Below are 57,671 nucleotides of genomic sequence, written 5' to 3'. Positions count from 1 at the left end.
GATAAGAAAGCTCGTAAACTAGGTTTGGGCGGTGAAGTTATCGCTTACGTCTGGTAAATTATTTGGAGGTGTCAATATGTCACGAATTGGTAGAATGCCTATTGATATCCCGGCAGGCGTAAAGGTAACCTTAGATGGCCAGTTTATTGCAGTAAAAGGCCCGAAAGGCGAATTAACCCGTACACTCCACCAGGATATGAAGGTTAATATACAAGACAATGTTATTACCGTTGAACGTCCTTCTGAAGAAAAACAACACCGTGCACTCCACGGTTTGACTCGTGCACTGATCCATAATATGGTTGTCGGTGTTACCGATGGTTTTAAGAAGGAATTGGAAATTCAAGGGGTAGGTTACAGAGCGCAGATGAAAGGTCAAAAATTGGCTTTGACGCTTGGTTTTTCTCATCCACTTGAATTAGATGCTCCAGAAGGCATTAGCGTTGAATGCCCATCAGCAACATTAATTGTTGTTTCCGGTGCAAATAAAGAACATGTTGGTGAATTTGCTGCCAAAATCCGCGGATATCGCTTGCCTGAACCATATAAGGGAAAAGGTATCAGATATGTGGGTGAACATGTTCGTCGTAAGGCTGGTAAAGCCGGTTTGAAAAAATAATTAACATTTTAAGTTTTAAATAGAAGAAAGGAGTGAATTCCTTGAAGGCTAGTAAGAATGTAATTCGCGTAAAGCGTCATTGGCGTATACGTAAAAACATAGTTGGCACGGCAGAACGTCCGCGTTTGAACGTTTTCCGCAGCCTTTCCAATATTTATGCACAGATTATTGATGATAAAAAGGGTGTTACACTCGTATCTGCCAGTTCTTTGGATAAGGCGATCAAAGAACAGGCTGCTTACGGTGGCAACGCTGAAGTAGCTAAATTAGTCGGTAAACTTGTTGGCGAACGTGCATTGGAAAAAGGTATCACTACGGTCATTTTCGACCGCAGCGGGTATGTATATCACGGCCGGGTAGCTTCTTTGGCTGACGGTGCTCGTGAAGCAGGCTTAAAATTCTAATAAGGAGGAAATAACACATGGCTAGAAATGACCGTGAAGCAAGTGATTTGCAAGAAAATGTAGTATTTATCAACCGTGTAGCTAAAGTAGTAAAAGGCGGCCGCCGTTTTTCCTTCAGTGCTCTTGTAGTTGTCGGTGACGGCAATGGTAAAGTAGGCGCAGGATTAGGTAAAGCCGGCGAAGTTCCCGAAGCTATCCGTAAAGGTGTCGAAGATGCTAAGAAGAATATGATTTTTGTTCCTCTTAAAAACGGCACTATTCCTCACGAAATAACAGGCGTATTTGGTGCCGGTAAAGTTCTCTTGAAACCGGCTTCTGAAGGTACTGGCGTTATTGCCGGCGGCCCTGTTCGTGCTGTATTGGAATTAGTAGGTGTTCGTAATATTCTTACAAGATCTCTCGGTTCCTCGAACCCGAACAATATGGTACAGGCAACCTTGACTGGTTTAAGCGAACTTAAAGATGTTAATAAGGTAGCTGAACTCCGTGGTAAGACTGTAGAAGAAATTTACGGTTGTTAAGAGGAGGATTATAAGTAATGGCTCAGGTAAAAATTACTCTTACCAAGAGTGTTGCCGGGCGTCCTCAGGACCAGCGTGCAACAGTAATAGCTCTTGGGCTTCATAAGACAAATTCGCAAGTAATTAAGGAAGCTACCCCACAGATTAATGGGATGCTTCATAAAGTAAGACATTTAGTAACTGTAGAAGAAATTTAATATAGAAGGAGGTGCGCTGAATGAAACTTCATGAAATGAGTGTTGTTCCGGGTTCGACAAAAAAACGGACTCGCATTGGCCGTGGTTTGGGTTCCGGTAACGGTAAAACTGCCGGCAAAGGCATGAAAGGGCAAAACTCCCGTAGTGGCGGTGGTACACGTCCGGGCTTCGAAGGTGGCCAGATGCCGTTGTATCGGTTGCTCCCAAAACGTGGTTTCAAAAATGTTTTTGCCAAACAGTATGCCGAAATTAACGTTTCTGTTTTGAATCGTTTTGAAAGCGGTGTTACGGTTGATCCCGTTGCTTTGGTTGAAGCAGGTATTCTAAAAAATGTTCGCGACGGTATCCGTATCTTGGGTAACGGAGATTTAGAAAAATCTCTGACTGTTCAAGCTCAAGGTTTTACTAAGTCGGCGCAACAGAAAATTGAAGCAGCTGGTGGTAAGGTAGAGGTGATTTAATTGTTAGAAGGCCTCTCGAACATCATACATGTTGCGGAACTCCGTAAGCGTGCGGTGTTTACGCTGATTATGTTTGTAATCTTTCGACTTGGTGTCCATATTCCGGTCCCCGGAGTGGACGCCTCCGTAATCGAAAACTTATTCAGCAGTGGTAACTTGTTCGGATTGTTGGACTTGTTTTCAGGCGGGGCCCTCAGTAAATTCTCTGTATTGGCCATGAGCATTACGCCATATATCAACGCGTCCATTATCATGCAGCTGTTGACATCTGTAGTGCCTACGTTTGAACAGTGGGCAAAGGATAACCAAGACGGCCGCGAAAAGATTCAAAAGGTTACGCGTTACGGTACGGTTTTTCTTGGTTTTATACAGGCATTTGCCATGAGTTATGCGCTTAAGGTTAACAATGCTCTTGTTGATAACAGTTGGGCTATGGTATTGATGATTTCCATCATATTGACAGCCGGGACTTGTTTTCTCATGTGGCTGGGTGACCAGATTACAGCCGGTGGTATTGGTAATGGGATTTCTCTCATTATCTTTGCCGGTATCGTAGCACGCTTTCCTGATGGAGCGGTAACAGTTTATAAGTATATTCAGGCAGGAACAATCAATATATTCCAAGCCTTGTTGTTTGCGGTCATTGCTATTTTGATGATTGTCGTTGTTGTAGAAGTGACGCAAGGTACGCGTCGTGTTTCCGTTCAATACGCGAAACGAATTGTTGGACGAAAAATGTATGGCGGTCATACGACACATATTCCGTTGAAAGTAAATCAGGCGGGCGTTATTCCCATCATTTTTGCTTCTTCTGTACTTATGTTTCCGATTACCATCGGTCAATTTGTTCAAATTGGCTGGGTACAGACGTTGGCAAGTTTCTTTGCTTGGGGTACAATTAGCAACACGATTATTTACGCTTTTCTGATCATTTTCTTTACTTATTTCTATACGGCTATTACGCTGAACATACCGCAAATGACTGAAAACATGCAGAAATACGGTGGATTTATTCCTGGGATACGGCCAGGTAAACCGACGGCAACGTACATTGATAGAATTATGACGAGAATTACTCTTGCCGGTGCATTTTTCTTGGCGTTTATCGCGATCCTTCCGAACTTTATCGGTTGGCTTACGGGAATCCAAGGTGTTTATTTTGGTGGTACAGCGCTGCTGATTGTTGTTGGTGTTGCTATTGACACAATGAAGCAGGCGGAATCTTTGGTTCTGACAAAACAGTATCAAGGGTTTATGAAATAAGGAGGAATTTGGATGTACATTCTTTTAATGGGGCCTCCGGGTGCTGGTAAAGGTACGCAGGCTGAACAATTGATTGAAAAATATGGTATTCCCCAGATTGCAACGGGTGACATGTTCCGGGCGGCAGTTAAAGAACAAACGCCGCTTGGACTCGAAGCCAAGAAGTATATGGATAATGGTCAATTAGTACCAGATGCTGTTACAATAGGTATTGTAAAAGAACGGCTGGCTAAAGAAGACTGCAAAAAGGGATTTATCCTCGATGGGTTTCCACGTACGACGGCACAGGCAGTGTCACTGGATGCTATCCTTAGTGATTTAGGGATTAAACTTGACGGAGTTGTGAACATTAGTGTTCCTGATGAAGAACTGATTCAGCGGACAGCAGGACGCCAGATTTGTCGTTCCTGCGGGGCAACGTACCATATAACATTCAAGCCTGCAAAAGTACACGGTGTTTGCGATAAGTGCGGCGGTGAATTATATCAGCGTGATGACGATAAAGCCGACACGGTGAAAAAACGCTTAACTGTATATGCAGCACAAACGAAGCCTCTCATTGATTATTATAAAAATTCTAACCTGTATATCGAAATTGATGGAACGCAGGGAATGAAAGCAGTCTTTAAGGCTATCGTAGAAAGCCTTGAAAAGAGTAAAAAATGATTATTTTGAAATCTAAGCATGAAATTGAGTGTATTCGTGAAGCCGGACGTATTACAGCGGATGCACTGGAACTTATGCGTAAGCTGGCACAACCCGGTGTTACAACAGGAGAACTTGACCGTCGCTGTGAAGAATATATCCGCAGTCGAGGCGCATTCCCAAGTTGTAAAGGCTATTATGGGTATCCGGCTACAATTTGTGCCAGTGTAAACGAAGAAGTTGTACATGGTATCCCCGGACATCGAAAACTCAAAGATGGCGATATAATCAGTATTGATTTGGTAGTTAATAAAAATGGTTATCATGGTGATTCGACAGTAACACTTCCTATCGGACATGTCGATGATGCTAAGCTTCAGCTTTTAAAGGTAACTGAAGAATGCCTTTATAAGGGTATTGAACAGGCTGTAGCAGGGAATCATATGGGAGATATCGGGCATGCTGTACAGCAATATGCCGAATCGTTTGGATATGGTGTAGTGCGCGATTACGTTGGGCATGGCATTGGAACAGACATGCACGAAGATCCGGAAGTACCAAATTATGGTTTGGCCGGTCATGGTGAATTGTTGGAATCGGGATTGGTTCTGGCAATTGAACCGATGATTAATATGGGGACTGAGAAAGTTCATTCATTAAAAAATGGCTGGACAGTAGTAACGCGTGATAATAAACCGGCAGCCCATTTTGAACATACAGTAGCCATTACTGAAAATGGTCCGGAAATCCTGACCTTGAGGTCTTAATGGAAAAAGTTACGATTCCAGTCGGTACAGCAGTAGAAAGCTGTGCAGGAAAAGATAAAAAAGGTTTATATGTAGTTGTTGGTAAATTGGATTATCCGTATGTATGGATTGCTGACGGTAGAAAGTACAATCTGGATAAGCCGAAGAAAAAAAATTGCCGGCATCTCCGTGTAGTAGGGACAAGCGCAGCCATATCGGACGTTGGTTCCTGCAGAATCAGCAATGAATGGGTGCGGTCAGTCTTAAATCGGGCCAAGGATGAAATGACTAGGGAGGTATTACATGTCTAAGGAAGATGTCATTGAAGTAGAAGGCATCGTCGTTGAAGCGTTGCCTAACGCCATGTTTAAAGTAAAGTTGGAAAACGGGCATATTGTTCTCGCTCATGTTTCCGGCAAAATGCGGATGAATTTTATACGTATCCTGCCAGGTGACAGAGTTACGATGGAATTGACGCCGTACGATCTGAATCGCGGTCGTATTACGTATCGCTTTAAGTAAGATTGATTACGCAGGAGGTTAATTATGAAGGTTAAACCGTCAGTAAAGAAGATTTGCGAAAAATGCAAAATCATTAAGCGCAAGGGCCGTGTTATGGTTATTTGCGAAAATCCAAAACATAAACAAAAACAAGGTTAATAGACAGGAGGTGGATGAATAGATGGCACGTATAGCCGGTGTGGATTTACCACGTGACAAACGAGTTGAAGTTGGCTTGACTTACATTTTTGGTATTGGCCTTTCTTCTTCCCAGGAAATTTTGAAGAAAACAGGGGTTAACCCTGATACGCGCATACGCGACTTGACGGAAGATGAAGTATCTAAAATCCGTGAAGTTATCGGTGCTGATTACAAAGTAGAAGGTGATCTTCGTCGTGAAGATGCTTTAAATATTAAAAGACTTATTGAAGTCAATTCATATCGTGGCAAGCGTCATCGTGCAGGACTCCCTGTTCGTGGACAGCGCACAAAGACAAATGCCCGGACTCGCAAGGGTCCGAGAAAAGCAATAGCAGGTCATAAAAAATAATTCTAAGTAAGGAGGGAAACAGTCTTGGCTAAAAACGTAAGAAGCAATAAAAAGAAAGAAAAGAAACATGTAGAATCCGGCGCAGCACATATCCGTTCTACTTTTAATAATACGATTATTACCATCAGTGATACGAAGGGCAATGCACTTTCGTGGGCTAGCGCAGGCGGTCTTGGTTTCCGTGGGTCTCGTAAAAGTACGCCGTTTGCTGCTCAGATGGCTGCTGAACAGGCTGCAAAAGCAGCAATGGAACATGGCCTCCATCAAGTAGAAGTATTTGTAAAGGGTCCTGGATCTGGTCGTGAAGCCGCTATCCGTGCTTTACAGGCAGCAGGATTGGAAGTCAATAGCATTAAAGATGTTACTCCGATTCCGCATAATGGCTGCCGTCCGCCAAAACGCAGACGTGTCTAATCGTTGCTAATTGACCGATTTGATTTGATTCTGAAATGGGAGGATTTTCCTAATGATAGATGATAATAAATTTAAGATTGAAGTTGTCGAACGAAGCGAAGACAACACCTATGGAAAATTCGTATGTGAACCTCTTGATCGGGGTTATGGAATCACGTTGGGTAACAGTTTGCGGCGTATCCTTTTATCGTCTTTAGATGGCGTAGCGATCACTTCCATTAAAATTGATGGAGTATTGCATGAATTTTCAACGATTCCTGGTGTGCGTGAAGATGTAACAGATATTATCTTGAATTTGAAGCAAATGTGCTTAAAATTCAACTATGATGGAATTGATGAAACTGATATCATTGTAGACGTAACCGGTGAATGTGAATTAACCGCAAATGATTTCGCAGTAAGCTCAGACATTGAAATTTTAAACCCGGAACTTCATATTGCTACTCTTGATAAGGACGCTCATATTCGCTTGACTGCCCATATTGAACGAGGTAAAGGCTATGTTCCTTCTACGAAGAATAAGAAGGATACTGATATGATTGGCGTTATTCCTATCGATTCGATTTTCTCGCCCATTACGCGGGTAAATTATGAAATTGGTGATATCCGGGTAGGCAACGAAATGGACTATGATTCGTTGTCATTGGAAGTTTGGACAGATGGAAGTATTACTGCTGAAAATGCAGTAGCAAAAGCCTCTTCCATTATGGTCAGCTATTTGGAATACTTTAAGGAATTGGCTTCTGATCCAGCTGCTAATGAAGCTGCCGGTGAATTTACCAGTAAAGATCCTGATAAGGAACCGGAAGAACCTGAAGTTGATCTTACAAAGATTAAAATCGACGTATTGGATTTATCCGTTCGGGCATCCAATTGTCTTAAACGTGCCAATGTGTACACATTAGCAGATTTGGTGGAACGGACGAAGGATGATTTGTCGAAGATTCGTAATCTTGGCAAAAAATCCGTTGATGAAATTATTGCAAAATTAGAGGATTACGGATATGATCTGAAATCCCATGAAGAATAGTTTGAGGAGGATGAACGATGGCTTATAGAAAGTTGGGACGCGACAGCTCCGCACGTAAAGCATTATTGCGCAGCATTGTTACCTCTTTATTCCAACATGAACGCATTGAAACTACGGAAGCAAAAGCAAAAGAACTTCGCAAAATTGCGGATAAGATGCTGACGCTGGCTAAACGTGGCGACCTTCATGCGCGCCGTCAGGTATTGGCGTATATGATGGATGAAGATGTAGTAAAAAAGCTGTTTGACGAAGTTGCACCTAAGTACAAAGATCGTCAAGGTGGTTATACACGCATCATCAAAACTGGCGTTCGCCAGGGCGATGCAGCTCCGATGGTTATCATCGAATTAGTATAAACTGAATAAAAAATCCCGATGCAGTAAGTAGCTGCATCGGGATTTTTGTTATGTTATTTTACGGCGTGGAATCTTTCGTAAGGACCTCGAAAAATTTATGGGCAGCTAAACTTAAAGGTCGTTGTTTGTCCCAAAGAATGCATACGGAACGAGTGGGCATTTTTTCGGACAGAGGAATTACAGATATTTCACCTGAATGAAGATATGGTTCTGCAATTTTTTGCGGTATAAAGCCCACCGCTAAACCCCGTCGAATGACGGGAAGGATAAGATCAATAGAACTTACCTCAATGTCTACTTTAAATTGTAGACCGGCTTTATAATAGAAACTTTCATAAAACCTCCGTGTGCTTGTCGAATCAGGAAGTGTGACCATGGGATAGGAGCATACGTTTTTCAGTGTGTACGGTATGTTTTTCGTAAGTTTTATATATCCTGTTTTGCAAATCAGGACGTCTTGCAATGACATGACTTTGCGTATAGCAATTGTATCTTTTATATCAATGGGAGTAGTTACTAGATTGAGTTCATATTTTCCTGCTAGTAAGTTGGAAACAGAGTGAGGGGCTGTATCGCAAGAGATTTTTACTTTGATATCAGGATAACGTTGTCTAAAAATATGAAGTTTGTCAAGTAAAACAGTACGGAATGCAATTTCTGTTGTTCCAATTAACAAAGTTCCTTCTTTTAAATCTTTCACGGCATGTAATTTTTCTTCACCTGAAAATAATGATTCGCAGGCAGGTGCCACATGTTCATATAATAAATTTCCCTCTGGTGTTAATTTTACACCCTGTTTGGAACGTATGAACAACCGGCAGCCTAACTCTTCTTCTAATAAGTGAATATAACGTGTAACGGATGGCTGATTTATGTATAGGACCTGTGCCGCATGTGTGAAATTTTTATATTTTGCTACATAATAAAAAATCTTATAATATTCAAAATTAGTTGACATAAGGCCACCATCCTGTATAGTTAGAGCAGAGATATTTAATGTATTCTTAATAAAGAATAGGAGTGATTATTATGGCTTTAAAAATGATATTAGCAATAAATTTTATACCCGAACGCATAAAACAATTGAAACTTTTGGCATTATTAACCAAGTCTCAGATTCGCATCGTTACGGAAAATGATATGGATAAAACGGTAGGAGAACTTTTAGGATTTACAGAAGAAGAAATTGAAAATATATCTGCTTTAAAAAAACAAGAAGAAAAAAAAGATATTCCAGAAAATCAGGAATTAATGGCAGCTATGGAAGTTACTAAGGAAGCTATTATTTTGTGTGGTTTCGATTCTTCCGCATTAAATGTACTGCTCAATGGGATTCGTCGCGGACCGCTTAAAAATATCCCGCTAAAAGCAGGAGTAACGCCTAATAATATTTCCTGGAATATATATACGATACTCCAGGAAATATCTAAAGAACATGATTATTTTGAAGCGCAGAAAAAGAGATAAAACATTATGGCTTATACAAGAATGTGACGGCAGAAAGCATAGGCGTATCGGGTGCTTTTCCTGATTTGTACGTTGGGGCTGCCGTTATGGCAGCAGATTGGCCGCCAACGTTTATATTACCTTGGAATAACAGTTGGTCCGTTTCACTTTGCGTTCCTTCCAGGTAAAGATGATATATTCCGGGTTTGACGGGTGTATTGTTTTTATCCGTTAAATCCCAATAATAGTGTATCGTTCCGGTTTTGGGAGTAGCGCCGGCGGCGGTGTCTATTTCTTGGGAGTTAGCACGGGCACCGGAGCGTTCACTCCAAGTAGGAAGACAGAAAGTATATTTAGCAGCCCCTTTTCTGGCAGCATATTGTGTGACAACCAATGTGCGTACAAATTTACCATTAGAGTCTTCTATCCAAGCTGCAAATTGATCACTCCCCTTTTTATTGGAAGAGCGATTGAAGTTAAAGGTAATTTCCACATAAGATCCTTGAGGAATAGAAACAGCAGATGTTGCTTGTGTGGACGATTCAGAGGAATTTTTTTTTGAAGCCTGTGTAATAATATTCGGGGTAGCCGGACGCTGCATTCTAAAAATGGTAAGAATGAAGGATAGGGCTAGTATCACCATTAATATAAGGCAGATATATTGTTTTATAGAATGTTTTTTCATCATATGTACTCCTTTTTATAAAAAATAATAAATACTTTATTTGTGAACATATTATATCATATATAGTAGGATATATCGAGTTTGAATGAGGAAGTGTAATGGTAAATTAAAAGAAAATCCTTGACAATTTTACATAATATATAGTAATATATTATAGTCAGCCGACATTATGGAGTGGTACTCAAGTGGCTGAAGAGGACGGTTTGCTAAATCGTTAGGGGTCGTAAGGCCCGCCAGGGTTCAAATCCCTGCCACTCCGCCATTTTACTAATACGAGCGGGTTTGGATATTTTTCCAAGCCCGCTTTTTTCTGTTTTTTTGCCGTGTAAATCGCCGTGCAAATGGAAAAATGATGTATTTCTATCCCAATACAAAAAGGTATTGGGATTTTTTTTCGTCTTTTTAAAGCTGATAGATATCAAACTGAAAAGAAAAATGAGTCCTTTTCTGCATGTTTTTGTCGAAGTTTTTTCAGTAACGTTATCTGACCAATGATAAGCTGAGCTTGCATCGAAAGAAAAAGGTGCAATACATACAAGGAGGCAATGAATTATGTCAGAAGACAAAAACAAAATTGAAGTTGCAAAACGTGTTGCTCGAGTAGTACCGGAAGCAAAAAACGGAAAAATCGACGTTGCTACTCGTGTACAAGGGTTTAATCAAACAATTCCGGAAAGTAAGAAAATTTCGTCGATTATGCCAACACTGGGTATGAAACGTATGTCGCTAGGCACTATCCCTGGTGATGACAACAGATGCATGACTTCATCTATTGTCAAACCACCGGGAAAATTACCAGTTACTTCAACATTACAGGAGTTGGGAGATGGGTACTATCTTGGGACGGATGGATTGTATATGATCAATCATAATGATACGATCGTTCGTTTTTCAAATTTTAGTGTGTACATTCAGGAAAAATATGTATCTATTGATGAAGAGGATAACCGAACCGAAAGTGTTAATCTGATGATTATTGTCGATAGTAAAAAATACGAGTTTCCTATTCCAGTAAGAAGGTATAAATCTTTAATGCATTTTCTTGATGGTAATATTCCGGAATGTACTTTATTTTCTGAACGTGTGCGTACAGCAAAAGAATGTCTTAAACATGCTTTGTCACTGTTGTACGGAAAATATCAAGGTCCAGTTACGGAAAAATATTCGTATTTTGGCTGGAGTCATAAACGTTCAGATGGCACCAGGTATTTCTTACATGGTGGAAGAAATGATTGTCTGTCGGTAAAAAAATTAGTTGCGATGGAAAACATTAAGACTGCAGATTTGAAAACTGCATTACAAGTCTTTCAAATCGCAGGAAAGAGAGTTGTATACCCTCTCATGCTATATCAAGCAGAAGCTTTCTTAGATGCACTATTCACGGATGCTAAACACCCTATTCAGCATACGTTGATGGCAGTTGCTTGCAGTGGATCGAAGAAGACCAGCTTGTTCCGCGTCATATTTGCACCATTTGATTCGGAAGAAGATAAAGCATATACAGTACGATCAACAGAAGCAAGTATGAAAATTTTGCATGGAAAACACCGGGATGATGTTTTTGTGGTTGACGATTTTAATGAAGAAGGTACTAAAATTCAAATTCAAGCTGTCATCAACAAAATTCATCATCTTGTCAGGGCGTATAGCGATAAGACGCCGCAGGCGATGTATGCAGGCCCAAATCGTATTAGAAAATACTGCATACGTGGTGGTTGTGTCTTTACAGCCGAAGAAGAAATTGCGGGGGAAATTTTATCGGCATCTGTGCGGTATTTGAAAGTGTACTTTGATACATTGCCAAATGAAAATATACTAACTTTATTTCAGGATAATCCGCAACTATTACAACAGTTTTGGTCTGCTTTTATCTATTATGTTGAAGCTAATTATGCCAACATAGTAGGATATATCAAATCAACGTTTAATTGTATGCGTCAGACGGAGAAAAAATTTAAGTTTGACCGCTTAAAAGACACCGGTATTGCCATGACTATTACAGCTTATGTCATGGCTCAATTTCTTAAAGAAGCAGGTCTTAGTACGAATGAAGAAGCTAGCCAGTGGGTTCAGGATGTTCATCAGACTATTTTTGACCTTGTTTCTCGTCAGGACCAACAGACAAATCCTTTACGACCTGAGGTCAAATTTCTTGTTGCATTATATGATTGCATGGGTAGCGGACAATTACAAATTGCTTCGGACTTATCCCACTATATTGCGAATTTATCTCAGTATCGCGGATATTGGGATAAAGAGACCATTATGTTGCAGGCAAGCAATTCATATGTTTTAGCATCCGATTACTATAGGCAAAAAGATGATCATTTGGGAATCAGTGAACGTGAGTTGTGTAAAATCCTCAAGGCAAAAAACTTAATTGAACATGATACTACCGGTTGCTTAAAAAAGGCTAGCAGCCTGATTCCTGGCCGGCCTAGAATGTTGTGTTTGAAGGATGAACTTTGTCGTCAAACGATTGAAAAGAATAGGGAGGCAATATAATATGATTAATTTTAATGAAAGTGAATATCAACAGGAAGAAATGAAGTATTACGCCGTAATCGGTAATAATGGTCTATGCATAGTCGATAATGAATATATGCTTTTGCAGGCAGTTCGAAAATTATTCAAAATTACAATCTGGGAATTTGACGATTTGACGCAGGCTAATCAATATGCCGTATCAGCCTATATTACTCGCTATATGATGCTGTATCGGCCAACACAGCAGATTCCATGTTTACCGGAACGGTTAACATTAAACCAATTGTATTTTAATCCTGATTTTGATAATGAAGGTCAACGAGATACGCTGTTGTTGCCGGGAGTCAGTTTATAGCCAATTTAGTATTACCGGGGTGTAAATCCCCGGTAGGAAGGAGGTCCGAGATGGACATGATTACTTTTGATGCACCGCTCAATCCAAAGCAAGTGGCAAAAGAATTTTTTTACGGGAAGTTATCATACTATTCGGTCTTGTCGATGGCAAAATCGGGAGAAATGCCTTTTCATTGTATCCGTGGCAAATATTTGATTTGGCCGAAAGAATTGCAGGAATGGCTGGATACACAGGGGAAGAAGGATGCATCATGACGGGTACGTTTCGACGTAAGAAAGGGACATCCGATAAGTGGGTTTTAACTGCTCGCTTTGGATATGATCCCAAAGGGAAGGAAATACGCCGCGACAAGACAGTTAAAGCACGGAATAAATCAGAGGCCCAGCATCAGCTGGGCCTCTGGCTATCTGAACTTGAAAAATATGACGTTAACACCGAAAGCGCGACTCTCACAGCCTTTTCAAAAGACTGGCTAACAAAGTATGCTGCAATGGAAAAATTAGCACCTCGTACGGTCGATTCGTATCGGCGCTTAATTGATAGATACATACAGCCGAATTTAGGAAATGTGGCGCTTAAAGATATTACACCTGCTATGATCACCGATTTTTTAGCAAAGCTATTGACGGAAAAACGGAATGAAAAACAACGTCGGTCTAATGATAAACGCCTTAGTCCATTGACCGTAAAATCCGTATATTATTTGTTTGGTCATATCATGCGTACCGCATATCGTTTGGATCAGATTCCGTCGAATCCCATGGAAAAGGTCGATCCACCCAAGGGGAAGCCTAAAGCACCAAAAATCTTCAAGGCAGAGACAATCCGACAGCTTTTTATCGCGCTTACGGAAGAGAATCATACTTATCAGCTGCTGATTCTCTTGGATCTTACCACTGGTTGTCGGGAGGGGGAGGTGTTGGGTCTTTCGTGGAATGATTATGACGAAGAAGCCCATACAATACACGTTCATCAAACCGTGCAATATACGCCGGGAAAAGGAACTTACCTATATCCTCATACGAAAACCGAAAATAGTCAACGCGATATTTATGTCATACCGCAGCTCAGATCGATGCTCAAGGAAGCTAGAAGCGAATTTGAACATATTAAAGAACATGCAGGTAAGCAGTGGAACCCGTATGATCTAATCTTTTATCTTTCTGATGGTACTCCAATGCGGCCAAATACCATTTCGAACTGGTTTACTAACTTTATTCGCAGGCACCACATTGAAGCGATGCGTTTTCACGATCTGCGCGGGTATTTTGCTACTCAACTGATGATTAACGGGCATTCCTTGCCGGACATTATCAAACGTACCGGACATAGCAAAGCGTCTACGCTTTTGGACTATTACGGGCATGCAATAGAAGAAAATAAGGAAGTCATCAATCAATCGATAACGACTACCTTCGATAATATAAAAAAAATATCCAGCTAGGCCGCACATGGTCTAGCAGCATGCAAGTCAATGTTGTTACACTGGGGCTGCTGCTGAAGTGAAAATCCACTTTATGCGGCAACCTTTTTTTTGTGCGACCGGCATGGACGAAGTCGTAACGAGCGAAAGTCCAGCGCGGCAACTGAGTATTTCCACGGTCATAGATCGGGTAATATAACAAGTAATCGTCCAAGTACTGCGATCGATATACGAGCCGCTATTTGTGGATGGTAACTATGGATATCATCCGAACTGGAGTGCGCAACAAGCAATCCGATGCTGTATTGATTAACTGTTTGATTGCAATATGAATACCTGTGTTTGGCAATCTGGTTTTTCAATGCGGATTCCCATACTGTTGGTGTTTCTTGGTAGGTACGCCCTATCAATCTTTCTTCGACATATGCCGCCATTGTACCGCATCGTCGTAACCTTGCGATCTGTTCTGAGCCCTTCTTACTCAATTCCATGCCCCGTGAACTCAATCGTTCGGACAAGAAATGATTAACATGTCATTCGGTACTGTTCGATATTTTTGTATCATGCAACGTCCGCTGTATACTGTTCCAATGGGCTTAAATATATCGCCGTCCTTTTTGAATGACAGTCTTTTTCCCTTGTTGTTTCCCTTCAAATTGATGGTATGCATTATGCGTTTGATCGATGGATGGAGCGGAAACACCCAAATTTGAAATGGGTCCGCTGATGATAAGCTTGTACACTATCGAACGCAAATAGAAGCCAAAAAAGTCATGTCAACGCTAAAAGAACGCATGCAGGAATGTAAGCTGGAGATACATTCAGAAAAGAGTCGTATTATTTAGATTGGAAAGTTTAATGTATTTGTCCTATTTGTCCGCAATGTCCGTAAAAATTTAGTGGCATATAATTGTAGTTATTATAGGTTTTATAACCTGCGGACAGTTAGGACAATATGGACGGCATGTAACGGAAACAGTAACATCATAACTCTAAAAAGGTTTTAAAGGACTATCTATTTATTGATGTGAAGTAGGTCTTTGCTTGATTTTATTAAATTTAATCTTAGAAAAAGTTGGGACTTATTATGTGTAACACGTGTTTTCTTTTTTGTTATATCAGTTATAATAAAGAAGATTAATAGGATTATTCTCATTTGTACCATTTACATGTGTTTGAATGTGGGTAAGATGATGGATAAGTATTATAGGGTTGAGCCAGCTAAATATGAGGAGCGTTTTTTATGAATGATTATTGCACTAATGATGATGCTAATAAGAAATACGAGGATTTTCTTTACAATGCCAGGCAATTTTATAATAATTTTTCAGTGCATCTTTATGGAGTAGTGTTACCCTTTTCTTTTTATTCAGAGAAGGAATGGTATAAGTCAATGGAGAATTTAACTGATGATATATTTAGGAGTACGATGGAAAGTGAAAATCAAGCAATCAACAACTTTATTTATTGGATCTTGAATTCATCCATTATACTGGATAAGTTTGGAAAAATCGAATGGGTACACAATAAGAAAAAGCAGTTTCAAAAACAGCTTACAAAAAGATTAAGAAAAATTGTAAAAATTTCAAGGGAAATACTTCAAGAAATAGAAAGCAATCAAAATGAAGATGTATGTCTAATTATTTATCAAAAACAGTTTAAAGAGCTCATTAAAATACCCTTTTGGTTACCTGCGATTGGGGATGTACATGGTGCATTTTTGCTTGAGTTTTATTTGGAGCATGTACATTTAAAATATGGTAAATCAATTTTTGATTATTGCTGCCAAGACGTATATAAGTATATACATACGCCTGAAGAAATATCTGATAAAGATAAATGGCAAGAACCGTCAGGAGATGATTTCAACGATCCTTTAATAGAACCAGAAGAATACCGTCCTTACCAGAAATTAAAAAAAAGAATACAGGATCGCAGAGATAAAGATTCTCCTATTTGTAATTTATTCGAACAATTCCATATATCTTTACAGGAATTTCAAAAGTTAAAAGGTGATCAGAACTCACAGTGTTGGAAATTATGCAATTTGCTGGAATATATTCAGTATGAATGGGGGGAGAGTGGTATAGATGATAGGAAAAACGACCATTCCAATAATGATAAAAGTCGATGCACATTTAATTTGAACAAACTTTTAAGTAATCCCCATGTAACTTTATTTAGCAATCCGGTAAATTATGTTGAAGAACCCTTTACTGAAGAACCCTTTACTGAAGAACAACGTCAGCAGAATGAAATTATGATATTTTTATTAACAGAAGTGAAACGGCAATGTTTGCATGAGGTTATACAATACTACCAGTATTATGCGCTGATTTTGAAGCTGCTTATAATGCAGAAGACAGATAGAAATTATTGCTTGAATTTTATGCATGGAATTTCTAACCATGACGTAGGGCAATATGTATATAAAAGTAATATAGACGATCAGGGTAGACAATATTATCATTATATTGCGCAATGTTTGCAGGATTTATTAAGTCAAACAAATGATACAGTGCAACTGGTGAAAGTTGCGGATGAATACTTATTCCAAGTTTTTGCTATTGAACTTGTGAAAGAAAAAGCTATTTCTGTGATTACGGAAACTAAATTACATCATAGACAGACACAACCTGTTGTACAACCTATTAATGCTAATCAGCGAACTATATTTGTGTCTCTGTGTGCTTCGTTTGGTAAGGGGAATATGAAAGAAGCGCATCGTTTTTTAATATGTCATCAAAAAGAAGCTTCGCAATTTATTCATAATGATTTCAAGAAAATATTGAATAAGGCCGTTAAACACTATCGATATATGGACCAATATCACAGCGGATTACCAGAAAAGGAAAAAATAATTCAATGTGATTTAAAGATCTTGATAGCTATTATGCAATTGGAAGATAGAGCAATGGATAATTTAATGGGGGATGTAGGAACAGTACAGGATTATTATGGAAAAAAGAGAGGAAGAGAAGGAAGATCATTGCATACAATATTGGTTAAATTTTTAAATGCTGACTCACATGAATACAATTTTTTACGGGGACTCGTGTATGCCCAGATAATGTATGATTTAGGGTGGGCTCAGAGCTATCCGGAATGGGGGCATTGTATGGAATTCATGGGGGATATATTAGTAAAAAAAATTAGAGAATTACAAGATATGGATAATTTATTATCAAAGATAAATGATATTGATACACTCATAAATGAGCAAGTAAGAACACCTTTATATACCGCATGTAATAAGCATGTCGAAGATCCTTATTTTAGAATGATATGTCTTTATTTGTTTGGTAAATAAAAATGATTGCTGTAGCGAGTGTGTTTGTCCTATGTGTCCGTATTGTCCACCTAAATTTGGTAGGGCATAGTAATGGATATTAGATGGTTTTATAACTCGAGGACAATTAGGACGATGTGGACAGCGTAAAATAAGGACTTGGAAATGCCCAAGTCCTTTATATATATTACCCAATTCCTCTTTTTTGTGATGCTGCGACATTTAGTTTATTACTTTATGACAAATGGCTTTGTTCACGGATATATTGTATCACTCCTTCTTTTGGAATTTTCCAAATGCGGTTCTGTCGAAAACACTTTACTTTACCGGATGCTAATAACTTGTAGGCAGCGTTTTTTCCGATGGATAGCATATCAGCAAACTCTTCGACGGTTACGAGATCCTCGTACATTTCAAACATGATGATGCACCTCTTTTTTTGATTTTTCATCATTATGATGTTAATAAATTTTTAAGAGTTATAGATCATATATGAATGTTTTGAAAATGGTACATATGCCGGAAAAATCAGTGTGATGGCTTACTGGTGGCTTTTAACGTGCAGATAATTATCCAAGGCGTCTACGGTGATCAACCATGCTTTTCCAACCTTGTAGGCATCAAGGTTTCCTGATCTGATTAAATTGTATACTTTGCCGGCACTGCAATTCATAAGGCATGCTGCATCAGAAACATGAAGTACGGTTTTAGTGATTGCTACTGCTTTCATGGTCGTTGGACCTCCCTTCTCTTTGTTATTACAGGTATGTTAGTATTTCTCAACACAAAGAAGATTGATTCTGCACGTAGAAGCGCGATTTTCAACTATATAAGTGCTTAGGCATTTGAAGTAGAGCAACAGGCGTTAATTGTGATAGAATATAAGAAGTGAAAACACTCGTCAAGGAGACCGTGACTATGGACAATCATATTTATATTGCTATTGACTTGAAATCGTTCTACGCTTCCGTTGAACGTGTGGAACGTAAGCTGGATCCCCTGACGACTCTCACCTTGTAGTGGCCGATAAAAGCCGGACGGAAAAGGCGATATGCCTTGCTGTTTCTCCGTCGCTAAAAGCATACGGTATTCCCGGACGGGCAAGATTGTTTGAAGTTGTGCGGAAGGTCAAGGAAGCAAATGCAAAACGGCAATTCATGGCTCCCGGACATACGTTTACAGATTCATCTTTTGATGATACTAAGTTGAAAGTCTCGCCAGCATTATCATTGGATTACATTACGGCACCGCCGCGGATAGGACTGTATGTCAAATACATCACGAAGATATATCAGATTTACTTGAAGTACATTGCACCCGAGGATATACACGTCTATTCGATTGATGAAGTATTTATGGATGTGACACAATACCTCAAAACATATGAGCTTTCGCCGCGGGAACTTGCAATGAAAATGATTCTGGATGTGTTTCATACGACAGGTATTACTGCGACTGCAGGAATGATCCTATGTCAAGATTTAGTACAAAATAAAATGGGAAATGTATCCTTGCTTTAACTTGTCAACGAAGTATCTTTATTGGATGTTTTGTGCCAAAAGAAACAATGAAATATCTTTGTAGAAAAAGCGAACTTTGTCTTTATTCACTTTTTGTATTGTGCCAAGACGCTATAAGACAATTTTTAGTTAAAAAACGCCTTATTATGAGAGCATTTGTCTGTAGCGTTCTTAATTTGTGGTATGATTTTTCAGAAGGGATGTCGTGCTTAGCAAGGAGGTTATGAAAAATGGATAAGTCAGTATCTCCATATGACTTTTTAAAATCAAGAAGACCAAATCAATTTTCGGATTCTGTTGAATTACAAAAAGCACAATTAGATAGGAATTTTTTTGACTATTACCTTGAAAGTTTAACAAATCGAAACGAAGAGAAAACATTTGAATTGTTTTGTAAACGTTTAGCTGAACTAGAAATATGTCCTAATTTAATCTCTCAGACAGGCCCAACTGGTGGTGGTGATAGCAAAGTTGATTCTGAGACTTATCCTGTGTCAGATAACACGGCATTAACTTGGTATGTTGGAATTGGGAGACAAGCTGCATCTGAAAGATGGGCATTTGCATTTAGTGCTAAGAAAGATTGGAAATCAAAAATTGTAGCTGATGTCAAAAATATTTTATCTACTGACAGAAATTACACAACAATTTTTTTTATGAGCAATCAATACGTTCCCGATAAGAAAAGAGCTATTACGGAAGATGAGTTAACAAAAAAATATAGTGTACAAGTTAAAATATTGGACAGACTATGGCTATTGGATAAAGTGTTTAATAATCATAATGAACAAGTTGCTGCAGAAATTTTTGGATTGTCTGAATCTTTTAAGGAAATAATAAACGTTGGACCTTTAGATTACAAACGCAGAAAAGAATTAGATACTTTAGAAAATGAGATAAAAAATTTAATTGCCGATGGGGTTCAAAATGGATCTATAGTCCAAATGGCCATTAATGCCGCAATACTAAGTAGAGAATTAGAGCGGTCACTTGCGGAAACCATGGGAAAATTTAATAGAGCTATAATTCTAGCGGATAAATATGGTACAGTTGTTCAACGAAAAGAATGTGTTTATGAATCAGCACAGACTCTTTATTATTGGTATGAAGAATTTGACGAATTCTATAATAAATATTGTGACTATGAAAAGCTTGTTGTTGGTGGAAGCAATGTGTATGATATAGAATGTTTGACGAAGCTTTGGATCAATTTATTTATAATTTCAAAAAAAAATTCCAGTGAAAAAAGAATAAGAATGCATACAGAGAAACTAATATCCGAATATGAAAGACTAATTAATGATAAAAATCGTCCCAATTCAGCTTTGGAAGCTAAGGCAAATTATGTTTTTGTAAAGTTATTACTTGGTCAAGATGCTAATGTACTATTTGAGGAACTTTCTTCTATTATCACCGAAAGTCAGGGTGTTCTTGATTTTAGCCTTGATACAATCTCAAAAATCATTATGGAACTAGCCCCACAGGTGGAAGAATCAAATAGTTTTGATAAGTTGTTCGAAACTATCGTAGCGATGACAAATAATAGAAAACAAGAAATTATATCTGCTAAACTTTTATTAACGCGTGGGCAGCAATTAGTTAATCAAAAACCATTTAAGGCAGTTCGTTATATTGGTAGAGCCGTGTTTAGTTTGTATAAAGAAGAAAGTAAAGAAGATTTTTTGCTAGCTCTTTTCTTAATAGGTCATGCTTGTGAAAATTTGGATCTATTATGGGCCTCTAGAGGATTTTACTTTAATGCATTTTATATTGGCTTTATAGATTATATGAAATATGACCGCTTAAGTCCGGTATTAGTTGCCTCCTCTACTAGTATGAAAATGGTAGAATTAAGGCTTGGACGGATTCCTCAATTGCTTGCGTGGCATAAGATGGATAATATTTCTTGTTGCTTACTTTCTTCAGTTGGTTACGATACAAGCAAAATAAATAAAACTGAAAATAATATGGATTTATTTGATACAATTTTAGGAATGTTATTTTTGCGAGTACCATTTGAGCAATTGCCGAAATTATCATTACTTCCTGATTTACTGGATAAATATCAATTATATATGGCATCTATTGCTTTGAAATATACATTAGGTTATATTGATAAATCTTTTTTTGTAGGGCGAAATTCCAATGAAATTCATCAGTTTATGAAAGATTGGTATAATCAACCTGCAAAAGACCAAATAACCAACGTGTCAACACTTGGATTGCATAATATTGAATTATTACAGTCAAAAATTTTAGGATGCAATATTATTATTGAAGCTGATCAAAAATTCCCATGTATCGAATTATCAGAAAGTATTTTGGCTGCACTTGAGAGTTTTCTTGCAACAGCACCTATTGATCAGATTATTAGTGTTACTCCCAAAGTGCATATATTTGTAAAATATGTTGCTTCTGAAAAATTTAAAATATCTTATAATAAAGTGGGTAGTCAAAAATATAACATAATTTGTTCTGATTTTCATAAGGAAGAATTTTGTCATGCGCAACACCTTACTAAGAGGGTTATCTTAGATTTCATCGCGAAATTGATGGCACACATCTTAATATTTAAGGATTCTAAAACACAGATAAAAAAAATGATCGAAGAAGATAATGTATTTGATAGGTCATTAGATTTTACGGGTAGTATTTTCTTGACTGAAGATTTATTTGGTAAAAATTCCATGATTCTAATGAATTTTATATCTATGGATGATACAGATTATACACTTAAAAGGAATATTCCAGTACAATTTCAGGATAATCTGCATTCAAACGACGCTGATGCAGTGAAGTTTAATAAATTAACTTGGCATGCGTTTCCACCAGGTACTTTTGATCCAGAAAATATTAGACACAAAAACATGGAAGTAGTTTCAATGATTAATCTTTCATTGTGGAATAAAGCAAGATGGCAGGGTGTTATTTTTGTCAGAAGTCGGGAACGTTATGAAGGGATACCTATTTTATCACCATTTTTTACAAATAAAGATGCAGGAATTTCAATTTTTAAAGAATGGATTTCTATGTTTGGTAAAGTTGATGAAAAAAATATTATAACGGTTGGGTTAATAAAAGGTATAAATAAAAATAATCTTTCTCATTACAAAATGATTTTTGGGGCGAACCTTGATGTTCTGATGTCTGGGAATAATAAATATATAACTACTGCTAATAGATTTCAAAGAATGACCCCTAATAATGATGATAATTTTAAAAATTTTGAGGATATAATTCTAAAACGAGGGAAACAGTATTATCTTATGCCGTCTTATATGAATCCAAAAGATAATCGTCCAGAGTTAGCCGTTGATTATGCAATATTAAAAAATGATATTGAAATAAAAAACGCATGGGAAATTGGCCCCGAGAGTTGGCTGTCAGCTGCGATTACTCCTGATGATGATCCATTCATTCCACACCATGTTACGAAGGCCCCAATTACTGAAGTTATTACTCAGCAAAAGAAATAGGCAATTTGGAGAGATGTTATGAACAACAATTTTGATCTAGCAGAATATTTGAAATATAGGATTTAAATGAGAAAAACGCTATTTTAAAGGGTATCGACCTTCAGGACGGCGCAACTACGATAGAACAAGATACGCAGATAGGGGGACATAAAGCATGACTGATACATACGATGATATCATACATCTTCCGCACCCTGCCTCTCCTACACATCCCCGTATGTCTGTTTCAGCCCGGACAACACAATTTTCCCAATATGCAACGCTGACAGGTTATGGCAATGCAGTAAAAGAAACGGCACGATTGACCAATCAAAAACTGGAGTTAGAGGAAGACAGGAAGGCAGCTATCAATGAAATGCTGATGCTGATACAGGCACAGATAGAACATAAACTGCAGGTTGCTATTACATACTTTAAACCGGATGATAAAAAAGACGGCGGGACTTATATTACTACGTATGGCCGTGTAGAATATTGGATGGTAACACATATGCTTCGCAATAAAGGAATATACATCAGTCACAAACGAGTAGGATAAATCTGGTGGTAAGAAGAACTGAAATTACTACAGCGCTAGCATAAGAAACGCAAATTATGGCTCTCAAACGGCAGTCGTGTTCGATTACGGGTTGATTATGCTAAAGAATGGACTGCAGTATTTATTCTTGCAGGTTTATTTTCTGCATCCGCGACCAATTATTTACAAACCATATTTAGAGTACAGTCGCCTTGCAATAAAAATGGCAAGATAAAAAATACAGCCTAAGCGATTTGAAAGCTTTTATTCAAAGAATAACTTTGATAATATAGTAATTTTAGAGTCTGAGTGGATTACACAAAAAGAAGCGTATACTCTTTCAAAAAAATTGCTCAAAAAATATATATTAATATAAGTTGAAATAACATGCAAAAGTTACTATAATGAATATCAAAGGAATCCATGTATAATAGCATTTGCATTACGTAGGGCACATGGAATCTTGTGATATTTGTGGAGTAAAAGCTCCATTTAAACGGAAAAACGGAACCCATTATCTTGAAGTTCATCATATTGAATGGCTGTCAAAAGGGGAAAATGATTTATTGGAAAATACTGTTGCGTTATGCCCTAATCGTCATAAAAATGCATATATTAAACTTGTTAAAAGACAAAAAAAGACTAAAGGATAAATACTAATTGACTATTAAATTGATTGTTTGAAATGTGTTACAGTGGCCGCAATCAATATAGATAAAAGAACTGAGAAAAAATCAAACGTATTTTTAGACATAAATTAATAATTAAAATCAATCATTCACAAAATATTTTTAAAATCGTGGACAGAAAGATGAGTTGCATAATCAAAATAGAGGGGGAAATGAATGAGAGTTGCAGATTTTTTTTGTGGAGGAGGTGGTTTCTCTGAGGGATTTCGCCAAGCAGGATTTCAAATAGTATTTGCTGTAGACAAGTGGATGCCTGCAGTTACAACATATAAAGGAAATAAACCTGGTGTAAATGTTATTCAAGATGATGTTATTAGAATTTCTGAGCTTGATGATGAAGCATTTGAACAATTAGTCCCAGATTCAGAAGTAATCATAGGTTCCCCTCCATGTCAAGCTTTTTCGCAGTCTAATAAATCTGGGAATGCGGATAAAACCTTGGGCATCAAACTTATAAAAGCATATTTACGAATTGTTGCGAGGAAAAAATACAAACCGAATTCAATTCTTAAGTATTGGGTATTGGAAAATGTGCCAAATGTAAAAAAGTATATTTATGATGACTATACTGCGGCGGATTTAGGACTACTTGGTGATTTCACTTTACATCCCAATAGAGGAGAGTCTGGGATTTACAATGCTAAATATTTTGGCGCGCCTACAAATCGCAAACGTTATCTGTGCGGCGAATTTCCGAAACCTCAGTCAACGCATACAGATGATGATGTAGTAAAGTTGCGTTCTGTGCTTGCATCCTTAGGTAAACCTTTAGCAAATTTCAATACTTCAATTACTGATATAAATTACCCTAATCTAACACTTACTAGAAAGGAAATGACTGATCATAGATACATATATGAACTAGCACCGTTTGAATGGAAAGTTGCTAAACGACTGAAACAAGATAAGGGGTATATGGGACGAATGTCATTCCCGGAAAATCTTGATAAACCTGCTCGGACAGTTTTAGCGACAATGTCAGCGAGTTCACGTGAAGCAATGATTTTTGAATATGGGAATAAGCGATATAGATTACCTACTGTAAGAGAAGCGGCATCAATGATGAGTTTTCCTATAGACTATTGGTTTTATGGAAAAACGAAAGCAACAAAACATACGCTTGTTGGAAACGCAGTACCGCCCAAAATGGCATATGCAATAGCAAAAGCAATTGCACTTGACGATAATGAAGAAATACCAAATCAGTACATTCCAATTCAACATGACAAAGCAATTAAGTTCGTGAATTTGAACGGAATGAAATTTTCTTTAAAAACAGAACAACCTAAAAGAACAGTTGCAAAATTCAAATATCATATCCCGTACCTGATTCTTTCATCTTATCGAGTTGAGTTGACAAATTACCATTCAGATTTTAAAAATAAACGATTTCGTTGGGATGTTGAATTACATTATAGCCAAGGGAAAGATAAAGCCGCTATGTTTACACCGACTATTACGAACGATTTAATTGACAATGTTTATAGAGAACGTGTTAATGAGTACTTGGAAAATAAAATTATGCAAGCTGTATCATATAATAGATTCCAAGAACTTTTTTGTATGACAACTACGCAACGGTATGATGTAAATCAGTTTGGTCCTTATGAATTATTAGATGATATCAAACTATTTATAAAACAAGCTATTCCTAAGGCGGCATGGACGGATATGATATCAACTGGGAGTTCCCCTCAGTGTTTGCCGCAAGCAATTATCATTGGTTACTATCTTCTTGATAACATTATTAAAGAAATGGGAGGTCTTAAATAATGGATTCTTCAACACGCAAAGAAAAACTTATGGAATTGCGAAATAACCAGAAACCGGTTATGACAGGGATACCCCTTCGTTACAAAGGAGCCACTCTCACGGAAAATGTTTACCGTATCCCGCTAGATTATTTGATTTACAATAAATATAATGGGCGTATTGGTTCTGATGTTCTTTCTTACGAAAAACAAAATGGTGTTCTTAAAGCAGAAAACGATGATGATTGTAAGATAATAGAAAAATTTCTTTATGAATCAAAAGAAGACAGGAACAAAACGACTATGAGAAGTTTATGCCAGAATGGACAACAGCGTTATGGTATAGTTACTTCCAATGGTATTATTATTGATGGAAATAGACGGGCAATGTTGCTCAATCGTCTGTTTCATAAGCGTACAGAACTTGGTTATGAGTTGGGACAAGTTGAACATTGCAGATACTTTCTTGCTATAATTCTTCCGGATGATGCAGAAGAAAGAGATATTCAACAGCTTGAAACTATTTATCAGATGGGTGAAGACGACAAGCTAGATTACAATCCTATAGAAAAATATTTAAAATGTAAAGGACTCAAACAGGTTGGCTTTTCAGAAGAAGATATTGCAGGTTTTATGAATGAAAAACCTGGACAAATCAAAACATGGCTTTCAATTTTGGAACTCATGGAGGAATATTTAAGAGAATATGATTATGATGGTATATATACCCGTCTTGAAAAAACAGAGGGACCTTTTGTTGATTTGGAAGGATATTTAGATTCTTATAAAAAGCAAGGTGCAAATATCAGAAATATGAATTGGACATATTCTGATTCTGATATTTCGGATTTAAAACGAGTTTGTTTTGATTATATACGTGCTCGATATGAAGGAAAAGAGTTTCGTGATATCGCAAAGACAGGAAAAGACGGAAGCATTTTCTTTTATAAGGAACTCTGGGAAGCGTTTTTACAAGAACATCAAGCAAAAACTCCGGGGGATGAAGAATCTGTTGACGAATTACGCAAACAACATCCCCATGAGGACCTTAGTAAATTGTTAAGAAGTAGAGATAATGATTGGATTGGACAATCAAAAGGGATTCTTAAAGGAAATCTGCGAAGATTCTCTAGAAAACTTGAAGACCAACAAGACTCGCATAAACCTGTAGAACTTATAGAAAGAGCACTTGGAGCATTGCAGGCAGTTGATTGTGAGCAAGATAGCTTTTCTACTGATCCACGTATCAAGGACATGGTTAGAGAAATCAATAATATTACGTGGACGATGAAGAAGCGATTAGATCGGAGTTGAGCAAAATGGCTACGATATCTATAAATGTAGATTCTCAAAAAAAAGAAATATATTTACTTGGAGATGTCGATGCTCTACGAAAACACCGATTTGCATGGGGATATATGAAAGATTATCTACATCCGACTGTAGAAGATTCAAAAATCATTATTTCTGTAGGAAATAATGATATAATGGATATATTATCAAAGGTCAGCAAGATGTTAGCTAAGTATAAATTTAATGAAGTCGAGAGTAAATCTTCAGAAAAAGTTCTTAATGATTTTTATGAAAAAAAACGCCAATTCACAACTTTTTCGAAAAAAGCTTGCCTTATCAGAAACAACAAGTGTGATACAGTTGAATTTCAGGAATTTACTAATATTGTTGTACATGAATTGTCTAACAGGTCTCTGTATCCTTTGCAGTTACTTTCGGCATATCATTTAGCATTTTCACAAAATGCTTGCAATTTTTCCGTTCCAGGTGCAGGGAAAACCAGTATCGTTTATGGAGCATATGCATATTTACATCATCTTCTTACTGATGATGTAAAATATATCGATAAGTTGTTGATAGTAGGACCATTGAGCGCTTTTGGACCTTGGGAATTGGAATATGCTGAATGTTTTGGTCATAAACCAGATGTCAAACGTCTTATTAGTGGAATAAGTAAGGAAGATAAGCAGAATTATTTGTATTCAAAACATACAGTTGAATTAACTCTTATTTCGTATGCTTCAGTAGTATCTTTACAAGACGACATTGGTTACTTTTTACGTAATAACAAAGTCATGGTCGTTCTTGATGAGGCTCACAAGGCTAAAAATTCTTCAGGAGGAATAATTGCACAGGCTATTCTTAGCTTAGCGAGGTATTGCAGAGCAAGAGTTGTATTAACAGGTACGCCGGCGCCTAACGGATATGAAGATCTCTATAATATGTTTAAATTTATCTGGCCAGATAAAAATGTTATTGGATTTGGAGTTAATCAATTACGAGATATGACTGCTAGAAGAAGTGATCCGCGAGTAAATCGTTTGATTGACAATATTTCACCTTATTTTATCCGTATCAAAAAAAGTGATTTGAAGATACCGCAAGAGACTGTGCATCCTCCTATTAAGGTTAATATGGGTCTAATACAGCAACGCATATATGATTTTATTGAAAAAAAATATATTGATGCAATGATAGAAGATGGGTCAGTTGATACATCTTCTCGTTTCAAAGCTATGCTTGCTAAAGCGAGAGTGATTCGTTTGATGCAAACGGCGACAGATCCTTCAATGTTACAAGCTCCGCTTAAGGAATTTTTAGAAGATGATGAGTGTCCTGGAGAAGCATATCAAGTTGTAAATGATGCCAATATTATGAGATCTATTATAGATTATGAAAAAATAGAAACCCCGATAAAATATAAAGTAGTTAAAGAACTTATAGAAAAAATTATTGCTAGTGGAGGCAAGGTAGTGGTTTGGGCCACATTTGTTCATACGATTCTTGGTCTCAAACAATATCTTGCAAAAACAGGCATCGAATCACAAGAATTATATGGTGCTATACCTGTTGAAAACGAGGGTTTGTCTAACGATAGTGAAAGTCAAATCATAACACGCGAACGAATTGTGCAAGAGTTTCAAGATCCTGATTGTTCATATAAAGTTGTTATCGCGAATCCATTTGCCGTAGCTGAATCGATATCTTTGCATAAAGCTTGTCATAATGCAATTTATATTGAAAGATCATTCAATGTTGCACACTTTGTACAGTCCAAAGATCGTATTCATAGATATGGACTTAAACCAGATGTAGAGACAAATTACTATTATATTTTATCAAAAGATTCTATTGATGAGACTATTGATACTCGTTTGACTGAAAAAGAACATCGAATGAATGATATCATGGAAAGCATGCCTATCCCATTATTCGATAATATTACGGAAGACCTTGGTGATGATGATATAAAGGCGTTGATCAAAGATTATGTTAGAAGGACTAAAAAATCTTAGTTTTCCAGGAAAAAAAGATGATTTGATATATTTTTTGAGGACTATTATAGGAAAACGCGTGCTCTTAGTGAACGATATTAGAGTACTCTGTTCTCATGCTCCCGGAATATATCAATTACCTGTTGATTCATTGATTTCTTATTGTATGAGTTTCGGATGGATTTTATGTGATGAATATATACGTCTTAATGAAGATATTTATCCGTATTTAGAATCATCTTCAGCTTTGAATGATGCGTTGATTAAATGTACAGTATGCACCTTATTTAAACAAAATATTTTTAAAGCTGATATGTTTTTCTATGACATTAAGGATTGTAACATTACATTTCGAAATGAATTATTACCATTGACATATTCTACCATCAGGAATGTTCTGATTAGTCAAAATTTTTTTACAACAAGCCGAAAAATACTGGCTAGTATTCATGTTAATCCTGAATTTGAGGATGTTATTTCAAATTTGTGCAAAGAAAGTACAAAGACAGTTTCTTTAGAACAATTAAAAAATAATCTTGAAGCAAATGCGATAATAGGAGCAAAAGCTGAAAAGTATGTTTTAGAATATGAAAAAAAACGTATAACGAATCCCATATTGTCGAAGAAAATTCGAATAATATCAGAAGTTGATGTGTGTGCTGGTTATGACATTGTTTCTTTTGAATCAAACGATTCCTCTGATTATGATAGATTCATAGAGGTAAAAGCTATTTCAGAGCGGAATGGATTTTATTGGTCAAGTAATGAATATGAGATTGCAAAATTAAGAGGAACACATTATTATTTATATCTTATTGAGTTATCAAGAATCAATAAGGATGATTATGTTCCAATGATTCTATCTGATCCGGCCAGTATCATTATGCTTTCAGAAAATTGGTTGGTAGAACCTCAAACATATCATGTTAGGAAAGTTTGAAGGATAATCCTAATCCTCCAGCTATGCTGGGGAGAATGAAATGAATCGTAATGTTACATTCGTGGAACTTAAAAACCCCATGATACCATGATTATGGTGTCGCAAGCCAAATCATGAACATGGGGGTATCCAAATGGATAGTTTAAATTTAGCACATGCAAAGTGGAAGTGCCAATATCATATAGTATTTATACCAAAATACCGAAGAAGGGTATTATATGGAAAGTTACGATTAGATATTAAGGAAGTCATCCCAAAGTTATGTGGTTACAAAAATATTGAAATTATTGAAAGGGAAAAGCGCTTTGATGATACATGATTTACATCCCGATATGTTTGGCAAATGGGACAAGGCATTTTGGGCACGAGGCTATTACATGGGCACCGTGGGTAATGTTACAGAAGAAGCAATTAGGAAATACATTGCAGAGCAAGAAATTTATGCCAAGGAAGAAGATAAACTAATCAAAAGTTTCTTTTAGAAGCTAAGTTGGTAACAGTGCTTGCGATGCCCGCCTTTTAGGCGCGTAAGTAATTGTCTTTATAGGACTAAGACAAACCACCATTTGAAGTGGTGGTTGTGAGTTACTATTTTAGGAAAAGATTCAAATGCATAGGAGCTATCATGAAACATCCACACTTTATTACAACGCCTGAAATATCCAAGAGAATGGCTCATGTCCACTTAAAAGGTGGAAAAACAGAAACTATGCTTGCAAAAGCTCTGTGGCATAAAGGTCTGCGATATCGATTGAATTACAAGAAGTTGCCAGGGTCACCAGATATCGCGATATTGAAATATAAAATCGCAATATTTGTTGATGGTGAGTTTTGGCATGGATATGATTGGGAAAATAGAAAATTAAGGCTCAAAACCAATCAGAAATACTGGAACGAAAAAATAGAAGAAAATATTAATCGAGATAAACGAAATAATAAACTTTTGCGACAATTGAATTGGCTGCCCGTTCATTTTTGGGAAAAGCAAGTGCACGCGAATCTTGACGTTTGTTTGAAAATTATTTGTGAGAAATGTAATAATGCAAGGTAAAATTATATTTATCGTTATACGGAAATTTCCTTTAAGGAAACGATTAAGAACACATGCCATTGTTCTTAATATACAAAAAGAATATGGGGTTTGAGGGCCTGTGAAAGTTTTTCTGTAAATAAAGATTTTTCAGGGTCTTCTATGATAAAATCATAGGAGGCCTTTATTATGGAAAAAGAAAAGAAACCCGTACACAAAGTACAAATGACAGAAGGAAAACGCAACATCATCCAACAACTCCTGCAAGAGTATGACATCAAATCTGCAGAAGACATTCAGGACGCCCTTAAGAATCTGCTTGGTGGCACCATAAAAGAAATGATGGAAAATGAAATGGATTAACACCTGGGTTATGAAAAATCAGAACGCTCTGCTAGTGATGATTATCGTAACGGGTATAAACACAAACGCATCAACAGTAGCTATGGAAACATGGATATTCAGGTTCCTCAGAATCGTAAATCTACCTTTGAGCCCCAGATCGTCAAAAAAAGGCAAAAGGATATCTCTGCTATCGATTAAAAAATCATTTCTATGTACGCCAAGGGCATGACCACCAGACAAATTTCGGATACACTGGAAGACATTTATGGATTTGAAGCTTCAGAAGGCTTTATTTCGGATATTACCGATAAAATCATGCCGCAGATTGAAGACTGGCAAAATCGTCCTCTTTCAGATGTGTATCCGGTCCTCTATATCGATGCCATCCATTACTCCGTTCGTGATAATGGCATCATTCGCAAACTCGCAGCATACGTCATCTTAGGCATTAATCAAGATGGTCTCAAAGAAGTTCTTACCATAGAGGTGAGTGAAAATGAAAGTTCTAAGTATTGGCTGTCCGTTTTGAATGGGTTGAAAAACCGGGGAGTAAAAGACATTCTGATTATTTGTGCAGATGGGTTAACCGGTATCAAAGAAGCAATCACGGCTGCGTATCCAAAGACAGAATACCAACGCTGTATCGTACATCAGGTGCGTAATACCATGAAATATGTAGCAGATAAGGATAGAAAACCATTTTATGCAGATTTAAAAACAATTTACCAAGCCCCAACGGAAGAAAAAGCATTGGATGCGCTGGAGCGTGTCACAGAAAAGTGGCATGAAAAATATCCGAACTCCATGCGAAGTTGGAAGCAGAACTGGGATGCCATTTCCCCCATCTTCAAGTTTTCAGCAATTGTCAGGAAGGTCATTTACACAACCAATGCAATTGAAAGCCTGAATGCAACCTACCGCAAGCTAAACCGGCAGAGAAGCGTGTTCCCAAGTGATACAGCCCTTTTAAAAGCACTGTACCTATCTACTTTTGAAGCCAAAAAAAAATGGTCCATGCCTATTCGGAATTGGAGACAAGTCTATGGTGAGTTGAGTATCATGTATGAAGGACGACTGCCAGAATAAACCACTGTATATGATGATCAACCGACGTATTTTTCGCTTGTACTTGACATGCATGGTATGTGCTGTTATATATAAATCAAGGGCAGAAAAAACCAGTAAGAATTTTCTGCCCAAGTATTATCATAGAAGACTAGTATTTACAGATTTTTATTCACACACTCTAAAAAAAACTTACCAATTGTGTCCACTAAATAACCAAAATGAATATGGAGTTTGAGATTTTTCAAATTCTTCAGACTGGTTTAGGTAGGTACACCATTTTGAAATACTGGCTTTAGAGCTCCCATATTCTGCGGTAATACTTTTGTATGTTTGGCCCTCTTGTAACCGAAAGCGTACGATGTTCTTTTTAAGGGATTCGTTATAATATTGTGGCCTTGTTTTCTCCCTTCGTAGAGATATCTTTTATTATCCACTCCTGTTACAACTTTAGTTTACCATAACAGTATTGACTTGAGCATAAGCTGTAGTTGTTATTTCTCATCATTTGACTTATATATTATATACATGACTTAGCAGTGTTACGAATGTCATCGTAACCCCCTGCAGAGGAACATAGTAACATAGAAAACAGCTGGCCCGGACTCGTAGCAGTCCGGGCTTTTTGCTGTCTGAATGAGGTAACACATATTTTACATATAATATATGAGGAGGAACTTGATCATGAAACAAGGACGAACGTTACAAGAAATAGGCACGGAGCTGACACGGCAACGAAAGAGTCGGAAAGATTTTTTGGCTGATACGCGGAATCTGGAATTGGAGACGACAGACGGGGTATCGAAACTAGCGGTACTACTTGGCAATACGGAGAAACAGTACACCGTTGGGCCCATCGCTCATCAGCAGATTGCATCCCGACTGCAGATCCCGTACCGGTACTATCAGAAGATGCAGCAGGAATTCCCCATGCTGTTGGATGAAAGTGTCAACGGTTGGTTCCGGCAGAGTCCGGAACGGCGCATGGTCCGGGTGCTGGATCACAGCGTCCGAGCATTTCTCTCCGACCGGTATCGCAGATTGGATCATTTGGAGTTATGCAGTGCGGTATTGCCGGTAATTCAGGAAATGAAAAAGGCCGAGATTACAAGCTGTGACGTGACCGATGCCCATTTGTATTTGAAGGTCATTAACCGGAAGCTGAAAGAAGAAGTAGCCGTAGGCGATGTGGTACAGGCCGGCTTTGTCATCAGCAATAGTGAAATCGGGCTGGGTAGTCTGCGGGTGGAACCGTTAGTATTCCGTCTGGTTTGCAAAAATGGGTTGATCGTCAAGGACTACGCCCAAAAGAAATATCATGTAGGGCGGCAAATCAATGAACAGCCAAACGATGCCTATGAACTCTATTCCGATGAAACACTGGCACAGGACGATAAAGCCTTCTTTATGAAGGTACAGGATATTGTCCGTAGTGCCGTCGATGAGACGAAATTTCATCTTTCTGTCCGTAAATTGCAGGAAGCTAAACAGATTCCACTCACTCATAATCCGGTAGAAGCCGTGGAAGTACTGGCAGATACCTTCCAGCTCAACCAGAATGAACGGGGCGATGTACTGCGCCAATTGTTCTTGGGCAAAGACTGCAGCCGGTACGGATTGATCAATGCGGTAACCGCTGCCAGCCAGTTATCCAAATCCTATGAACGGGCCACGGAATTAGAACGGATCGGTGGAGAATTATTAGCCTACCCGGTTCCAAAGACATTACTATCCGGGCAGCAGTCAACGAAACCCATGCGGAATGTGACACCCGATTTACCACGGCTGACAGTCGTCAAATAAACAGGGTTATGGACAGCTATATGATAACAACATATATTTCTATCATTTCATTACATCTATCTCTGGATACTATGGGTATCCGGAGTTTTTTTGATTAGGAGGAAATAACATGCGTCATACCAATACAACACGGCACCCGTTGACAGAAAAAGAATTATTGGCCACGTTTTTACCGAAGAGCTGTGTCAATCAGCTTCTGCGGGAATATCCAAGCTTATATCACATTTTATTGCATACGTCAGAAGCACAATTACAAGCCGTTCCCGGTGTCGGACGGAGAAACGCAAAACGGATCCGCTGCCTTCAAGAAGTCATCACGAAAGTAGAGGAAGAACGGACGAAACCGATCGCCAGCATCACCTGTTTGTCTGAGGCAATCCAATGTTTCCAGTTTTTAGCGGACCGGCAGCAGGAAGAACTCTGGGCCTTATTGTTAGATGCCAAAAACCATATTTTACAAAAGAAACAGATCACCATTGGTACAGTTGATTCATCTCTGGCAACGCCTCGAGAGGTATTCCATGCGGCCGTACAGCAGATGGCAGCAGCCGTGATTGTGATCCATAACCATCCCTCCGGTGATTCTTCCCCGAGTACACAGGATACGGCGATGACGAAACGATTATTGGAAGCGGGAATCCTGATGAATATCCCACTGCTGGATCATATCATCATCGGAAAGTATGATTGCTACAGTTTTCGAAAAGCCATGAGCGAGCTATGGAAAGAAGATGATGAGTAAGATGAACCAGCTGCAATTGATCATAGAAGCCAATCTGCCGGGACGGATGGCGCTGCAGGTTGGACGCATATCCCTCGGTCTGATCCAGACAAAAACAACACGGCAGGTATATATTGCCGTGCAGGATGAAGACCATGACGTAAGGGAGGTAACGCTTCCCAAAATAGAACCTACACGTAATACAGAACAATCCATCCCTTGCAATGGACTCAAAACTACAGTAGAAGGAAGCGAATAAGATGTCAGCCACACAATTTATCTGCCCAGACGGACAACATATTCCGATTCTGCAATGCCTGACAGCGTGTCCGAAACAAACACGCTGCATGTTTCTGCCAACACTCCGTGCCATTGCTAAATCGGTAAACCGGCCGATCACAGAACCAACGGTGACGGAACTCATTGCCGGAGTACGGGAAACGTATTTGAAGAAAACGATGCCCTATGCCGTATCCCCGCAGCGTATTCTCTATGCACTGCAAGGACAAGCCGTCCATACCATGCATGAACGCTGTACGCAGGGCGAGATTTTAAGTGAGATCCGATTAAAAGACCAAATTACCAGCGGTCAGTTTGATTTGTACGGGAAGATCCTTGATACGGAAGAATGTGTACTGGGGGATTTAAAAGTTACGAGCTCTTATAAGCTGATGAAAGCGTTGGGAATATATAAACAGAAGATTCCTACCGGAGAAATCTACAAAACTGGATCCAGAAAAGGACAACTAAAATACAAGACGATTCTTTGTCATGACGGCGTACGGCACGTATGGGATTGGGCTGTACAGCTTAACTACTACCGGATGCTCTTGGAACAGGCGGGATTTCCAGTACACCGGATGTATATTCAGGCACTATGCCGGGACAGCGGGCTGCGTATTGCTGCGGAACGGGGAATTGACCAACCGTTGTATATCATTCCCATTTATAAAATAAGCAACCGATGGATCAACCGCTATTTCAGTCGAAAAGCAGCACTGCTGCAACAGGCAAAAGATGCCAATATTCTGCCGCCCGTCTGTTCCTCCCGGGAACGGTGGCAGAATCAGAAATGTCTGGATTACTGTGATGGCAGGGAGTTCTGCTCCTATGGCAGAAAGCTCCAGCAGTTTAGAAAAGCCGGGTAACGACGACCTATCAAAACAGCATCTGTCCGTCTTGTCCACACTGTCCTAAGAAGCAAAGAGCCTATATAGAAAGTATATCCGTGTCTTTTAAATGGCGGACAACGTGGACAGGTGGGACAGTCTGCATATCATCGCTGAAATGTTATATAAAACAAAAACGAAAGGGAGAATAGAATCATGCCGAATTACGTGCAAAACAAGATGACGATCACCAGTCCCCATATCGGACAACTATGGGAGACCATAAAAGGCAAAGACAGTCTGCTGGATTTTAACCAAATAATTCCCATGCCACCGTCTCTACAGATCGAATCCAGCAGTGTGATGGAGCTGTCTTTTTATGCAGAGATATATCTGCAGGAAGGCATCATTCCGGACGGTCTTCGCAGCCGCTATGAAAAAGAACGGCATACGCATGAGACGATCAAAGCGTATCTTCGCCGATTGGAAAAACAACGGCAGATCAACCGGGACTTGGGAAGAAAAGCCTATCAGAATCAACAGCAATATGGATATACGGATTGGTATGGCTGGTCTATCGCACACTGGGGCACCAAATGGAATGCTATGGATGCAGTGATAACGGATCCGGATCATACCCTTTCCTTCCAGACAGCATGGGCTGCACCGATACCAGTCATCCAAAAGTTAGCAGCGATGTTTCCGGATAGTACGATCACACATGTGTGGGCTGATGAAGATATCGGCACGAATTGTGGATGGATGCGATATGAAGACGGGAAATTGCAGGAAGCATATGCCGCACCCAATCATTTCAGTACAGCGTACGAGATTTATGAAACATGCTGGGGACCATCCCCCTGCCTCTATACGGATGATGAAGGGCACAAACAGTATCACGGCTGCGAAGACTGCCATAATTGTGATGCTGCCGTGTAAGACGAAAAATTAGGTCGTGTCCGTATTGTCCGGGGTGTCCGCAAATTTTATATAGGTAAGTTTATGTATAGATAATATCTGAAAAGATAGGACAATATGGACTATGTGGACAACCATTATGTAGTAAAACAAGGAGAGTGAATGAGTATGAAAGCTTTAGCAAAAAAACTAATTGCTGTCATGAAAGACTGCGGATATGTGATGAAAAAAGGGGAAAACAAGTACCATGGGTATACGTATGCTACCAGTGCCGACGTACTGGAGAAAGTGAATGCGGCGTTTGTCCAATATAGAATTGCATCTGCGGCGGTACCGGAATTACTCCGATTGGATGATATTACCACGGCAAAGGGAAATATAGAGAAACTGGCAACGGTGCGGATGGATATCCAGTTAACAGATATAGAATCAGGGGAAACGATCCAGATCACAGGACTGGGCAGCGGGCAGGATGCCGGAGATAAGGCAGTCATGAAAGCCCAGACAGCAGCGATTAAGTATGCCTATCTCCTGAGCTTTGCTATTAGTACCGGCGATGATCCGGAAGCCGACTGCCATACGGATGAAATAACCGCTGCTCTGGAAGAAAAAACAGGGCACCGTCATCAGATGCAGTCGGTACTGAACCGAACCCGGCAACCTACCCGGCAGCCTGTTTGCAGTGTCTGCGGTACGGTAATCACGGAAAAGGTACTCCAGTTTTCCAAGGATAAATATGGCAGAGCCTTGTGTATGGACTGTCAGCGAAGTGCAAAAGGGATAGCGTGACATCGGAGACAGCGTATGTATGTGAACATTCAGCAGATACAGGCGAACCTGAGGTATTAAAATTATGAGATAATATGAGAGAATCACCACAGGTATCCGACCCTTCTCGCATGTGAAAAAGGAGCAGAAAGCAGCCAGTCCTGCCTTTTGCTCCTTTTTATTTTTAAGAGAAGATTCTATATTATTTATTGCATTTATGTAGGGGGAATAAATAAAAAGAAGAGGTACTGTACAGCGGGATATATCGTGGTATAATAAATTCCAGACTGCAAAAGTAGTGATTGCTGTAATTTATACTAAAGGAGTGACGTAGCAAATGATGTATTAATTACCTTATTATATAATGTATTATTATAGATTGAGAAAAAATGATATAGGAGATGACATCATTTTTATGATGAATAATCAAAGAGTTGAAGATACACAGGACGTTGTAGCTGTGTCTTTTTTAAGTTCATTATATACTGTGGTTAGAATCGTACATCCTTTTTCTAAAGAAGTAATTGTAGATTATAGCAGGAAGGAGTCACAGTTTTTTAATGGATGCTGTATCTGTTCCAAAAAACAGGCTTATCCTTGTAACCAAGATGGCTGTATGGCGGAAAAAGCATATATGGAAGAGAAAGGATTACATAAATTAGTCCGATATCACCATAAATTGTGGCTGGTTGCCGTAATCCCGCTGTTATATAAAGCAAAACCAAGTGTACTGGAACTGGTAAAAGATGTGACAAGTGCTTTAACAATTGAGGATGACGAATATAGGGAAACGGTTTTATTTCAACAGTTTTTTATGCAAATGAATGATACAATCGTTAAGGATAAATTAACGGGGCTGTATAATAAAAAGTATCTGTACTCCCGGCTGGACCGGGATATTCGGGAAGCAGCCGCCAATCAACAAACCGTATCACTTTTATTTATAGATTTAGATAAATTTAAATTGATTAATGATGACTGCGGACATATGGAAGGGGATCAGGTACTGGCGGATGTAGCAAAAATATTCTGTAATACGATTCGGATAAAAGAGGACTGGGCGTGCCGCTTTGGCGGGGACGAATTTATAGTATGCTTGAACAACGTGAAGGAAGCGTCTGCGTATCAGATTGCTGAACGAATTCGGATCAAAATTTTTCAATTACGGAAAAATAAAGAACCAGGTATTTCAGCATCTATTGGCGTGTATACAATAAACATGAAAAAGACGCTGAAAAATATGTCCATGGAAGAAATAATAGATATGGCAGATAAACAGATGTACCTTGCAAAAAAACGGGGAGGAAACTGTACGGCAATGAACTGGTAGTGTTGTGTAGATGGTGGACGAACTAGTAAAGAGTACCCGGGTACTAAAAGTAAAAATACGGAAACTGGATAGAAGCAGAGTTCATGGGAAATCCCGTGAACTCTGTTTTTATCCCATCAAGCAGGACTTGATAGGATGGTGTGGGCGGTATTTTGGATGCAAATAAAGGGCATATATTGAGAAAACCTTAGGGTACAAAGAAGATAACGCGACACTGAAAACAGCGTATGTATGCGGATATCCAGCGGGTATATGCGAACCTGACATGCTGAAAGTATGAGATAATATAAATAAGAAATAAAGCGGGTATCAGGCTCTTTCCAGTATTAGGATAAAAAATAGAAGGCAGCCAGCCCCACTTTCTGTTTTTTTTATGTAGCAAGTAGAAAAAATAGTGGGTATCCGAACAAGAGGTGATAGTGTTGTATGCAGATAAGGATACTGTGTTTAAACAGATAGGAGCTAAAGTTGCCTATTACCGGAACATCCGGCATCTAACTCAAAAAGAATTGGCAATACTGGCGCATGTCAGTGTCAGTTCTATCGGACGGATTGAACGAGGGAAATATAACCATAATGTGCCAATGTCGATTCTGATTGATATTGCTAATGGTTTGGGGATTGATATTTCTCTGCTGGTTACCTTCGAAGAAAAAGAAAAACAGATATGGTGGGAAGAAGGCGGGAATATAGGGGCTAAATAATAGAAAAAATGAAGAAATAATTTAATGTTGTAGCCGGTATTTTAAAAGATAGGAGAAATCATATTATGTTAAACAGGAAATTAAGCCGTATGATGAAAACAGGGATTATTCTATTGGCAATATTAGTTTTAGGAGTCATCGGGTATACAGCAAAAAATGTTATGGGTAACCAACTGTTACCATCCAGTCCGCAGTATGTAGTATCCCATGCTATTGATGCATATAAACAGCATGATACTAATACATTTAATAACTATGTCGATATTAATGCTGTTTCAGCTAGTGTAAATACTAGCTGGCATGATTATAAAAAGAACAGTTTTAATAGAGCATTTACGTCATGTCCAGCAAATAGTGAACCTACGTTTAATAGATATATCAACGATATAATTGGTGGAAAATTAAAATTAGAACAGCAGAACACCGAAGGTAACATAGGAGTTGCTTATATTTTATTGAATATCAGTGATTATAAAATTATTAATATAAAAAATATTGCTGATGATAGTAAATCATTTGATCTTGTTGCAAAAGCAGTAGGGAATAGTGCTATAGTTATTCCCATGACGATAAAGAAAAGTGGAGATGATTGGAAAATTAATTCCGTCAATGTTACTAATTTATTTGTTTCCTATGATAATGAGGTTAAAAGACAGGCAGTAGAATTTGATAAAGCATCAAAACCGTATGATGAAAAAATTAAAAATATTACAGGGGCGGGTGACGTTAGTTTAAATACAGAAATGGGTCTATTTATTGAAGAACGTACAGTTAAAGATAGAATAAAAAAAGGAGAAGAAACTGAAAAATTATTAAATACAAAAATCGATAAAATGAATCAATTAATTGATTTGGTTAATGGCGTTCCTGATACGAATGAAGTAGGTAAAATCTATAAGTTTTATTCTTTAAATATTTTAAATTATGCAATTAAAAAGTTTACCATTCAATTGCAGGCAGTACAAAAAGTTAATGAAAATTATAGAAATGCAATAAAAGATGGATCTGCATTCGATACTGGAATAGTATCTGTAAATAATAAAAATATAGATATCTATGGAGAGGTTGATAAATCTGTCAAGCAATTAGGCTATGTAGATGGTTCATTTAAAGCAATTAAAGCAATTGACGAGTTGGCTAAATAATGAAAAGATATTGGGATACTGGCGAATAGCCGGAAGCCCTATATTAACACGTTCCATCACAAACGAAAAGCTCGCATCGGCCGGATATTATGACTTCCCGAGCCAGTACGAGCGATTGCGAAAACACCACTCAAACAATTGAAACGCCGTTACCAAACGGTACGTACGGTGTTGTGAGAGGTCGGTCACTCAATTAATGGGTGACCTCCTACTCGATTTTTGGTTGCTCAATTCGTCGCTCAAAAAAACAAAAATTGACATAAAAATTTGCAGATGTCTGCTAACCGATGGTTAGCAGATATTTTTTTATGTCGTAAAAATATATATTTGTGTATAATAATGCTTTTATAAATAACATGGGGAAAATTGCAGTGGATTGTCGGCGTTTAGGAGTAGGTGATGCTTCGCCTTGTGATAGACTACGCTTGTGGAAAAAAATTACAGGAAGGAGGTGATATAAATGACCGGGACGCTTCGCCGTAAGAAAGGTGGCCGGGAAAAATATTGGATTTTAACAATCGACATGGGACGCGATAGACTGGGTCATCAACAACGTCGACAAAAGACAGTATTCGCTGCTAATAAAGCTGATGCGCAAGATCAATTAACTTCTTGGATGGAAGAACTTCGCATGTTAATACCTGCCACACAGCAGACAGTATCTGTCTTTTCTGAGGAATGGATAGTGCAATATTCAGTAAAGCAGAGATTAGCACCACGAACGATAGATTCATACCGACGACTTTTGGAGACACATATAAAACCTAATATAGGAAGTCTAAAAATGGTCGATGTTACGCCTATTATTTTAGAAAAACTTTTTACTGATTTATCAAATCAGCGAAAAGCGGTTAAACAAAGACGGTCTGCAGACAAAACTTTAAGTCCAAGAACCGTAAGGGGCATTTACTTTTTGGTCAGCAGAATTTTTCGCACGGCCTTTCGATTGGGACAGATTCCCAACAATCCAATGGAAAAAATTGATGCACCAAAAGGTGGGTCAAAGAGGCCACAAATTTTCGATCAAGATACTGTAAATCAAATCTTTTCTGTCCTATTCAGTGAAGACAGCGTCTTCCAAATGATTGTTTTATTGGCGGCTACGACTGGTTGTCGTGAGGGAGAGATATTAGGATTATCTTGGAATGATTATGATCCGACACAGCAAACATTTTTTGTCCATCAAACGGCACAGTATACTGTGGAGAAAGGCACTTACATATGGCCGCATACCAAAACAGAAAACAGTAAGCGGTACATATATATTATACCGCAGCTGTTATCGATGATAGAGGCGGCGAAGACAGAATTTGATAACATAAAAAATGTTGGGGGCGATGGCTGGAATAATTTAAATCTAATTTTTTATACGCCAGAAGGTGGTCCAGTTCGGCCAAACTATATTTCGAATAAATTTACGAAATTTATTCGCCGTCACGGAATCAGGCACTTTCGATTCCATGACCTTAGAGGATATTTTGCAACGCAACTGATGATTCAGGGATTTTCTTTGCCTGACATTATTCAGAGAACCGGTCACAGTAAGGCATCTACACTACTTGATTATTACGGTCATGCAATGACGAATAATCAAAGTAGAATGAACAAGGCGATTACCACTTCTTATGAAAAACTTGAGAAGAAGAGTGATGGGTGATCTAAACTTCACCTACACTTTTCCCGTTTTCCCGGGTTTGACAAATATATAATTTTTTTAGGAGGTTTTATTTATGAGCAAGGCACATTCAGTACATTACGGCATTTATATTTCTTTTATGCGTAAAGGCGGCATGGAAATTGTTAAATCGTTAGGGAGTTTTGATTTTAGCGGAACCGATAAGGTTCCAAAAGAGATATCGGATTATTTGATGCGAGATACGATCAACCTGGGGTTGTACAACAATAATGATAATGAAGATGATGACATAGATCAATAAAAGTGATGACAAACAAGAGTTGGTACGAAGTATCAGCTCTCATTGTAGCTAAGGTGTAATTTACAATTAGGTGTGACATTTGTCATACTGGTTTAACAAGAAACGAATTCATGGAAGTTTGGGTTATAAAAGTCCTGTGGAATTTAGGCAATCACTCATCTAAAAAATTGTCCAAAAAAGTGTTGCCAATCCATTAACTATCATAGAAGACTTTATTTACAGACTTTTATTCATAGGCTCAATTTAAAAAACATATAATCAAGTCAAAGCATCTGAAATATCAAACTTAATATAAACCCGCTTCCTAAAAAATATATAGGAGGCGGGTTGTTCTTTTTATAAAATTAAAGATTTTCTTATTTTACAATTTCATCAGATCGTTACTGATCTATCAAAAATTCACACTAATATTGGATAGACAGTTAAAAATTTATAATTGTTTATAAATTGATTGTAGAACTGTATAAACCTTGCCATTTTTTTATGCCGGTATTGGTTAAAACGTCACTGTTTATCAGGATGGTAATATTTTATCCATTGTTGCAATAAAAGGTAAATTGTGTTATTGACGCACGAGAAGGTTTTGTTTGCAACTACGTACATGGTTTAATTAAAGTATCCTATCATAGTTATTACCTAAATTAGATTTAGAAAATCAACATAATTCAATTTGGGTATTAGAATTAATTTCGTTATATATTTTTTCCGACACCCAAATAGTTTCCAAGTGCAATGTATCCAAAATTCGAACAATACGTGGATTGGTGATATCTATTTGACTACAACATCTAGTAGCGGCGACAATAGCTTCTTTTTCGGTATTCATAATTACTGGAATTCGGCCTGCATTAGGATTTCCAGAAGCAATGACGTTAGCATATGTTGATACGTGATCAATTTTATCATACATGGACTTGGTAATGAAATTTGCTAATCCTACACCGCAGGCATTACCATGAGATGCATATGTCAAATCTAAGATAATGATTTGTTGTATTGTGGGACCATTGAAACCTAACATGGGACCTTTTGTTGTTCGTCCAATAATATTAGTGTCCATACCAGCACCACTAATATCTTTACCAATTTTTTCAATGATTAATACATCAATTTCTGGAACCATAATGCGAGGCATTAATTGTTTTGCTTTTTTTAGAAGTTTTGGTTCTTCGGTCATAATTTTGTTGGCTTTAATGGCTTTTATTTGATATGTTTGGTCATAGGCGTTTTCTAAGATAGCAACTCCAAATCCGATATTTGCTTTTTTTAGAAATACTTTTGCTACAGATGGTATAAGATTGTGAAAATTCTCAAAACCTTCTTGATGTAACCGACTGCAACCAATGTGTTTTCCAAGGCCAATAGCCATCATTTTACAGAGACCACTTTCAAAATCCCCTATAAAATCGGTATGAGGTTTGATTCGATTGATTAAAACAATCATATCTGCTTGGTAAGCATTTTTATCCATATATACAGGAACCCCATCATCGGTTTGTCCAATTTGAATGACATCCATTGTAGCAAGAACTGGTATTCCTATTAAATCTTCTACTATTCCCATTGAGGCTAATATTTGCTTTTGTCCATCTGTGGTACCGCCACCGTGACTGCCCATGGCTGGTACAATAAAAGGGATACCGTTAGCTTTTTTTATGCAGTTACCTACGGCTCTAACTATTGTAGATAGGTTGCGAATACCTCTACTTCCTACCGCAATAGCAATTCTTGAGCCTGGTTTTATTAATGTGATAATTTCAGGGGTGGTTATTTCTTCTTGGACTTTTTTTCGATATCGTTAATTTTAGCGGTATCGAATTTTTGTCTTATATGGATCATTTTTGGTAATGAAAGGTTTAATGCGTGTTCGGGTAATATGGGCATTATAAAACCTCCTTATAAAACAACTCGTATAAAATATCTTCAAAATTATTATTATGATATTATATTTTTAAAAAATATAAAAATATAATATCAATAATATATTTTTTTAGTAAAAAGTCAATCATTATAATAAGAAATTTAAATAATAAAATAATAGAGCATAATAAAGAACACGAACGTATTAACCCAACTGACTTCAGTCGGTTAATAAAAAGTATTTTACTTAATTAAAGAATTAGATAATAAGCTGAATTAACTACGCTTTTATAAGTGATATACGTTGTAAAATACAGGATTCAAACCAATGGATTAGGTGTGGACTGGGAATGTATCCGTGAAAACGATGGAAGAAAATTTCGTATACTCAAATGGATCTCGGGTTGATTAAATAACATATTAAAAAATATTATTTAAAATTAAGAATAGGCATATATTACATGTAATATGAAGATATTGCAATATTATAATAACTGAAGGGTATTGACTAAAAATGCATTTTCTATTATTATAAAAAGTAGATATCATAATATGAAAAAATGGAGGAATGAATTTATGATAGAAATTAGATGGCATGGACGTGGTGGACAAGGTGGTTTTACCGCGGCTCGTTTACTGGGAATGGCAGCAGCACAATATGATGAATGTTATGCACAAGCATTTCCATCTTTTGGACCAGAACGGAGAGGGGCTCCCGTATTAGGTTTTACACGTATTGATAAATCCCCAATTCATGATCATAGTAAAGTGTATGAATGTGATTATGTTGTTGTTTTGGATGAAAGTCTACTAGAAACGATTGATGTAACACAAGGAATTAAACCGCATGGGCGATTATTAATTAACACAACAAAAAAACAAAAAGATTTTGCAAAATTAGGTGTTTCCGAAATTTTTACTATTGATGCAACAGCGATTGCTTTGGAAATATTACATCAGCCGATTACAAATACCGCTATGTTTGGCGCTCTTGTTGCAATATCGGGAATTGTTTCATTAGAAGCGGCTAAGATTAGTATTTCATTGTCCATGGCACCTAAATTAGTTGAAAAAAATCAAATGGTAGTAGAAAAAGCATATTACTTATTTAAACAGGGGGCATCATTATGAACAAACCAAAAGTTGGAAAATTTGTATATCCAGCTTCAGAAACAGAAATGCCAATTGGGCCATATGTAAAGGCGGGAATATTGGTAGATATTAATGCGGGTTGGAGAACATTTCGCCCAATATTGGATAAAGAAAAATGTATAAAGTGTCAGACTTGTTGGATTTTCTGTCCAGAAGGAGTTATTGATCGGACAGGAGATAATTTTGAAATTGATTATGACTATTGTAAGGGATGCGGTATTTGTGCTAACGAATGTCCTAAAAATGCAATTAGTATGAGAAAAGAAGGTGAAAATAGTGACTAATCAAGAAAATGCAATACATAGAACATTCATATCAGGAAATGATGCTGTTGCTTATGGTGTACAACTTTGTCGGCCAGAAGTTATCGCATCTTACCCAATAACACCACAAACGACTGTAGTTGAAAAACTTTCAGAACTTGTAGCCAATGGAGAACTGGATTGTCAATATTTTAATGTAGAAAGTGAACATAGTGCTATGGCAGCTACCATGGGAGCCGCTATGACTGGATGTCGTACTTTTACGGCAACTTCGTCACAAGGATTATTGTATATGTGTGAAATGTTAAATTATGTTAGTGGTAGCCGATTTCCTATTGTTATGATGAATGCTAATCGTACAATTGCTGCACCATGGAATATCTATGGAGATCATCGTGATTCTATGGCTATGCGAGATTCCGGGTGGATGCAAGTTTATGTAGAAGATGGACAAGAAGCTCTGGATAGTATTATCCAAGCATATAAATTAGCTGAAAATTGTGATGTTTCAACTCCTGTTATGGTATGTGTTGATGGGTTTGTGTTGACTCATACATATGAATTGGTGAAAGTGCCAAAACAGGAAGAAGTTGATGCTTTTTTGCCTAAGTATACTCCTACAGATAATATTTTAGATTTAGATCATCCGCGTGGTTTATGTATTTCTGTATCGCCGGAATGGCAAACTGAATTTAGATATCAACAATATAAAGCGATGGAAAAAGCAAAAGAAATTATTCCAGCTATTGATCAGAAATTTAATAAAGCTTTTGGTCGATTTTATGGAGGACTTATTGAAGCTTACAAATGTGATGATGCTGAATATGTTTTAGTGGGTTTAGGAAGTGTTACAGGGACAATGAAAATTGTTGCTGATTCATTACGTGAAGAAGGTATTAAAGCTGGTGTACTAAAAATTAGATTTTATCGTCCGTTTCCTAATGAAGCAATACAAAATATTATTAAAAATCAAAAGGGAAAAGTACATATTAAAGCTATTGGAGTTATTGATAAAGCAGTTTCTTTTGGTAATCATGGTCCGGTTTACAGTGATGTTAAGGCGGCACTTTCAGGCTTCTTATTTCCTAAATTAAATTTTATTGCAGGATTGTCAGGTCGAGATATTAAGAAAGAAGATATTAAGGAAATGTATCAGAAACTAATTTGTGTTAGTCATGGGGAAGAAACGACAGAGATTCAATTTACTGGATTGAGGTGGAAAGAATGATTAATGTAAAAGAAATTCCAGACCAAGAATTGTTGTATGGACATAAAGCTTGTCCTGGTTGTGGAGCAGCTATATCTTCAAGATTAGTTATGAAAATTATCGGACAGCGGACATTTTTGGCTTATCCGGCTAGCTGTATATCAACTGTTACTAGTATTTATCCACAAATGAATTTTAACGTACCATCTATGACGGCACCCTTTGCAGCAACCGGAGCGGTGCTTTCTGGAATGAGAGCTGGGGTAAATGCAAAAGGGATAAAAAATATTACAATTCTGGGAATTGCTGGCGATGGTGGAACGGCAGATATTGGTATTCAGTCGTTATCTGGAGTCGTGGAACGAGGGGACGATATTGTTTATATTTGTTATGACAATGAAGCATATATGAATACGGGTGTACAGCGCAGTAGTTCTACTCCATATGGTGCGACAACTACAACGACGCCAGCTGGAAAAAAGTCAGGCGCTATCGGTGAACAAAAATTCAAAAAAAATCTGTTTGATATTATGGTGGCACATCGCATTTCTTACTGTGCTACAGCTAGTATAGCGTATCCATTGGATTTTATGAATAAAGTACAAAAAGCAAAAGATGTGAAAGGTCCCGCATTTATTCAAGTCATGGCTCCGTGTCCAACTGGGTGGGGCTTTCCAAGTAATCAGACTGTGGAAATTGGGAAATTGGCAGTACAAACCGGATTGTGGTATTTAGCTGAATATGAGAATGAAAAAGTAACTATTAATATAGTTCCTAAAATATTTAAACCAATTGAAGATTATTTGATGAAACAACGTCGATTTAAACATCTGAAAGAAAAGGATTTGGCCGTTATTAGAGAATGGCGTGATCATGAATGGCAGTTTATAAAAAAAAGATATTTAAATATGTAAATATAAAGGAGACGAATAATAATGATGAATAAAGAACAGTATATGGCAAGTTTGCAAAAACTTCATCCAATTATTTATTGCAATGGTAAGCGTATAGAAAATGTTGTCGAAGACCCGATGACTCGACCTCATGTAAATTCTGCCGCAATGACATATGAATTGGCTTGCGATCCCGCCTATGAGAATCTAATGACGGCTACATCTAGTTTGACGGGTAAAAAAATTAACCGTTTTACACATCTTCATCAAAGTGCGGAAGATTTGGTGAAAAAAGTAAAAATGTTGCGTATGATTGCTCAAAAAACAGGAACTTGTTTTCAGCGTTGTGTAGGATTGGATGCCATGAATGCCACTTATATTGTTACTCATAAAATTGATCGTGAATGCGGAACAAATTATCATGAACGTTTTACGAATTTTATGAAATATGTACAGGAAAATGATTTTATGGTAGCGGGTTCTATGACAGATCCTAAGGGAGATCGCAGCAAAAAACCGGGAGATCAAGTGGATCCCGATTTATATGTGCATATTGTTGAAAAAAAGAAAGATGGAATTATAGTCAGAGGGGCAAAAGCACATCAGACGGGAATGGTAAATTCTCATATGATGCTTATTTTGCCGACGACAAATCTTGGTAAAAATGACAAAGATTATGCAGTTGCCTGTGCAATTCCTGTTGATGCGGAGGGAGTTACTCATATTTTTGGACGTCAGACTAATGATACACGAAGACTTGAAGGTGATATTGATACGGGTAATTCAGAATATGCCATTGTTGGAGGAGAAACTTTGACTGTGATGGACAATGTTTTTGTTCCTTGGGAACACGTATTTATGTGTGGAGAATATCAGTATGCGCAAGAATATGTGGAAAAGTTTGCGTCGTATCATCGTCAAAATTATGGTGGTTGTAAAGTTGGAGTAGCCGATGTTATTATCGGTGCTACTGCAACCATGGCTGAGTATAATGGTTGTCCGAAAGCATCACATATCAAAGATAAAATTATTGAAATGATACATATGCAGGAAACCATGTACAATTGTTCTCTCGGGTGTTCTTACGAAGGAACTAAGACAGAGGCGGGTACATATTATGTAAATACGTTATTAGCGAATACCGTTAAGTTAAACTGTACGCGATATATGTATGAAATCAGCAGATTGGCTCATGATATAGCGGGTGGTTTTATTGCTACACTGCCATATGAAAAAGATTTAAAAAATAGAATTACAGGGCCGTTAATTAAAAAATATTTTGCAGCTAATCCAAACGTGACAACGGAAAACCGCATCCGGATGGCTCGCCTTTTAGAAAATATGACAGGTGGTACGGCATTAGCAGAGTCGATGCACGGAGCGGGGTCACCACAAGCAATGCGCATTATGTTATATAGAGAAACAAATATTGAAGGAAAAAAGAAAATGGCAAAACAATTGGCAAAAATTAAGGAGGATTAATGAGATGGTACAGTTAAGAGAAGCAGTAGTTGTCAGTGGAGTACGAACGGCTAACGGTGTATTCGGAGGTAGTTTGAGCGGAATTGATGCCCCCGTATTGGGATCTCTGGTGCTTAAGGAAGCGTTGAATCGTGCACACATTGAAGGGAAAGAATTAGATGAAGTTATCATGGGTACACATTTTCAAGCAGGAATCAAAGCTAATTCAGCTCGACAAGCGTCAATTTACGCAGGTATTCCAGTAGAAGTACCTGCATGGACACCAAACAAAAATTGTGGTACAGGTCTTAAAGCTGTTAATTTGGCAGCTCAGATGGTCATGATGGGGGAAGCAGATATTATTGCAGCTGGTGGATGTGAAACTATGAGCCGTATCCCTTATCTTATTCAAGGGCATCGATTTGGTATTAAAATGGGATCTAGTCAACTTCTTGATTCTATGCTATATGATGGATTGGTTGATCCATTTATGAATTATCATATGGGTATTACTGCAGAAAATGTTGCAGTTAAATGTGATATTACTCGGCAAATGCAAGACGAATTTGCTTTTCGTAGTCACGCACTTGCTGCGAAAGCAGAAAAAGAAGGTAAGTTTATTGATGAAATTTTACCGGTTGAAGTCAAAAATAAGAAAAAAAAATTTATGTATGATCATGACGAAACAATTCGGCATGATATTAGTTTGGAAAAACTAAGTGCCTTAAAACCTTGTTTCAAAGAGGGAGGAACTGTAACCGCTGGCAATGCATCTGGTTGTAATGATGCAGCAGCAGCAGTTATTATTATGTCTAAGGAAAAAGCAATCCAATTAGGACTCAAACCGATTGTTACATTTCGAGCGTTTGCATCGACTGGTGTTGATCCTTCTATTATGGGATATGGACCAGTACCAGCTATCACGAAACTGCTGAAAAAAGCAGATTTGACAGTTGACGATATTGATTTATTTGAATTAAATGAAGCATTTGCAGCGCAAGCAGTAGCCTGCGTTAAAGATTTACATATAGATATTAATAAAGTTAATGTTAATGGCGGCGCTATAGCCCTGGGACATCCAGTTGGTTGCACGGGAGCACGACTGCTTGTTACATTGATGAACGAATTGACGCGGACACAAAAACGATATGGAGTTATCAGCCTTTGTATTGGCGGAGGCCAGGGAATTGCTACACTTGTTGAACGGTGTAATTAAGAATAGAAAGAAGATGAGATTAATGGCTATTCAAAAAATTTTTGTTGTTGGTACAGGTACTATGGGAGGGGGTATTATTCAAACTGCACTGCGGGCTGGATACCAAGTTATGATGAATGATATCAGCGATGAAATTATTCAAAAAAATTATAATAAAATTGTGAAGGCATTTGAAAAAAATGTGGCAAAAGGCAGAATGACAGTTGATGAGAAAGAACAATGTTTACAGTATTTGATGCCAGCACATGCTCTTTCCGATGCTCGAGATGCGGATCTGATTATCGAAGCTGTCTTGGAAAATCCGGAATTAAAAGGAAAAGTATGGACACAACTGGATGCAATTTGTAAACCAGAAGCGATTTTTGCCAGTAACACATCATCTATTTCCATTACGCAATTAGCTGCTAATGTAAAGCGACAGGATAAATTTATTGGCATGCATTTTTTTAATCCAGTCCCAGTAATGAAATTGTTGGAAATCACTGTTGGTTATAACACAAGTGACGAAACAAAAAAAATAGCAGAACAAGTAGGAAAAACAATGAATAAGGTAACGGTTACATCGAAAGACAGTGCAGGCTTTATTGTTAATAGGATATTGGATCCGATGCTTAATGAAGCGATTTTCATGCTTGATGAAGGTATAGGAACGGCAGAAGATATTGATAGAGCGATGATTAATGGTTGTAACCATCCCATGGGACCATTAGCATTAACAGATCTAATTGGATTAGATGTGTTACTGGCTATTATGGAGGTCCTTTATCATGAATATGGTGATAGTAAGTATAGACCAGCACCACTTTTACGAAAGATGGTACGAGCAGGTTATCTGGGGCGTAAAACGGGGAAAGGATTCTTTACTTATTAAAAAGGAGAAATGTAAAAATGGAAAATATAGCAGTAAAAAAGACGGATGGAATTTGTTTGATTACAATTAATCGTCCTAACGTACTAAATGCATTGAACACATCGACTTTATTAGAACTACAGTTAGCAGTGAGGGATGCAGCTGATGACAAACAGGTACGAGTTTTGATCATTACAGGGGCTGGTGAAAAATCATTTGTTGCCGGTGCTGATATTTTTCAAATGAGCCAATTATCTTCATTGGAAGGCAGAAAAATGACGATGATTGGACAACATGTTTTTGATTTAATTGAAACACTTGAAAAACCAGTTATTGCTGCTATTAATGGATATGCTTTGGGTGGTGGTTGTGAATTGGCTATGGCTTGTGATATCCGTGTGGCTAGTGAAAATGCAAAATTTGGACAGCCGGAAGTAAATTTAGGCATTATTCCAGGATTTGCAGGAACACAACGATTATCTCGGCTTATTGGTAGAGGTAAAGCTAAATACTATATTTTTACAACAGATATGATAATGGCGGATGAAGCATTGTCACTTGGACTTGTCGAAAAAGTAGTTCCTTTTGATAAGTTGATGATTACTTGTAGGAATATTGCAAAGAAAATAATGGATAAAGGGCCGATAGCTATTCAAATGGCTAAAAAAGCAATTAATACTGGTCTTGATATTGATATGCGTTCGGGTATGGCTTACGAGGCAGAAGCTTATACAACCTGTTTTGCGACACATGATCGTATTGAAGGAATGACAGCTTTCTTAGAAAAAAGAAAGGCAAAGTTTGAGGGAAAATAATTATGAAAAATCCTTTTGCATCATTGCATATACTTGATTTTACCCATGTGTATTCGGGACCTTATTGCACAATGTTATTTGCTGATTTAGGAGCACAGGTTCTAAAAATAGAAAAACCTGAAGAGGGGGATGATTCTCGTCATTATTTGCCCTTTAAAAATGGGCAAAGTGGATATTTTATGTATTTAAATCGAAATAAAAAAAGCATGACTCTTAACTTAAAGAGCAAAGAGGGGAAAAGAATTGTTTTATATTTAATAAAAAGGAGTGATATTGTTGTAGAAAATTTTTCCCCCGGTACAATGAAAAAGTTAGGATTAGATTATAAAGAAGTAAAAAAAATTCGACCTAATATTATTTATGCTTCTATCTCTGGGTTTGGTCAAAGTGGGCCATTATGTGGAAAACCTGCTTTTGACATTGTTGCTCAGGCCATGGGGGGAATGATGAGCATTACAGGATTTCCAGATAGACCACCAGTAAAATGTGGGGCTTCTATATCAGATGCTAATGCAGGAATTCATGCGGCTTTTGCCATTATGGCGGCACTATATAATCGTGAAAAAACTGGGAAAGGTCAGTATATTGATGTAGCCATGATGGATACTACTGTTTCTATTTTAGAAAATTACGTGATGCAATACACACTAAATGGTATTGTTCCAAAAAGGAACGGGAATGAACATTCTGCATCCGCCCCTTTTGATGCATATCAGACAAAAGATAACTATGTTGTTATTGCTACTGGTAGCAATAAATTGTTTGAACGACTTATTAAAGTTATGCATTGTGAAGATTTGATTTATGATTCCCGATTTGCAACAAATATTTTACGCAAGAAACACTATGCTGAATTAAAACCAGTTATTAGTTCCTGGATGGGAAAATACAGTACGAATGATATTATTACTTGGCTAGACAAAGCGAAGGTACCTGTAGCACCCATATTATCTATTGCAGAATTGGTCCAACACCCTCAGCTACAGATACGAAATATGATGGTAGATGTAAATCAGCCTGGTGTTGGAAATATTACAATGCCAGGTTTTCCTATTCATTTTTCTGAAATAAATGGATCAGTACGAACTCCATCTCCTTTATTAGGGGAAAATAATGAAGAGATACTGAAAAATATATTACATTATGATGAAAAAACTGTTCAGAAATTAAAAAAGGAAAAAATTATATAAATTCTAAATGCAAGAATAAATTATTTTAAATTGTCTATGTATTTTTTATTTGATGCATATTAAGAACTAGTTACTAGATGTTTTTTGTAATATAGTATGACGCTATTCTGAAAAAGGAGAATTTATTATGCCAATTTTAAATTTATTCGATTTGGAAGGGAAAAAAGCTATTATTACAGGTGGTGGTCGTGGATTAGGTAAAGGTATGGCAGAAGGATTATGTGAAGCTGGTGCTAAAGTTGTAATGATTGGTTCCAGTCAAAGTGTTGTTAGAAGTGCTGAAGAATTTCGTAAAAAAGGACTTAATGCGATTGGACTAGTTGGTGATTTATCAGATGAAAATAATGTATCTATAATATTTAACAAAGCTTTCAATCAATTAGATAAACATATTGATATCTTGATAAACAATGCAGGGATACAAAAACGTCATAAATGTGACGAATTTTCATTGGAAGATTGGGATAGAGTATTACAATTAAATCTCAATGTTGTTTTTATGCTTTGTCAACTTGCTGGTAGAAAAATGCTTAGACAAAAATATGGAAAAATTATTAATTTAGCTTCCATGCTAAGTTATTTTGGTGGTGTTACTGTACCTGCTTATGCGGCTAGCAAAGGAGGAGTTGTCCAATTAACTAAAGCCTTATCTAACGAGTGGTCTCAACAAAATGTTCATGTAAATGCTATTGCACCTGGATATATGGATACTGAAATGAATGTAAACTTATTAAACGACAAAAAACGTAATATGGAAATATTAAACCGTATTCCTCAGAAAAGATGGGGTACACCAGAGGATTTGAAGGGGATTGCTGTGTTTTTGGCTTCACCTGCGTCAGATTATATTAATGGTGCAATTATTCCTGTCGATGGTGGATATTTGGGAAGATAATTTTCTAATGTTCAAAGTCCATGAGGTTTTCTTTTGAGGATAAACGCTGTATGCGTTGTTATATGTAAATATAACTGATAAATGTAGCATATTTCAATAATGCAAACGTTAAAATCGAAGGATAAATGGTTTACAAAATTTTTATGTATTGGGGAAATTTATCATTTTGTATTTTTTATGTCAATTTTCTGAGGTCTTATCATAAAATTCTATATTTATGGAGGTGTGAAAAATGAATTTTAATAAAGTTGATGAAAAAGTTGTAAAAAGATTAAAGGAGGTTGTAGGTGATAATTATGTTTTAACAGATCCAGAAAAAATGGAATCATATTCTCATGACGAAGTTACCGGTGACAAGTATAAAAAAATGCCGGAAGTAGTTGTTTTACCTGCGAATGCATTAGAAATAGCATCTATTGTACAATTGGCCAATGAAAAAATAATTCCTATTGTTCCTCGGGGAGCGGGTACTGGTTATGCAGCATCATCTGTTCCTTTTTTAGGAGGAATTGTGGTTTCAACGGAACGTATGAATCATATTTTAGAAGTAGACGAAGAAAATATGATTATGGTTACTGAACCTGGAGTACGAACCGGAGAGGTACAAACAGTAGCAGCTAAACATGGATATCTCTATGCTGGAGATCCTTGTAGTGGAGATAGTTCTTTTATAGGTGGTAATGTAGCAACTAATGCTGGTGGTAATAAAGCGGTTAAATATGGGACAACACGTCAACAGGTGTCAGGAATTGAAATAGTTACCCCAAAAGGGGAAATCACAACCTTGGGTGGAAAATTAAAGAAAGATTCTACAGGATATTGTTTGACACAGCTAATGATAGGGTCAGAAGGCACGTTGGGTATTATAACAAAAGTATATCTTAAATTAATGCCAAAACCGAAAAATGTTATGGATTTACTGGCTGTTTTTCCGACATCACAACAAGCAGTCAAGGCCGTACCTAAAATTATTCATTCGGGCATTATGCCTCTTTGTGTTGAATTTATGGCAAATAATAGTATTAAAACTTGTGAAAATTTTTTACAAGAAAAATTGCCACATAGTGATGTGGGAAATTATATTATTGTATCTGTTGAAGGGGACAATGAACAAGTTTTAGAAGAACAATGTATGCTCATAGATGATATTTGTTCACAAAACAAGGCATTAGAAACTCTGGTAGCGGATTCGGAACGAATCTGGAAAGCTCGTAAAAGTTTTGGTGAAGCTGATCGTGCTTGTAGTTTAATTTTTTCTGCAGAAGATATAGTTGTGCCACCATCACAGGTAGCAAATATGGTTGAAAAAATGCAGATAATTAGTAAAAAATATGGTATTGCTATTAATTGCGTAGCACATGCAGCGGATGGTAACGTGCATGCCGATATTTTGAAAGAAAATATGGATATTGAGATATGGAATGAGTTATTGCCCAAACTTCGGCATGAAGTGTACACCTATGTATATTCTATTGGCGGGAAACTTTCAGGAGAGCATGGTATTGGTTATAAAAGAGTGCATTTGTTAGAAGAATTTGCTAATCCAGTAGAACTTAAAATGATGAAAGCAGTAAAAAAAGCATTAGATCCAAATAATATTATGAATCCGGGAAAAGTAATACAAATCTGAGGAGGTTATTATAATGTCACCATTAACTAATGCAATAAAATCAACCAATGTTCGTTGGCATGTATTTTTTACACTTTTTGCTTTATGTACGGTTAATTATGTGGATCGTGCTGTATTATCTATTTGTATGCCTGATATTCAATCAGATTTATCTCTTGATCCAGCTATTGTAGGACTTGTCTTAAGTGCGTTTTTTTGGGGATATGCGGCAATGCAGATACCTGTTGGGTGGCTTTTAGATAAGTTTCATGCAGATAAATTAATTATTTGTTCAGGAATTTTATGGGGAATATTCCAAATTATTACAGGTGCATTTGCTGCTTCTGCAAAAATGTTTATGGCGTTACGTGTAATGCTGGGAATTTCTGAAGCACCTATTTATCCTGGTGGTACAAAAATGCAGTCGATTTGGTTGACGTCCAAGGAACGTGGTCGAGGTTCAGCATTGATGGATACAGGTGCAGCGCTTGGTAATGCTATTGGTGGTCCAATTGTTATCCTTTTTATGGGATGGTTTGGCGGCTGGCGTGGAGCTCTAATTGGTGCAGGTATTTTTACGCTTTGTATTGTTCTTGGTGGAAGCCGCTTTTTGAAAGGTACACCAGATACAAATCCGTATATTAATGAAACGGAACGTAATTATTTAAAAAATGAACTGGAAAAAGAATATCATTCAGAAGCAATAAAAGAAGGGAAAGTTGAAAAAGTATCTTGGACGAAGTATTTAACGAGTCGTAATTTTTGGTGTATGATAATTGGATTTTTTGCACTTGATTCATATTGGTTTGGATTGATGACATGGGGGCCTAATTATTTGGCACAAGCTCAAGGTTTAGACATTAAAGCCATTGGTGGAGCCGTATTGATGATTTTTGGTGTAGGTGTTGTTGTTGAATTGATTGGTGGAGTTGTCACTGATAAATGGCGGGCTTCTGGAGCTAGCCTGAATAAAGTTTTAAAAACTATTATGTGTACTATGGCAGCTGGGATGGCTATTAGTATGTATTTTTTAAGTAGAGCTGATTCAATAACAAGTGCCTTAGTCTGGTTGACGTTGGGAGTGTCTTTTGAAAGATGGTGTGGTATGTTATTTTTTGTTATTCCTCCTACTATTTCTCAGAAAAATCATGTTGGTACAGTGGCAGGCAGTATGAATTTTGCCGGTAATATGGGTGGTGTTTTGATTCCTATTATTATTGGATTTATTGTATCTATGACAGGTTCTTATTTTGTAGCTTTAATGATGTTTGTTGGTTTTGGTGTTGCTATTATTATTACAACACTATTACTCGATTTTGATAATAAGGTCGGAAGCGATATTCAAGCACAATCAGTTGCTGGAGTAACAGCTAAACAAACAGAATAAGTACTGTTATTTTAAGGAGGATTTTTATTATGAATTTTTTAGCAAGTGAAGAAAATAAGGATATTGCTAAATTAGCGGCTGACTATGCGGCTAAAAAGTTAGCATCGACGATACATGATCGTGATGAAAAAGAAATTTTTGACCGAGACTTAATTAATGGAATGGGGAAACTAGGATTATTAGGTATTCCGTATCCGGAAGAATACGGGGGAGCCGGATCTGATTTTTTAAGTATGGCAATGGCATGTGAAGAGGTTTCTAAAGTTGATCCCTCTATGGGATTGAGCTTTGAAGTTCATACGACGCTGTGTTCTTGGCCTATTTATACATTTGGGACGGAAAAACAAAAATTAAAATATTTAACGCCGCTTGCAAAGGGTGAGAAACTGGGTGCTTTTGGTCTTACAGAACCTAATGCCGGAACAG

The 57,671-nt window shown here is 37.5% G+C and carries 61 protein-coding genes, 1 tRNA gene and 3 pseudogenes (1 of these 65 running past the window's edge); 59 read left to right on the top strand and 6 right to left on the bottom strand.

The genetic code is table 11. From position 1 onward, the window contains the following. The 16 genes in view from rpsH to rplQ are tightly spaced (at most 52 nt apart) and all read left to right on the top strand, a layout consistent with a single transcriptional unit that may run on beyond the window. On the top strand, positions 1–57 hold the end of the coding sequence (gene rpsH, locus BLR11_RS08495) for a 30S ribosomal protein S8 (protein WP_091650693.1). 336 nt of this gene lie to the left of the window's left edge; the window shows 57 of its 393 coding nt (coding positions 337–393); the start codon falls outside the window, past its left edge; the stop codon is at positions 55–57. Positions 58–76: 19 nt separating this feature from the next. After that, entirely contained in the window at positions 77–619 is a 543-nt protein-coding gene (gene rplF, locus BLR11_RS08490) for a 50S ribosomal protein L6 (RefSeq protein WP_091650690.1), read from the top strand. 41 nt (positions 620–660) lie between these two features. Continuing rightward, positions 661–1,023 carry a 50S ribosomal protein L18 gene (gene rplR / locus BLR11_RS08485; RefSeq protein ID WP_091650687.1) on the top strand — a complete coding sequence of 121 codons (363 nt, stop codon included), beginning with the start codon at positions 661–663 and terminating at the stop codon, positions 1,021–1,023. A gap of 17 nt (positions 1,024–1,040) precedes the next feature. Then, positions 1,041–1,544, top strand: a complete 504-nt coding sequence (gene rpsE, locus BLR11_RS08480) for a 30S ribosomal protein S5 (RefSeq protein WP_091650683.1) — start codon at positions 1,041–1,043, stop codon at positions 1,542–1,544. 17 nt (positions 1,545–1,561) lie between these two features. Next, positions 1,562–1,741, top strand: a complete 180-nt coding sequence (rpmD, locus tag BLR11_RS08475; RefSeq protein ID WP_091650681.1) for a 50S ribosomal protein L30 — start codon at positions 1,562–1,564, stop codon at positions 1,739–1,741. Between the two features lie 20 nt (positions 1,742–1,761). Further along, positions 1,762–2,202, top strand: coding sequence for a 50S ribosomal protein L15 (rplO, locus tag BLR11_RS08470; RefSeq protein WP_091650678.1), 441 nt, complete (start codon positions 1,762–1,764; stop codon positions 2,200–2,202). Continuing rightward, complete coding sequence (secY, locus tag BLR11_RS08465; protein WP_091650676.1) at positions 2,203–3,465, top strand: preprotein translocase subunit SecY; 1,263 nt, start codon at positions 2,203–2,205, stop codon at positions 3,463–3,465. Between the two features lie 12 nt (positions 3,466–3,477). Continuing rightward, entirely contained in the window at positions 3,478–4,131 is a 654-nt protein-coding gene (locus BLR11_RS08460; RefSeq protein WP_091650673.1) for an adenylate kinase, read from the top strand. Then, entirely contained in the window at positions 4,128–4,877 is a 750-nt protein-coding gene (gene map, locus BLR11_RS08455) for a type I methionyl aminopeptidase (RefSeq protein ID WP_091650670.1), read from the top strand. Before BLR11_RS08460 ends, map begins: the two co-directional genes overlap by 4 nt. Continuing rightward, positions 4,877–5,167, top strand: a complete 291-nt coding sequence (locus BLR11_RS08450; RefSeq protein ID WP_091650668.1) for a KOW domain-containing RNA-binding protein — start codon at positions 4,877–4,879, stop codon at positions 5,165–5,167. Before map ends, BLR11_RS08450 begins: the two co-directional genes overlap by 1 nt. Next, positions 5,160–5,378 carry a translation initiation factor IF-1 gene (gene infA, locus BLR11_RS08445; RefSeq protein ID WP_091650665.1) on the top strand — a complete coding sequence of 73 codons (219 nt, stop codon included), beginning with the start codon at positions 5,160–5,162 and terminating at the stop codon, positions 5,376–5,378. The genes BLR11_RS08450 and infA overlap by 8 nt, the downstream gene beginning before the upstream one ends. Positions 5,379–5,402: 24 nt before the next feature. Then, positions 5,403–5,516, top strand: coding sequence for a 50S ribosomal protein L36 (rpmJ, locus tag BLR11_RS08440; protein ID WP_007391661.1), 114 nt, complete (start codon positions 5,403–5,405; stop codon positions 5,514–5,516). Positions 5,517–5,538: 22 nt separating this feature from the next. Further along, complete coding sequence (gene rpsM / locus BLR11_RS08435) at positions 5,539–5,907, top strand: 30S ribosomal protein S13 (protein ID WP_091650663.1); 369 nt, start codon at positions 5,539–5,541, stop codon at positions 5,905–5,907. A gap of 24 nt (positions 5,908–5,931) precedes the next feature. After that, a complete protein-coding gene (rpsK, locus tag BLR11_RS08430; RefSeq protein WP_091650661.1) occupies positions 5,932–6,321 on the top strand; it encodes a 30S ribosomal protein S11 in 390 nt (129 codons plus the stop codon). 52 nt (positions 6,322–6,373) lie between these two features. Beyond that, the gene (locus BLR11_RS08425) at positions 6,374–7,351 is read left to right on the top strand and encodes a DNA-directed RNA polymerase subunit alpha (RefSeq protein WP_091650658.1); all 978 of its coding nucleotides are present in this window, start codon (positions 6,374–6,376) and stop codon (positions 7,349–7,351) included. Between the two features lie 17 nt (positions 7,352–7,368). Then, positions 7,369–7,707: a 50S ribosomal protein L17 gene (rplQ, locus tag BLR11_RS08420; protein WP_091650655.1), complete on the top strand. Its 339-nt coding sequence runs from the start codon at positions 7,369–7,371 to the stop codon at positions 7,705–7,707. Positions 7,708–7,765: 58 nt separating this feature from the next. Here rplQ and BLR11_RS08415 read toward each other — a convergent pair whose 3' ends face one another. After that, positions 7,766–8,665 carry a LysR family transcriptional regulator gene (locus tag BLR11_RS08415; protein WP_091650654.1) on the bottom strand — a complete coding sequence of 300 codons (900 nt, stop codon included), beginning with the start codon at positions 8,663–8,665 and terminating at the stop codon, positions 7,766–7,768. 71 nt (positions 8,666–8,736) lie between these two features. Between BLR11_RS08415 and BLR11_RS08410 the strand changes: the two genes are divergently transcribed. Next, on the top strand, positions 8,737–9,174 hold the full coding sequence (locus tag BLR11_RS08410; protein WP_245675121.1) for a DUF3783 domain-containing protein: 438 nt from the start codon (positions 8,737–8,739) through the stop codon (positions 9,172–9,174). 4 nt (positions 9,175–9,178) lie between these two features. On the opposite strand, the gene BLR11_RS08405 is transcribed toward BLR11_RS08410, so the two are convergent. Further along, the gene (locus BLR11_RS08405) at positions 9,179–9,841 is read right to left on the bottom strand and encodes a DUF2271 domain-containing protein (RefSeq protein WP_091650651.1); all 663 of its coding nucleotides are present in this window, start codon (positions 9,839–9,841) and stop codon (positions 9,179–9,181) included. A 168-nt stretch (positions 9,842–10,009) separates the two neighbouring features. Between BLR11_RS08405 and BLR11_RS08400 the strand changes: the two genes are divergently transcribed. From BLR11_RS08400 to BLR11_RS08380, 5 genes are all read left to right on the top strand, one after another. Further along, positions 10,010–10,100 (top strand) — tRNA-Ser (locus BLR11_RS08400). Between the two features lie 290 nt (positions 10,101–10,390). After that, complete coding sequence (locus BLR11_RS08395) at positions 10,391–12,343, top strand: hypothetical protein (protein WP_091650648.1); 1,953 nt, start codon at positions 10,391–10,393, stop codon at positions 12,341–12,343. Position 12,344: 1 nt separating this feature from the next. After that, entirely contained in the window at positions 12,345–12,680 is a 336-nt protein-coding gene (locus BLR11_RS08390) for a hypothetical protein (RefSeq protein WP_091650645.1), read from the top strand. 50 nt (positions 12,681–12,730) lie between these two features. After that, positions 12,731–12,934: a helix-turn-helix domain-containing protein gene (locus BLR11_RS08385; protein ID WP_091650643.1), complete on the top strand. Its 204-nt coding sequence runs from the start codon at positions 12,731–12,733 to the stop codon at positions 12,932–12,934. Then, complete coding sequence (locus tag BLR11_RS08380; RefSeq protein ID WP_176762924.1) at positions 12,931–14,124, top strand: tyrosine-type recombinase/integrase; 1,194 nt, start codon at positions 12,931–12,933, stop codon at positions 14,122–14,124. The genes BLR11_RS08385 and BLR11_RS08380 overlap by 4 nt, the downstream gene beginning before the upstream one ends. A 158-nt stretch (positions 14,125–14,282) precedes the next feature. Here BLR11_RS08380 and BLR11_RS13975 read toward each other — a convergent pair whose 3' ends face one another. Beyond that, the gene (locus tag BLR11_RS13975; RefSeq protein WP_218118753.1) at positions 14,283–14,588 is read right to left on the bottom strand and encodes a hypothetical protein; all 306 of its coding nucleotides are present in this window, start codon (positions 14,586–14,588) and stop codon (positions 14,283–14,285) included. A 758-nt stretch (positions 14,589–15,346) separates the two neighbouring features. Here BLR11_RS13975 and BLR11_RS08375 point away from each other — a divergent pair. After that, the gene (locus BLR11_RS08375; RefSeq protein ID WP_091650637.1) at positions 15,347–17,413 is read left to right on the top strand and encodes a hypothetical protein; all 2,067 of its coding nucleotides are present in this window, start codon (positions 15,347–15,349) and stop codon (positions 17,411–17,413) included. Between the two features lie 214 nt (positions 17,414–17,627). Here BLR11_RS08375 and BLR11_RS08370 read toward each other — a convergent pair whose 3' ends face one another. Together BLR11_RS08370 and BLR11_RS08365 are read right to left on the bottom strand one after the other, a co-directional pair. Next, positions 17,628–17,813, bottom strand: a complete 186-nt coding sequence (locus BLR11_RS08370) for a helix-turn-helix domain-containing protein (protein WP_091650634.1) — start codon at positions 17,811–17,813, stop codon at positions 17,628–17,630. Between the two features lie 120 nt (positions 17,814–17,933). After that, a complete protein-coding gene (locus tag BLR11_RS08365) occupies positions 17,934–18,122 on the bottom strand; it encodes a helix-turn-helix domain-containing protein (RefSeq protein WP_091650632.1) in 189 nt (62 codons plus the stop codon). A 289-nt stretch (positions 18,123–18,411) separates the two neighbouring features. Here BLR11_RS08365 and BLR11_RS08360 point away from each other — a divergent pair, with 289 nt between their 5' ends. The 23 genes and pseudogenes from BLR11_RS08360 to BLR11_RS14745 all read left to right on the top strand — a co-directional run bounded on the left by BLR11_RS08360 (position 18,412) and on the right by BLR11_RS14745 (position 42,610). After that, positions 18,412–18,912, top strand: a complete 501-nt coding sequence (locus tag BLR11_RS08360) for a Y-family DNA polymerase (RefSeq protein ID WP_245675120.1) — start codon at positions 18,412–18,414, stop codon at positions 18,910–18,912. A gap of 230 nt (positions 18,913–19,142) precedes the next feature. Continuing rightward, positions 19,143–22,388 (top strand): hypothetical protein, encoded by a 3,246-nt coding sequence (locus BLR11_RS08355; RefSeq protein ID WP_091650629.1) that lies wholly within the window; start codon positions 19,143–19,145, stop codon positions 22,386–22,388. 154 nt (positions 22,389–22,542) lie between these two features. Then, a complete protein-coding gene (locus BLR11_RS08350) occupies positions 22,543–22,926 on the top strand; it encodes a YolD-like family protein (protein ID WP_091650625.1) in 384 nt (127 codons plus the stop codon). Positions 22,927–23,360: 434 nt separating this feature from the next. Continuing rightward, a complete protein-coding gene (locus BLR11_RS08345; protein ID WP_218118752.1) occupies positions 23,361–23,558 on the top strand; it encodes an HNH endonuclease in 198 nt (65 codons plus the stop codon). 192 nt (positions 23,559–23,750) lie between these two features. Beyond that, the gene (locus BLR11_RS08340) at positions 23,751–25,367 is read left to right on the top strand and encodes a DNA cytosine methyltransferase (RefSeq protein ID WP_091650622.1); all 1,617 of its coding nucleotides are present in this window, start codon (positions 23,751–23,753) and stop codon (positions 25,365–25,367) included. Then, positions 25,367–26,659 carry a hypothetical protein gene (locus tag BLR11_RS08335; RefSeq protein ID WP_091650620.1) on the top strand — a complete coding sequence of 431 codons (1,293 nt, stop codon included), beginning with the start codon at positions 25,367–25,369 and terminating at the stop codon, positions 26,657–26,659. The genes BLR11_RS08340 and BLR11_RS08335 overlap by 1 nt, the downstream gene beginning before the upstream one ends. A 5-nt stretch (positions 26,660–26,664) precedes the next feature. Continuing rightward, complete coding sequence (locus tag BLR11_RS08330) at positions 26,665–28,653, top strand: DEAD/DEAH box helicase (RefSeq protein WP_091650617.1); 1,989 nt, start codon at positions 26,665–26,667, stop codon at positions 28,651–28,653. Further along, the gene (locus tag BLR11_RS08325; RefSeq protein WP_091650611.1) at positions 28,628–29,572 is read left to right on the top strand and encodes a protein NO VEIN domain-containing protein; all 945 of its coding nucleotides are present in this window, start codon (positions 28,628–28,630) and stop codon (positions 29,570–29,572) included. Before BLR11_RS08330 ends, BLR11_RS08325 begins: the two co-directional genes overlap by 26 nt. A 127-nt stretch (positions 29,573–29,699) precedes the next feature. Continuing rightward, a pseudogene (locus BLR11_RS08320) lies at positions 29,700–30,054 on the top strand (transposase). A 143-nt stretch (positions 30,055–30,197) separates the two neighbouring features. After that, entirely contained in the window at positions 30,198–30,623 is a 426-nt protein-coding gene (locus BLR11_RS08315; RefSeq protein WP_091650609.1) for a very short patch repair endonuclease, read from the top strand. A gap of 204 nt (positions 30,624–30,827) precedes the next feature. Beyond that, positions 30,828–32,033, top strand: a pseudogene (locus BLR11_RS08310) (IS256 family transposase). Between the two features lie 663 nt (positions 32,034–32,696). Next, the gene (locus tag BLR11_RS08305) at positions 32,697–33,815 is read left to right on the top strand and encodes a DUF932 domain-containing protein (RefSeq protein ID WP_143006415.1); all 1,119 of its coding nucleotides are present in this window, start codon (positions 32,697–32,699) and stop codon (positions 33,813–33,815) included. A 109-nt stretch (positions 33,816–33,924) separates the two neighbouring features. Beyond that, on the top strand, positions 33,925–34,557 hold the full coding sequence (locus BLR11_RS08300; protein ID WP_091650606.1) for a JAB domain-containing protein: 633 nt from the start codon (positions 33,925–33,927) through the stop codon (positions 34,555–34,557). Next, on the top strand, positions 34,547–34,795 hold the full coding sequence (locus BLR11_RS08295) for a hypothetical protein (protein ID WP_143006414.1): 249 nt from the start codon (positions 34,547–34,549) through the stop codon (positions 34,793–34,795). The genes BLR11_RS08300 and BLR11_RS08295 overlap by 11 nt, the downstream gene beginning before the upstream one ends. 1 nt (position 34,796) lies before the next feature. Continuing rightward, on the top strand, positions 34,797–35,684 hold the full coding sequence (locus BLR11_RS08290; protein WP_091650601.1) for a hypothetical protein: 888 nt from the start codon (positions 34,797–34,799) through the stop codon (positions 35,682–35,684). A gap of 177 nt (positions 35,685–35,861) precedes the next feature. After that, positions 35,862–36,584 (top strand): DUF1281 family ferredoxin-like fold protein, encoded by a 723-nt coding sequence (locus BLR11_RS08285; protein WP_091650599.1) that lies wholly within the window; start codon positions 35,862–35,864, stop codon positions 36,582–36,584. Between the two features lie 147 nt (positions 36,585–36,731). Next, positions 36,732–37,352: an ERF family protein gene (locus BLR11_RS08280; RefSeq protein WP_091650596.1), complete on the top strand. Its 621-nt coding sequence runs from the start codon at positions 36,732–36,734 to the stop codon at positions 37,350–37,352. 394 nt (positions 37,353–37,746) lie between these two features. Further along, the gene (locus tag BLR11_RS08275; RefSeq protein ID WP_176762923.1) at positions 37,747–38,661 is read left to right on the top strand and encodes a GGDEF domain-containing protein; all 915 of its coding nucleotides are present in this window, start codon (positions 37,747–37,749) and stop codon (positions 38,659–38,661) included. Between the two features lie 422 nt (positions 38,662–39,083). Continuing rightward, the gene (locus BLR11_RS08270; protein WP_176762922.1) at positions 39,084–39,365 is read left to right on the top strand and encodes a helix-turn-helix domain-containing protein; all 282 of its coding nucleotides are present in this window, start codon (positions 39,084–39,086) and stop codon (positions 39,363–39,365) included. Positions 39,366–39,430: 65 nt separating this feature from the next. After that, entirely contained in the window at positions 39,431–40,510 is a 1,080-nt protein-coding gene (locus BLR11_RS08265; protein WP_091650590.1) for a hypothetical protein, read from the top strand. 460 nt (positions 40,511–40,970) lie between these two features. Continuing rightward, the gene (locus tag BLR11_RS08255; RefSeq protein WP_091650585.1) at positions 40,971–42,167 is read left to right on the top strand and encodes a tyrosine-type recombinase/integrase; all 1,197 of its coding nucleotides are present in this window, start codon (positions 40,971–40,973) and stop codon (positions 42,165–42,167) included. 73 nt (positions 42,168–42,240) lie between these two features. Further along, positions 42,241–42,447 (top strand): hypothetical protein, encoded by a 207-nt coding sequence (locus tag BLR11_RS08250; RefSeq protein WP_091650583.1) that lies wholly within the window; start codon positions 42,241–42,243, stop codon positions 42,445–42,447. 79 nt (positions 42,448–42,526) lie between these two features. After that, positions 42,527–42,610 carry an IS3 family transposase gene (locus BLR11_RS14745; RefSeq protein WP_143006417.1) on the top strand — a complete coding sequence of 28 codons (84 nt, stop codon included), beginning with the start codon at positions 42,527–42,529 and terminating at the stop codon, positions 42,608–42,610. Positions 42,611–43,102: 492 nt separating this feature from the next. Here the strand turns inward: BLR11_RS14745 and BLR11_RS08245 are convergent. Then, a pseudogene (locus BLR11_RS08245) lies at positions 43,103–44,227 on the bottom strand (nickel pincer cofactor-dependent isomerase, group 22); the annotation flags it as partial. Between the two features lie 656 nt (positions 44,228–44,883). On the opposite strand from BLR11_RS08245, the gene BLR11_RS08240 reads away from it, so the two are divergent. The 13 genes from BLR11_RS08240 to BLR11_RS08180 all read left to right on the top strand — a co-directional run. After that, positions 44,884–45,438 (top strand): 2-oxoacid:acceptor oxidoreductase family protein, encoded by a 555-nt coding sequence (locus BLR11_RS08240; RefSeq protein ID WP_091650578.1) that lies wholly within the window; start codon positions 44,884–44,886, stop codon positions 45,436–45,438. Next, entirely contained in the window at positions 45,435–45,743 is a 309-nt protein-coding gene (locus BLR11_RS08235; RefSeq protein WP_091650575.1) for a 4Fe-4S binding protein, read from the top strand. The genes BLR11_RS08240 and BLR11_RS08235 overlap by 4 nt, the downstream gene beginning before the upstream one ends. After that, entirely contained in the window at positions 45,736–46,950 is a 1,215-nt protein-coding gene (locus BLR11_RS08230; protein WP_218118751.1) for a transketolase C-terminal domain-containing protein, read from the top strand. The genes BLR11_RS08235 and BLR11_RS08230 overlap by 8 nt, the downstream gene beginning before the upstream one ends. Next, complete coding sequence (locus BLR11_RS08225; protein WP_091650572.1) at positions 46,947–47,843, top strand: thiamine pyrophosphate-dependent enzyme; 897 nt, start codon at positions 46,947–46,949, stop codon at positions 47,841–47,843. Before BLR11_RS08230 ends, BLR11_RS08225 begins: the two co-directional genes overlap by 4 nt. 21 nt (positions 47,844–47,864) lie before the next feature. Continuing rightward, entirely contained in the window at positions 47,865–49,304 is a 1,440-nt protein-coding gene (locus BLR11_RS08220; protein ID WP_091650569.1) for a 4-hydroxyphenylacetate 3-hydroxylase family protein, read from the top strand. 4 nt (positions 49,305–49,308) lie between these two features. After that, on the top strand, positions 49,309–50,499 hold the full coding sequence (locus tag BLR11_RS08215) for a thiolase family protein (protein WP_091650566.1): 1,191 nt from the start codon (positions 49,309–49,311) through the stop codon (positions 50,497–50,499). Between the two features lie 22 nt (positions 50,500–50,521). Then, positions 50,522–51,370 carry a 3-hydroxyacyl-CoA dehydrogenase NAD-binding domain-containing protein gene (locus tag BLR11_RS08210; protein WP_091650563.1) on the top strand — a complete coding sequence of 283 codons (849 nt, stop codon included), beginning with the start codon at positions 50,522–50,524 and terminating at the stop codon, positions 51,368–51,370. A gap of 17 nt (positions 51,371–51,387) precedes the next feature. Continuing rightward, positions 51,388–52,164 carry an enoyl-CoA hydratase-related protein gene (locus BLR11_RS08205; RefSeq protein WP_091650561.1) on the top strand — a complete coding sequence of 259 codons (777 nt, stop codon included), beginning with the start codon at positions 51,388–51,390 and terminating at the stop codon, positions 52,162–52,164. Between the two features lie 2 nt (positions 52,165–52,166). Beyond that, positions 52,167–53,354 carry a CaiB/BaiF CoA transferase family protein gene (locus BLR11_RS08200; RefSeq protein WP_091650558.1) on the top strand — a complete coding sequence of 396 codons (1,188 nt, stop codon included), beginning with the start codon at positions 52,167–52,169 and terminating at the stop codon, positions 53,352–53,354. Positions 53,355–53,481: 127 nt separating this feature from the next. After that, positions 53,482–54,249, top strand: a complete 768-nt coding sequence (locus BLR11_RS08195) for an SDR family oxidoreductase (RefSeq protein WP_091650555.1) — start codon at positions 53,482–53,484, stop codon at positions 54,247–54,249. A 232-nt stretch (positions 54,250–54,481) separates the two neighbouring features. Continuing rightward, positions 54,482–55,879, top strand: a complete 1,398-nt coding sequence (locus BLR11_RS08190; protein WP_091650552.1) for an FAD-binding oxidoreductase — start codon at positions 54,482–54,484, stop codon at positions 55,877–55,879. Between the two features lie 13 nt (positions 55,880–55,892). Beyond that, a complete protein-coding gene (locus BLR11_RS08185; RefSeq protein WP_091650550.1) occupies positions 55,893–57,245 on the top strand; it encodes an MFS transporter in 1,353 nt (450 codons plus the stop codon). 29 nt (positions 57,246–57,274) lie between these two features. Continuing rightward, the coding region (locus BLR11_RS08180; RefSeq protein WP_176762921.1) for an acyl-CoA dehydrogenase family protein at positions 57,275–57,671 on the top strand (397 nt) is incomplete at its 3' end.

It is taken from the genome of Megasphaera paucivorans, from assembly GCF_900103535.1.
GTDB classification, from domain to species: Bacteria; Bacillota; Negativicutes; order Veillonellales; family Megasphaeraceae; genus Megasphaera_A; species Megasphaera_A paucivorans.
This window is presented reverse-complemented; position numbering and strand designations above follow the sequence as displayed.

Bases quoted from the DNA above. Each gene is read 5' to 3' on its own strand.
- rplF (WP_091650690.1), top strand. From the start codon at position 77: ATGTCACGAATTGGTAGAATGCCTATTGATATCCCGGCAGGCGTAAAG.
- rpsE (WP_091650683.1), top strand. From the start codon at position 1,041: ATGGCTAGAAATGACCGTGAAGCAAGTGATTTGCAAGAAAATGTAGTA.
- rpmD (WP_091650681.1), top strand. From the start codon at position 1,562: ATGGCTCAGGTAAAAATTACTCTTACCAAGAGTGTTGCCGGGCGTCCT.
- rplO (WP_091650678.1), top strand. From the start codon at position 1,762: ATGAAACTTCATGAAATGAGTGTTGTTCCGGGTTCGACAAAAAAACGG.
- BLR11_RS08460 (WP_091650673.1), top strand. From the start codon at position 3,478: ATGTACATTCTTTTAATGGGGCCTCCGGGTGCTGGTAAAGGTACGCAG.
- map (WP_091650670.1), top strand. From the start codon at position 4,128: ATGATTATTTTGAAATCTAAGCATGAAATTGAGTGTATTCGTGAAGCC.
- BLR11_RS08450 (WP_091650668.1), top strand. From the start codon at position 4,877: ATGGAAAAAGTTACGATTCCAGTCGGTACAGCAGTAGAAAGCTGTGCA.
- infA (WP_091650665.1), top strand. From the start codon at position 5,160: ATGTCTAAGGAAGATGTCATTGAAGTAGAAGGCATCGTCGTTGAAGCG.
- rpmJ (WP_007391661.1), top strand. From the start codon at position 5,403: ATGAAGGTTAAACCGTCAGTAAAGAAGATTTGCGAAAAATGCAAAATC.
- rpsM (WP_091650663.1), top strand. From the start codon at position 5,539: ATGGCACGTATAGCCGGTGTGGATTTACCACGTGACAAACGAGTTGAA.
- BLR11_RS08425 (WP_091650658.1), top strand. From the start codon at position 6,374: ATGATAGATGATAATAAATTTAAGATTGAAGTTGTCGAACGAAGCGAA.
- rplQ (WP_091650655.1), top strand. From the start codon at position 7,369: ATGGCTTATAGAAAGTTGGGACGCGACAGCTCCGCACGTAAAGCATTA.
- BLR11_RS08415 (WP_091650654.1), bottom strand. From the start codon at position 8,665: ATGTCAACTAATTTTGAATATTATAAGATTTTTTATTATGTAGCAAAA.
- BLR11_RS08410 (WP_245675121.1), top strand. From the start codon at position 8,737: ATGGCTTTAAAAATGATATTAGCAATAAATTTTATACCCGAACGCATA.
- BLR11_RS08405 (WP_091650651.1), bottom strand. From the start codon at position 9,841: ATGATGAAAAAACATTCTATAAAACAATATATCTGCCTTATATTAATG.
- BLR11_RS08395 (WP_091650648.1), top strand. From the start codon at position 10,391: ATGTCAGAAGACAAAAACAAAATTGAAGTTGCAAAACGTGTTGCTCGA.
- BLR11_RS08390 (WP_091650645.1), top strand. From the start codon at position 12,345: ATGATTAATTTTAATGAAAGTGAATATCAACAGGAAGAAATGAAGTAT.
- BLR11_RS08385 (WP_091650643.1), top strand. From the start codon at position 12,731: ATGGACATGATTACTTTTGATGCACCGCTCAATCCAAAGCAAGTGGCA.
- BLR11_RS08380 (WP_176762924.1), top strand. From the start codon at position 12,931: ATGACGGGTACGTTTCGACGTAAGAAAGGGACATCCGATAAGTGGGTT.
- BLR11_RS08375 (WP_091650637.1), top strand. From the start codon at position 15,347: ATGAATGATTATTGCACTAATGATGATGCTAATAAGAAATACGAGGAT.
- BLR11_RS08370 (WP_091650634.1), bottom strand. From the start codon at position 17,813: ATGTTTGAAATGTACGAGGATCTCGTAACCGTCGAAGAGTTTGCTGAT.
- BLR11_RS08365 (WP_091650632.1), bottom strand. From the start codon at position 18,122: ATGAAAGCAGTAGCAATCACTAAAACCGTACTTCATGTTTCTGATGCA.
- BLR11_RS08355 (WP_091650629.1), top strand. From the start codon at position 19,143: ATGGATAAGTCAGTATCTCCATATGACTTTTTAAAATCAAGAAGACCA.
- BLR11_RS08350 (WP_091650625.1), top strand. From the start codon at position 22,543: ATGACTGATACATACGATGATATCATACATCTTCCGCACCCTGCCTCT.
- BLR11_RS08345 (WP_218118752.1), top strand. From the start codon at position 23,361: ATGGAATCTTGTGATATTTGTGGAGTAAAAGCTCCATTTAAACGGAAA.
- BLR11_RS08340 (WP_091650622.1), top strand. From the start codon at position 23,751: ATGAGAGTTGCAGATTTTTTTTGTGGAGGAGGTGGTTTCTCTGAGGGA.
- BLR11_RS08335 (WP_091650620.1), top strand. From the start codon at position 25,367: ATGGATTCTTCAACACGCAAAGAAAAACTTATGGAATTGCGAAATAAC.
- BLR11_RS08330 (WP_091650617.1), top strand. From the start codon at position 26,665: ATGGCTACGATATCTATAAATGTAGATTCTCAAAAAAAAGAAATATAT.
- BLR11_RS08325 (WP_091650611.1), top strand. From the start codon at position 28,628: ATGTTAGAAGGACTAAAAAATCTTAGTTTTCCAGGAAAAAAAGATGAT.
- BLR11_RS08315 (WP_091650609.1), top strand. From the start codon at position 30,198: ATGAAACATCCACACTTTATTACAACGCCTGAAATATCCAAGAGAATG.
- BLR11_RS08305 (WP_143006415.1), top strand. From the start codon at position 32,697: ATGAAACAAGGACGAACGTTACAAGAAATAGGCACGGAGCTGACACGG.
- BLR11_RS08300 (WP_091650606.1), top strand. From the start codon at position 33,925: ATGCGTCATACCAATACAACACGGCACCCGTTGACAGAAAAAGAATTA.
- BLR11_RS08295 (WP_143006414.1), top strand. From the start codon at position 34,547: ATGATGAGTAAGATGAACCAGCTGCAATTGATCATAGAAGCCAATCTG.
- BLR11_RS08290 (WP_091650601.1), top strand. From the start codon at position 34,797: ATGTCAGCCACACAATTTATCTGCCCAGACGGACAACATATTCCGATT.
- BLR11_RS08285 (WP_091650599.1), top strand. From the start codon at position 35,862: ATGCCGAATTACGTGCAAAACAAGATGACGATCACCAGTCCCCATATC.
- BLR11_RS08280 (WP_091650596.1), top strand. From the start codon at position 36,732: ATGAAAGCTTTAGCAAAAAAACTAATTGCTGTCATGAAAGACTGCGGA.
- BLR11_RS08275 (WP_176762923.1), top strand. From the start codon at position 37,747: ATGATGAATAATCAAAGAGTTGAAGATACACAGGACGTTGTAGCTGTG.
- BLR11_RS08265 (WP_091650590.1), top strand. From the start codon at position 39,431: ATGTTAAACAGGAAATTAAGCCGTATGATGAAAACAGGGATTATTCTA.
- BLR11_RS08255 (WP_091650585.1), top strand. From the start codon at position 40,971: ATGACCGGGACGCTTCGCCGTAAGAAAGGTGGCCGGGAAAAATATTGG.
- BLR11_RS08250 (WP_091650583.1), top strand. From the start codon at position 42,241: ATGAGCAAGGCACATTCAGTACATTACGGCATTTATATTTCTTTTATG.
- BLR11_RS08240 (WP_091650578.1), top strand. From the start codon at position 44,884: ATGATAGAAATTAGATGGCATGGACGTGGTGGACAAGGTGGTTTTACC.
- BLR11_RS08235 (WP_091650575.1), top strand. From the start codon at position 45,435: ATGAACAAACCAAAAGTTGGAAAATTTGTATATCCAGCTTCAGAAACA.
- BLR11_RS08225 (WP_091650572.1), top strand. From the start codon at position 46,947: ATGATTAATGTAAAAGAAATTCCAGACCAAGAATTGTTGTATGGACAT.
- BLR11_RS08220 (WP_091650569.1), top strand. From the start codon at position 47,865: ATGATGAATAAAGAACAGTATATGGCAAGTTTGCAAAAACTTCATCCA.
- BLR11_RS08215 (WP_091650566.1), top strand. From the start codon at position 49,309: ATGGTACAGTTAAGAGAAGCAGTAGTTGTCAGTGGAGTACGAACGGCT.
- BLR11_RS08210 (WP_091650563.1), top strand. From the start codon at position 50,522: ATGGCTATTCAAAAAATTTTTGTTGTTGGTACAGGTACTATGGGAGGG.
- BLR11_RS08205 (WP_091650561.1), top strand. From the start codon at position 51,388: ATGGAAAATATAGCAGTAAAAAAGACGGATGGAATTTGTTTGATTACA.
- BLR11_RS08200 (WP_091650558.1), top strand. From the start codon at position 52,167: ATGAAAAATCCTTTTGCATCATTGCATATACTTGATTTTACCCATGTG.
- BLR11_RS08195 (WP_091650555.1), top strand. From the start codon at position 53,482: ATGCCAATTTTAAATTTATTCGATTTGGAAGGGAAAAAAGCTATTATT.
- BLR11_RS08190 (WP_091650552.1), top strand. From the start codon at position 54,482: ATGAATTTTAATAAAGTTGATGAAAAAGTTGTAAAAAGATTAAAGGAG.
- BLR11_RS08185 (WP_091650550.1), top strand. From the start codon at position 55,893: ATGTCACCATTAACTAATGCAATAAAATCAACCAATGTTCGTTGGCAT.